At 61.8% G+C, this 57671-nt stretch carries 45 protein-coding genes (2 of these 45 running past the window's edge); 27 read left to right on the top strand and 18 right to left on the bottom strand.

Features of this window, described 5'->3' with window-relative positions; all coding sequences use genetic code 11:
* On the top strand, positions 1-519 hold the final stretch of the coding sequence (locus AAF358_02560) for a DUF3336 domain-containing protein (GenBank protein ID MEM7704402.1). It extends 915 nt beyond the left edge of the window; 519 of the gene's 1434 nt are visible here — the last part of the coding sequence; its start codon lies off the left edge, out of view; its stop codon occupies positions 517-519.
* A 9-nt stretch (positions 520-528) separates the two neighbouring features.
* Here the strand turns inward: AAF358_02560 and AAF358_02565 are convergent, their stop codons facing one another.
* The 5 genes from AAF358_02565 to AAF358_02585 are packed head-to-tail and all read right to left on the bottom strand — an operon-like array spanning position 529 to position 5159.
* Positions 529-1284, bottom strand: a complete 756-nt coding sequence (locus tag AAF358_02565; protein ID MEM7704403.1) for an SDR family NAD(P)-dependent oxidoreductase — start codon at positions 1282-1284, stop codon at positions 529-531.
* Positions 1281-2798 (bottom strand): aldehyde dehydrogenase family protein, encoded by a 1518-nt coding sequence (locus AAF358_02570; protein ID MEM7704404.1) that lies wholly within the window; start codon positions 2796-2798, stop codon positions 1281-1283. The genes AAF358_02565 and AAF358_02570 overlap by 4 nt, the downstream gene beginning before the upstream one ends.
* Positions 2791-3669, bottom strand: a complete 879-nt coding sequence (locus AAF358_02575) for an isocitrate lyase/PEP mutase family protein (GenBank protein ID MEM7704405.1) — start codon at positions 3667-3669, stop codon at positions 2791-2793. Before AAF358_02575 ends, AAF358_02570 begins: the two co-directional genes overlap by 8 nt.
* 2 nt (positions 3670-3671) lie before the next feature.
* Complete coding sequence (locus AAF358_02580; GenBank protein MEM7704406.1) at positions 3672-4655, bottom strand: ornithine cyclodeaminase family protein; 984 nt, start codon at positions 4653-4655, stop codon at positions 3672-3674.
* Complete coding sequence (locus AAF358_02585) at positions 4656-5159, bottom strand: cupin domain-containing protein (GenBank protein ID MEM7704407.1); 504 nt, start codon at positions 5157-5159, stop codon at positions 4656-4658.
* A 151-nt stretch (positions 5160-5310) separates the two neighbouring features.
* Between AAF358_02585 and AAF358_02590 the strand changes: the two genes are divergently transcribed.
* Genes AAF358_02590 through AAF358_02600 form a run of 3 tightly spaced genes read left to right on the top strand, consistent with a single transcriptional unit; the run spans position 5311 to position 9720 of the window.
* Positions 5311-7203 carry a propionyl-CoA synthetase gene (locus AAF358_02590; protein MEM7704408.1) on the top strand — a complete coding sequence of 631 codons (1893 nt, stop codon included), beginning with the start codon at positions 5311-5313 and terminating at the stop codon, positions 7201-7203.
* Entirely contained in the window at positions 7193-8527 is a 1335-nt protein-coding gene (locus AAF358_02595) for an MFS transporter (protein ID MEM7704409.1), read from the top strand. The genes AAF358_02590 and AAF358_02595 overlap by 11 nt, the downstream gene beginning before the upstream one ends.
* Positions 8524-9720 (top strand): serine hydrolase, encoded by a 1197-nt coding sequence (locus tag AAF358_02600; protein ID MEM7704410.1) that lies wholly within the window; start codon positions 8524-8526, stop codon positions 9718-9720. Before AAF358_02595 ends, AAF358_02600 begins: the two co-directional genes overlap by 4 nt.
* A gap of 36 nt (positions 9721-9756) precedes the next feature.
* On the opposite strand, the gene AAF358_02605 is transcribed toward AAF358_02600, so the two are convergent.
* Positions 9757-12210: a TonB-dependent receptor gene (locus AAF358_02605; protein MEM7704411.1), complete on the bottom strand. Its 2454-nt coding sequence runs from the start codon at positions 12208-12210 to the stop codon at positions 9757-9759.
* 275 nt (positions 12211-12485) lie between these two features.
* On the opposite strand from AAF358_02605, the gene AAF358_02610 reads away from it, so the two are divergent.
* From AAF358_02610 to AAF358_02630, 5 genes are read left to right on the top strand one after another with little or no spacing between them, the layout of a single operon-like run.
* Positions 12486-12989 carry a nuclear transport factor 2 family protein gene (locus tag AAF358_02610; protein MEM7704412.1) on the top strand — a complete coding sequence of 168 codons (504 nt, stop codon included), beginning with the start codon at positions 12486-12488 and terminating at the stop codon, positions 12987-12989.
* Positions 12990-13015: 26 nt separating this feature from the next.
* A complete protein-coding gene (locus AAF358_02615; protein ID MEM7704413.1) occupies positions 13016-14383 on the top strand; it encodes an MFS transporter in 1368 nt (455 codons plus the stop codon).
* Entirely contained in the window at positions 14380-15465 is a 1086-nt protein-coding gene (locus tag AAF358_02620) for a class I SAM-dependent methyltransferase (GenBank protein ID MEM7704414.1), read from the top strand. Before AAF358_02615 ends, AAF358_02620 begins: the two co-directional genes overlap by 4 nt.
* Complete coding sequence (locus AAF358_02625; GenBank protein MEM7704415.1) at positions 15462-15788, top strand: hypothetical protein; 327 nt, start codon at positions 15462-15464, stop codon at positions 15786-15788. Before AAF358_02620 ends, AAF358_02625 begins: the two co-directional genes overlap by 4 nt.
* A 3-nt stretch (positions 15789-15791) precedes the next feature.
* Positions 15792-17366 (top strand): FAD-binding oxidoreductase, encoded by a 1575-nt coding sequence (locus tag AAF358_02630; GenBank protein ID MEM7704416.1) that lies wholly within the window; start codon positions 15792-15794, stop codon positions 17364-17366.
* On the opposite strand, the gene AAF358_02635 is transcribed toward AAF358_02630, so the two are convergent.
* Positions 17355-18251, bottom strand: a complete 897-nt coding sequence (locus tag AAF358_02635) for a haloalkane dehalogenase (protein MEM7704417.1) — start codon at positions 18249-18251, stop codon at positions 17355-17357. The genes AAF358_02630 and AAF358_02635 overlap by 12 nt on opposite strands.
* A 144-nt stretch (positions 18252-18395) precedes the next feature.
* On the opposite strand from AAF358_02635, the gene AAF358_02640 reads away from it, so the two are divergent.
* Positions 18396-18983, top strand: a complete 588-nt coding sequence (locus AAF358_02640; GenBank protein MEM7704418.1) for a TetR/AcrR family transcriptional regulator — start codon at positions 18396-18398, stop codon at positions 18981-18983.
* Positions 18984-18987: 4 nt separating this feature from the next.
* Here the strand turns inward: AAF358_02640 and AAF358_02645 are convergent, their stop codons facing one another.
* A complete protein-coding gene (locus AAF358_02645) occupies positions 18988-19797 on the bottom strand; it encodes an alpha/beta fold hydrolase (GenBank protein MEM7704419.1) in 810 nt (269 codons plus the stop codon).
* A 235-nt stretch (positions 19798-20032) separates the two neighbouring features.
* Here AAF358_02645 and AAF358_02650 point away from each other — a divergent pair, with 235 nt between their 5' ends.
* Positions 20033-20974 carry a phytanoyl-CoA dioxygenase family protein gene (locus tag AAF358_02650; protein ID MEM7704420.1) on the top strand — a complete coding sequence of 314 codons (942 nt, stop codon included), beginning with the start codon at positions 20033-20035 and terminating at the stop codon, positions 20972-20974.
* Positions 20971-21300 (top strand): hypothetical protein, encoded by a 330-nt coding sequence (locus tag AAF358_02655; protein MEM7704421.1) that lies wholly within the window; start codon positions 20971-20973, stop codon positions 21298-21300. Before AAF358_02650 ends, AAF358_02655 begins: the two co-directional genes overlap by 4 nt.
* 11 nt (positions 21301-21311) lie before the next feature.
* Here AAF358_02655 and AAF358_02660 read toward each other — a convergent pair whose 3' ends face one another.
* The gene (locus AAF358_02660; GenBank protein MEM7704422.1) at positions 21312-22238 is read right to left on the bottom strand and encodes a LysR family transcriptional regulator; all 927 of its coding nucleotides are present in this window, start codon (positions 22236-22238) and stop codon (positions 21312-21314) included.
* A gap of 151 nt (positions 22239-22389) precedes the next feature.
* Between AAF358_02660 and AAF358_02665 the strand changes: the two genes are divergently transcribed.
* From AAF358_02665 to AAF358_02680, 4 genes are read left to right on the top strand one after another with little or no spacing between them, the layout of a single operon-like run.
* Entirely contained in the window at positions 22390-23454 is a 1065-nt protein-coding gene (locus AAF358_02665; protein MEM7704423.1) for a class I SAM-dependent methyltransferase, read from the top strand.
* Between the two features lie 7 nt (positions 23455-23461).
* Complete coding sequence (locus AAF358_02670) at positions 23462-25051, top strand: FAD-binding oxidoreductase (GenBank protein MEM7704424.1); 1590 nt, start codon at positions 23462-23464, stop codon at positions 25049-25051.
* Positions 25048-26220, top strand: a complete 1173-nt coding sequence (locus AAF358_02675; protein MEM7704425.1) for an FAD-dependent monooxygenase — start codon at positions 25048-25050, stop codon at positions 26218-26220. The genes AAF358_02670 and AAF358_02675 overlap by 4 nt, the downstream gene beginning before the upstream one ends.
* Before the next feature lie 9 nt (positions 26221-26229).
* Positions 26230-27321: an NAD(P)-dependent alcohol dehydrogenase gene (locus tag AAF358_02680; protein ID MEM7704426.1), complete on the top strand. Its 1092-nt coding sequence runs from the start codon at positions 26230-26232 to the stop codon at positions 27319-27321.
* A 119-nt stretch (positions 27322-27440) separates the two neighbouring features.
* Here AAF358_02680 and AAF358_02685 read toward each other — a convergent pair whose 3' ends face one another.
* Positions 27441-28154, bottom strand: a complete 714-nt coding sequence (locus AAF358_02685) for a TetR family transcriptional regulator (protein MEM7704427.1) — start codon at positions 28152-28154, stop codon at positions 27441-27443.
* Between the two features lie 90 nt (positions 28155-28244).
* Here AAF358_02685 and AAF358_02690 point away from each other — a divergent pair, with 90 nt between their 5' ends.
* From AAF358_02690 to AAF358_02700, 3 genes are all read left to right on the top strand, one after another.
* The gene (locus tag AAF358_02690) at positions 28245-28781 is read left to right on the top strand and encodes a hypothetical protein (protein MEM7704428.1); all 537 of its coding nucleotides are present in this window, start codon (positions 28245-28247) and stop codon (positions 28779-28781) included.
* A gap of 19 nt (positions 28782-28800) precedes the next feature.
* Entirely contained in the window at positions 28801-30759 is a 1959-nt protein-coding gene (locus tag AAF358_02695; protein ID MEM7704429.1) for an FAD/NAD(P)-binding protein, read from the top strand.
* Between the two features lie 83 nt (positions 30760-30842).
* Positions 30843-32237 (top strand): FAD-linked oxidase C-terminal domain-containing protein, encoded by a 1395-nt coding sequence (locus tag AAF358_02700; GenBank protein MEM7704430.1) that lies wholly within the window; start codon positions 30843-30845, stop codon positions 32235-32237.
* Between the two features lie 3 nt (positions 32238-32240).
* Here AAF358_02700 and AAF358_02705 read toward each other — a convergent pair whose 3' ends face one another.
* Positions 32241-33551 carry an MFS transporter gene (locus AAF358_02705; GenBank protein ID MEM7704431.1) on the bottom strand — a complete coding sequence of 437 codons (1311 nt, stop codon included), beginning with the start codon at positions 33549-33551 and terminating at the stop codon, positions 32241-32243.
* Positions 33552-33853: 302 nt separating this feature from the next.
* Here AAF358_02705 and AAF358_02710 point away from each other — a divergent pair, with 302 nt between their 5' ends.
* Entirely contained in the window at positions 33854-36265 is a 2412-nt protein-coding gene (locus AAF358_02710) for a TonB-dependent receptor (GenBank protein MEM7704432.1), read from the top strand.
* A gap of 55 nt (positions 36266-36320) precedes the next feature.
* Here the strand turns inward: AAF358_02710 and AAF358_02715 are convergent, their stop codons facing one another.
* From AAF358_02715 to AAF358_02725, 3 genes are read right to left on the bottom strand one after another with little or no spacing between them, the layout of a single operon-like run.
* The gene (locus AAF358_02715) at positions 36321-36917 is read right to left on the bottom strand and encodes a glutathione S-transferase family protein (protein ID MEM7704433.1); all 597 of its coding nucleotides are present in this window, start codon (positions 36915-36917) and stop codon (positions 36321-36323) included.
* Entirely contained in the window at positions 36914-40375 is a 3462-nt protein-coding gene (locus tag AAF358_02720; GenBank protein MEM7704434.1) for an indolepyruvate ferredoxin oxidoreductase family protein, read from the bottom strand. The genes AAF358_02715 and AAF358_02720 overlap by 4 nt, the downstream gene beginning before the upstream one ends.
* Before the next feature lie 42 nt (positions 40376-40417).
* Positions 40418-41611: a thiolase family protein gene (locus AAF358_02725; protein MEM7704435.1), complete on the bottom strand. Its 1194-nt coding sequence runs from the start codon at positions 41609-41611 to the stop codon at positions 40418-40420.
* Between the two features lie 136 nt (positions 41612-41747).
* Between AAF358_02725 and AAF358_02730 the strand changes: the two genes are divergently transcribed.
* Entirely contained in the window at positions 41748-43745 is a 1998-nt protein-coding gene (locus tag AAF358_02730) for an enoyl-CoA hydratase-related protein (GenBank protein MEM7704436.1), read from the top strand.
* Entirely contained in the window at positions 43742-44203 is a 462-nt protein-coding gene (locus AAF358_02735) for a VOC family protein (protein ID MEM7704437.1), read from the top strand. The genes AAF358_02730 and AAF358_02735 overlap by 4 nt, the downstream gene beginning before the upstream one ends.
* 13 nt (positions 44204-44216) lie before the next feature.
* Here the strand turns inward: AAF358_02735 and AAF358_02740 are convergent, their stop codons facing one another.
* Positions 44217-45410, bottom strand: a complete 1194-nt coding sequence (locus AAF358_02740) for a pyridoxal phosphate-dependent aminotransferase (GenBank protein MEM7704438.1) — start codon at positions 45408-45410, stop codon at positions 44217-44219.
* A 44-nt stretch (positions 45411-45454) separates the two neighbouring features.
* Complete coding sequence (locus AAF358_02745; GenBank protein ID MEM7704439.1) at positions 45455-46561, bottom strand: CDGSH iron-sulfur domain-containing protein; 1107 nt, start codon at positions 46559-46561, stop codon at positions 45455-45457.
* Positions 46562-46762: 201 nt separating this feature from the next.
* Between AAF358_02745 and AAF358_02750 the strand changes: the two genes are divergently transcribed.
* From AAF358_02750 to AAF358_02760, 3 genes are all read left to right on the top strand, one after another.
* Positions 46763-48082, top strand: a complete 1320-nt coding sequence (locus AAF358_02750) for a sodium-dependent transporter (GenBank protein MEM7704440.1) — start codon at positions 46763-46765, stop codon at positions 48080-48082.
* Complete coding sequence (locus AAF358_02755; GenBank protein MEM7704441.1) at positions 48063-49247, top strand: aminotransferase class V-fold PLP-dependent enzyme; 1185 nt, start codon at positions 48063-48065, stop codon at positions 49245-49247. Before AAF358_02750 ends, AAF358_02755 begins: the two co-directional genes overlap by 20 nt.
* A gap of 301 nt (positions 49248-49548) precedes the next feature.
* Positions 49549-51471 carry a hypothetical protein gene (locus AAF358_02760; protein ID MEM7704442.1) on the top strand — a complete coding sequence of 641 codons (1923 nt, stop codon included), beginning with the start codon at positions 49549-49551 and terminating at the stop codon, positions 51469-51471.
* 133 nt (positions 51472-51604) lie between these two features.
* Here the strand turns inward: AAF358_02760 and AAF358_02765 are convergent, their stop codons facing one another.
* On the bottom strand, positions 51605-51766 hold the full coding sequence (locus AAF358_02765; GenBank protein ID MEM7704443.1) for a hypothetical protein: 162 nt from the start codon (positions 51764-51766) through the stop codon (positions 51605-51607).
* Here AAF358_02765 and AAF358_02770 point away from each other — a divergent pair.
* A complete protein-coding gene (locus AAF358_02770) occupies positions 51765-54599 on the top strand; it encodes a S8 family serine peptidase (GenBank protein MEM7704444.1) in 2835 nt (944 codons plus the stop codon). The genes AAF358_02765 and AAF358_02770 overlap by 2 nt on opposite strands.
* 168 nt (positions 54600-54767) lie before the next feature.
* Here AAF358_02770 and AAF358_02775 read toward each other — a convergent pair whose 3' ends face one another.
* The gene (locus AAF358_02775; GenBank protein MEM7704445.1) at positions 54768-55589 is read right to left on the bottom strand and encodes an alpha/beta fold hydrolase; all 822 of its coding nucleotides are present in this window, start codon (positions 55587-55589) and stop codon (positions 54768-54770) included.
* 153 nt (positions 55590-55742) lie between these two features.
* On the opposite strand from AAF358_02775, the gene aceE reads away from it, so the two are divergent.
* Positions 55743-57671, top strand: partial view of a pyruvate dehydrogenase (acetyl-transferring), homodimeric type gene (aceE, locus tag AAF358_02780; GenBank protein MEM7704446.1) — the 5' portion only. It continues 768 nt past the right edge of the window; the window shows 1929 of its 2697 coding nt (coding positions 1-1929); it begins with the start codon at positions 55743-55745; its stop codon lies off the right edge, out of view.

The following is a 57671-nucleotide window of genomic DNA, read 5'->3' on the forward strand; positions in this document are numbered from 1 at the left end:
GGTCGAACCGTTCGCTATATGCCCCAAAGCACGTGGATCGATGGTTCGGTGCACAGCGACGTCCCCAAGACCCACATCAACCGAATGCACAACGTGAATCACTACATCGTCAGCCAGGCGAACCCGCACGTGGTGCCTTTTATGGGTGATGAGGACAAAGAGCGGGGAGTGGTTCCTTTCCTGAAGCAGCTCCTGATCTCCGGACCGATCCATCAGATCACCCACATCCTGGAAGCGGCCCAGCAGAATCTTGAGGTGCCGGGGCTACAGTCCCTGATCAACCACGCGCACGCAATCTCCTCACAGACCTACAGCGGGGACGTGACCATTCATCCAAAAGCGCAGTGGCGAGACTACGTGCGGACCTTTTCCAACCCGAACCCTCGCCTGTTTCAGCGGCTGGTGCTGTCTGGACGTCGCGCCGTGTGGCCGGAGATCGAGCGCATCCGAAACACCACGCGCGTCAGCCTCGCCTTCGACCGCTGCCGCAAGAAGCTCGGCAAAGGCATCGACCTCTAAACGCCAGGGTCAGGCCGTGCGGCCGCCGTCGATTGGGAGGGTGACGCCGTTGACGTAGCCTGACGCGTCCGACAGCAGCCAAGTGACCAGTTCAGCAACATGCTGCATGTCGCCGAATTTTCCGATCGGCACGTCCGCCAATAGCTTGTCGAACATTGCCGGCGACTGCTCCCGAAAGACCTCCATCTTCTCAGTCTGGATAATTCCTGGAGCAATCACGTTAACCCGGATATTGTCCGGCCCAAGCTCCAGCGCCGCCGATCGAGAAAGCCCGATCAGCCCCCACTTGGCGGCACTGTAGTCGGCCATGGTGGCAATACCCTGGACACCCGCTGTCGAGCTGTTGTTCACGATCGACCCGCCGCCGCTGGCTCTCATCAGCGGGATGGCCGCACGCAGCAGGTAGAACACGGAGCTCAGGTTCACCGCCAGGGTATTCTCCCAGCGCTCCAACGGCGTTTCGTCGATGGTTGACGCACCCAGCGTGTCGCCGAGGTTGTTGAACAGACCATCGAGGCGGCCGTAGCTTGCCTCAACGTCGGCCAGCAGCTTGACAACGGAGGCCGGATCGACGCCGTCGAAAGGCAGCGCAGTCGCCTGGCCGCCGGCCGCCTGGATCTCTTTTGCTACCGCCTCACAGAGATCCACGCGCCGGGCCGCGCAGATGACGGTGGCACCACAGGCACCGGCGTGGATAGCGGTTCGTCGCCCCATGCCGGTACTGGCGCCGGCGATGAGGCAGACCTTACCGGCCAGATCGGTCATAGAACCGCGCAGACCGTCTTGGTTTCCAGGTAGTTTTCCACGGCCTGCTGACCGCTTTCCCGTCCCCAGCCAGACTGCTTAAGCCCACCGATCGGCAGGGTTGCGTCGTACATGGAGTGGCTGTTGATCCACACCGTGCCGGCCTGCAGATCCTCCGCCATGTGGTGGGCGGTGCTGAGCGATTCAGTCCAGATGCTCGCGGCGAGTCCGTAGTCGGAGTCGTTCGCCAGAGCCAGCACTTCATCCGTTTCGTCAAAAGGCGTCACCACGCAGACCGGGCCAAAGATCTCCTCGCGCACGATCGACATCTCCGGACCGACATTGGCCACGACCGTTGGCTGGACGAAGCTGCCCGGGTCGTCGAGCGCACTACCGCCGGTGACCACCTCAGCCCCATCCTCGCGGCCCTCTTTGATGTAGCCCAGAACGCGGGCCTGCTGTTTTTTGCTGACCAGCGGACCACATTGCGTCGTCTGGTCAAGACCATGTCCCAGCTTCAGCCCGTCAGCGTAGGCGCTCACACCTTCCACCAGCTGATCGTAGATCGATCGATGGGCGTACATGCGCGAGCCGGCCACACAAACCTGCCCGGCATTAAAAAAGATCGAGTTGGCCGCGCCGCCGATCGCCGCTTCCATGTCGGCGTCGCCCATGACAATCACCGGCGATTTGCCGCCCAGCTCGAGGGTGACGCGCTTCAGGTTGTGGCGGGCATATTTCAAAATCTGCTTACCGACCCCGGTGGAACCCGTGAAGGCCACCTTGTCGATGCCGGGATGTTTGGCCAGCGCTTTGCCCGTCTTTTCACCCCGGCCGGTCAGGATGTTGATCACACCCGGCGGGAAGCCCGCCTCGATGGCCAGCTCGCCGAGCCGCAGCGCGGTCAGTGAAGTGTCCTCCGCAGGCTTTAGAATCACCGTACAGCCGGCGGCCAGCGCAGGTGCCAGCTTCATGGCCGCCATAATGATCGGCGAATTCCAGGGCACGATGGCGGCGACTACACCCACCGGCTCCTTCCGGGTATAGGCATGGATACGCTTACCCGGCGGCTGGTACGCAATCGACGTTGGGATCTGCGTTCCCTCAAGCCGATTGCACTGGCCGGCGAAAAAGCGGAACTGCTCCACGGAACCCGGAATCTCGGCCCAGCGGCCAACCCCCAACGGCTTACCCTGATCGAGCGTCTCGAGCTCCGAGAGCTCGTCGATGTTCTCCTCCATCAGGTCGGCCATCCGCCACAGCAGGCGCGAGCGCGCTGAGCCCGTCAGTCCACGCCAGGCGTCGGAGGTAAGCGCTGCCCGGGCCGCGCTGACGGCCTGCTCCACTTCCGCTTTACCCGCTTCGGGGATGTCGCCAAGCACTTCTCCAGTTGCCGGATCGAGCGTGTCGATGCGGTCCAGGTTTGGCGGATCGATCCACTCGTTGTTGATCAGCAGCTGGTGTCGACGCTTGCTGAGAAAAGCTGTGGTACCCGGCTTGAGATCAAAACTGGCTGCAGCCGTCAGGTCATTCATGGGTCAACTCCCATTGTTTTGCACGTTGAAGATGATCGGCAGCGCCGATCACGGTTGAGACGTCGGAGGTCGGCTCGGCGATGGCGGCCTGGACACTGCCCTCGGGGCAACGATCGGCCAGCTCCGCAAGCGACCGGGTGATCGAGCCCACCGCCGCCGCGGTTACCCGTGTCGGCGCGAGAATCAGGCGATAGCCCTCGCCTGCCACCATCGAAACCGACTCGGCGTCGGGTTGTTTCAGGATTGCGGTGTTGAAGACCCTCGGCGTTTCAGCCGGAAGCGCGTCTCTGAGCGCCGCGCGCTCGGCGGCATCCCGCAAGCCCTCGACAAACACCAGGTCGGCGCCCGCCTCGGCATACGCTGCCGCGCGTTCGAAGGCGCTATCCACACCTTCGGTATAGCGGGCATCCGTGCGAGCGCTGATCAGCAGCTCAGAATCGCCGCGGGCGTCCTGCGCAGCGCGCAGCTTGGTCAGCATGTCGGCGAGCGGGATAACCGGCCGCTCCAGCGCACGGTCACTAGGCTTTACGGTCTGCTGGTCTTCCATCTGGACGCAGGCAGCGCCGGCAAGGTTCATGGCTCGCACCGTCTGGTAAACGTTAAAGGCGTTGCCGAAGCCGGTGTCGATGTCCGCGCACACCGGAATGCCGACTCGCTCAACAATTCGGCGCGTCACGTCGGTCAGGAGGGTCGCATCGGTCAGCCCGATGTCGGGCCGCCCCAGGTGAACTTGGGCAACCGCCGAGCCCGACACAAAAATCGCCTCGAAGCCGGCCCGGTCCGCCGCCAGCGCGGCCAGAGTGTCAGCGACACCCGGCGCGATCACCGGCGAGCGCCGGTCGAGAAGGGTTTTTAAGCTGCGAGCGCCCATCGTCAGGTCCAATCCACCACAACACCGAGATCCTGTTCGCTCGCGCGCTGATAAGCCATGTGGGCCGCGGCCAGATCCTGCGCGGATACTCCGAGCGACTTATAGACGGTAATCTGCTCCTGGTCCTGCCGGCCGGCAACGTGACCCGCCAAAATCTGACCGATCTCGCCCGCCACCGCTTCGTCCTCGGTAAGGCCGTCAGCCAGCGCTGCCGCAAGCTCACCCGCCTGATCCCGGGCTGAAGGCCAGTAGTCGATCACAAAGCGGCTCCGCTTGACTACCTCAGCATCAGCCTCCGCAGCCTCGATGATGGCCGCCCCAACCAGATTGACATGCTGACCGGGTGTCAGCTGATCGCCCCCAAGAATCGGCGTTTTGGCTGACGTGGTGGTGCAGACGATGTCAGCGCCATCGAGCGCCTCATCAACGGTGCCAACCGTTGCAACGGAAACGCCGTCCGGGAGCGTAAGGCTTTGTGCGAGGGCGTCAGCATTAGCCATGCTGCGACCCCAGACTCGGACCTCGTCAATGGGGCGAACGGCGCGAATCGCGTGAATATGGTGGAGCGCCTGTAGCCCGGTCCCGAGGATCGCCAGCACGCGGCTATCTTCCCGCGCCAGCGCGCGAGTGGCCAAAGCGCTGGCCGCTGCCGTGCGGATGGCGGTGAGCTCCGAGCCGTCGATCAGCGCCAGCGGGATACCCAGCTCGGCGTCGAACAACATCACCGCGCCGACGTGCGAGCCGTAGAGTGAGTCGGCCTCGCGAGGATACTTGCAGACAATCTTGACGCCGAAGCCTCGAGGGTCATCCAGGTAGCCGGGCATCAACGTGAATTTCCCGCCGCCGGTTTCCGGAATCTGCATATATTGGCGCAGCGGCATGTCGACGCGGCCGGCCGAAACCATCTGCATGGCTGGCGCTAACGCCTCGACACAATCGCTATGGCTCAGGCAGCTCGCGAGCGCCTGACGGTTGATGATGCGCATTTATTTGGCGTCGGGCGGCGGCGGCACAAACCGCAGCATCTCCATGATGTTCTCCACGCCGTCTGGCCTGGGGAACGGATCGGGCATCGGATCACCCGCCTCCCGTGGTTTGCCGATGCCTCGAAACCAGTGCTCGAGACCCGGCGGCATAAACACCCAAAACATTTTCATATCCACATCGCCGGTGTTTTCGATGACGTGGCAGGCGTAGCGACCGAACAGCACCGTCGCGCCCTTCTCGACCGGGTAGTTGTTGCCCTCAATCTCCACGCGCCCGGAGCCTTCATAGATAAACACCAGCTCGTGGTTCACGCGGTGGCCATGTTCACGAACGCGGTGTCCCGGCGGCAGTACCTGGATACCGCTGGTGAACCCGTCGTAGGGCATGGATTCCGGGGTGAGTTTCAGGGTGACGTAGCCGCTGGAAGGCATGGGCTGCCACCAGGATTCGCCCTCTTCCGGGCCGATCACCGCCCACCAGGGCTCATTGGGGTCTTTCGCCATGGCGCGATTCCATAACTGATGGCCGCCCATACTGATCGTTCGCAATGCGGCGAGCTACTCATTTTCGAGAATGGCGCCATACACCAGGCGCATACGCCGGCCCCTGAGTATCATGATACTTTTCTCGCCTGTTCAACGAAGGGTCCAGCCAGTGAGTTACGCAGACGTCCGCCAGCGTTGGCGCCGGGACCCCGAGGCTTTCTGGGCTGAGGCAGCCACCGGCATCGACTGGGTCGAGCCCTGGACGTCGGTGCTTGAACCAAGCCAGGGTGCCGGCCGTTGGTTCCCCGGCGCTCGGCTCAACACCTGCTACAACGCGGTCGACCGTCACGCTGACGGTGGGCGCGGCGACCAGCCGGCGCTGCTGTTTGAATCCACCATGACCGGCCGGCAGGAAACCTACACCTACAGCGAACTGCAGACGGCCGTTGCGCGGCTGGCCGGTGCGATGCAGCGCAGCGGCGTGGTGACCGGCGACCGCGTACTCATCTACATGCCGATGGTGCCGGAAGCCGCGTTTGCCGTTCTGGCCTGCGCTCGCATCGGCGCCGTTCACTCGGTGGTGTTTGGCGGCTTCGCCGCGCGCGAGGTGGCAACCCGTATCGACGACGCGACCCCTAAGCTCATTATCAGCGCCAGCTGCGGCCTGGAGCCTGGCCGAACGGTGTTTTACAAGCCGCTGCTTGATGACGCGATCGACCTCGCAAGGCATACGCCGGAGCGGCACGTGGTGCTGCAGCGTGAGGAGCAGGCCGCCGAGCTGAACCGCGACATTGATCTGGACTGGCATGAGTTCCAGGACGGCGCTGAGCCCGCGGACTGCGTCCCGGTGGCGGCGACCGATCCGCTCTACCTGCTTTACACCTCGGGCACCACCGGCCAACCCAAAGGCATCGTTCGAGACAACGGCGGTCACGCAGTCGCACTGCACTGGTCGATGAAGGCCATCTACGACATCGATGCCGGCGACACCTTCTGGGCGGCGTCCGACATCGGCTGGGTCGTGGGCCACTCGTACATTATCTATGCGCCGCTGCTGCGGGGCGCGACCACCGTGATGTTCGAAGGAAAGCCGGTCGGCACGCCGGATGCCGGCGTGTTCTGGCGGATCATCGAACGCCATCGGGTCAAAGCGCTGTTTACGGCACCCACCGCCATTCGGGCGATCCGCCGCGAGGACCCGGACGGAGAATTCATCAAGGCGAGCGACCTGAGCCACTTCACCGGGCTTTTTGTCGCGGGCGAACGCTGCGATCCCCCGACCCTCAATTGGGCCGGCGAACAGCTTGGCGTGCCGGTCATCGATCACTGGTGGCAAACCGAAACCGGCTGGTCCGTAGCCGGCAACACGCTCGGCGCGGGGCTGGTCGACATCCGTCCCGGCTCAGCCGGCAAGCCGATGCCGGGCTGGGATGTCCAGGTGGTTGACCCCGAGGGGGAGCCCGTGCCCGCCGGCGATACCGGCGCGATTGTGGTCCGCCTGCCGCTGGGTCCTGGCGCGCTGGCCGGCCTGTGGCAGGCTGAAGACCGCTTCCAGGAGGCCTACCTGACAACGTTTCCGGGCTACTACGAAACGGGTGACGCGGGATACCTCGATGAAGAGGGTTATCTCTATGTCATGACACGCACCGACGACATCATCAACGTCGCCGGGCACCGCCTCTCCACGGGAGCCATCGAAGAGGTGATCGCGCTGCATCCGGCGGTCGCCGAGTGCGCGGTCACAGGCATCAAAGACAAGCTCAAAGGTCAGCTTCCGATGGGATTCATCTGCACGCAGGCGGACAGCAGCACCGATCCGCAAACTTTGATCGACGAATGCGTGGCGCTTGTTCGTCAGCATGTGGGTGCCGTTGCCGCCTTTAAACGCGCGGTGGTCGTTAAGCGCCTGCCGAAAACCCGCTCGGGCAAGATTCTCCGCGGCACGCTGGCCAAGATTGCCGACGGTGAGCCTTATAGCGTGCCAGCCACGATCGACGACCCGGAGATTCTGAACGAGATCAGCACGCAGCTGCGTCATCCGGGCAACCCTAGTGTCGGATGAACCGAACTACCCAGCCGAGCGGTTCGGCTGGTATGTAGTCTTTGTGCTCTGCGTCTGCGGCGTGGTCGCCAACATCGATCGGCAGATCATCAATCTGCTGGTGGAGGACATCCGCGCCGATCTGGTGGTCAGCGATACTCAGATCAGCCTCCTGCAGGGTTTTGCCTTTGCGATGTTTTACGCCATCGTGGCGATTCCCCTCGGGCGACTGGCAGACAGCAAGAATCGTCGCAACCTGATTGCCATCGGGATCGTCGCCTGGACGCTGGCCGCGATCGCCTGCGGCCTTGCCGAGACCTACGCCCAGCTGTTTGCCGCCCGCATGGCGGTCGGCATCGGCGAAGCCGTGCTGACCCCGGCGGGCTTTTCGCTCCTGGCGGACATGTTCAAACCGCGCCGCCTGGCCCGACCTTTAAGCGTGTACACCGCGTCGAGCTTTCTGGGTGGCGGCATTGCCCTGATGGTAGGTGGGATCATCATCAGGGCGCTGGACAACCCGGTGGATGACAGCATGCTGGCTTTCCTCGGCGATCGAGAGCCCTGGCAGTCAGCCTTCATCCTGGGTGCTCTCCCCGGTCTGCCGGTGGCGCTCTGGTTTTTTCTGTCGGTGAAGGAGCCGCCGCGGCGCGCAACCGCCAAGGCCCGGACAGACGCGGAGCAATATCGACAGGGATTCAGCCACGCCATCCGCTTTTGCCTGGATAACGGGCGACTGTTTCTAGCGGTGTTTGTGGGTATATCCATGATGGCTGCGGCGCAGTTTGCGCTCGGCGCCTGGGTGCCCGCCTACTTTATCCGCGTGCACGAATGGACGGCTGCCGAGATCGGTGCGGCTCAGGGGCTGCTGTTTATGATCGGCGGCACCGCTGGCGTGGTGGCCGGCGGCTGGGTCACCGATTTTCTCTTTAAGCGCGGCTACCACGACGCCAACCTGCGGACGGCCGCCATCGCCGCCCTCGGCTGTATTCCCTTTGCGCTGGCCGCCATGCTGGTTACCGACGGCACGTTGGCAATCTGGCTCCTGGCACCCGCCATGTTTTTTGGCACCATGCCGTTTGGGCCCGGCCCGGCAACAATCCCCATCATTGCGCCGCCCTACTTCCGGGCGCAGCTTGTGGCGCTTTACCTGCTGGTCGCAAATCTGGTGGGCCAATCTGGCGGCCCCTGGGTAGTCGCGATGCTCACCGACAACCTTTTCAAGAGACCGGACGCCATCAACTACTCGCTGGCGATCACCGTACCGGTGCTTCTGCTCATCGGCGCCGGGCTGGCGACGGTCGGGTGGAAGCCGCTGCGGGAACGGCTGGCCGAAGATCAGCAGTGAGGATTTGGCGACTGACTGAACGTGGCGTCTGGCTCACGCCACTCCTGGCGGCGGCCGCGTTGGCCGTGGCCTGCAGTCCCGTCGAGCGACAGGACGCTGCCCCCAAGACCGAAGAGCAGCTAGACCCTTCCTCGTTTGCCAACGCTCGCTGGGTACAGAAGCCCCTGGGCACGGTATCCGGGGCGCTCCGCGTACTGCCGGACGCCAGCGGTGGGTCAGCGGAAACGCTGTTCGAGGATGCGCTGACCTACGCAAGGGACATGCAAAGCTACGCGCTGCTCATCTGGCATCGCGACTCGCTGCTGCTCGAACACTACTTCCCCGGCTTTGATGCTGAACTTCGCTCCGAGTCGGCCTCCATGCACAAATCGGCGATGGCGTTGGCGCTGGCGGCGGCCATCGACCGAGGCTTAATTGAACATGCCGACGTTCCGGCCACCACCTTTCTGACCGAATGGCGGAACGACCCACGCCAGGCAGTGACCCTTCGACACCTGCTGACCATGAGCAGCGGTCTCGAACCTCTTTCGGTCGAGGGCGGAGCCGAGTCGCCGCGATTCAAGTTTTTTACGGACGGTGAGAGCGCGCGAACTACCGTGCTCAGCCGACCGCTGGCGCGCGAACCCGGCAAACACTTCTCCTACTCAAACGCCGACAGCCAGACACTGGGGCTGATCCTGGAGCGGGCAAGTGGCCTCAAGTACGAGGCGTTCCTGTCGGAATATCTATGGCGCCCCATCGGCGCTGCGGACGCGTTTGTCTGGTACAACGAGGCGGACGGTTTCCCGCGAACCTACACGGCGCTCCTGGCTCGGCCGCGCGATTGGCTACGCCTTGGGCTGCTACTCAAAGATCGGGGCCGGCTGTTTGATGAGCAGCTCATCAGCGAAACCGCCCTTGCTGAGCTGCTAACACCTTCTGCCGCGCAGGATGGATACGGCTGGCAGATCTGGCTCGGCCGCAATCGGATTCCAACGCGCTACTACAACGAAGAACAGCAGGGTCTCAACGTCGCCCAGAGTGAACCGTACCTAAAAGACGACTGGTTTTTTATGGACGGCATTGGCGGACAGCGCGTATACGTGAGCCGCGAAGAGGAGCTGGTGATCGTGCGGGTCGGTGAGATGCGCATGGATTGGGATGACGCCCAGCTGCCAAACCGGGTTGTCCGCGCCCTGGCATCGAGACGATAGCCAGGGCGCGAAACAGGGCGAAGCGTTTGCCTCCGCTTAACGGAACCGATAGGTGGCGGTGATGCCGTAGGTGCGGCGTTCGCCGTAGTAGGCTCCCTGAAGGTTTGAGCCGGCGGCCTGGATGATGGTCAGCGCGTTGGACGCGTACTTCTCATCGGTCAGGTTGCGGGCCCAGAGCGCCACATCGATGTTGCCAAACTCCAGTCCGGTGCGAAGGTTTGCGACCGTTCGGCTCGGGAACTGGGCGGCGTTGATCGTATCGCCGAAGAAAGACGATTGATAGGCGACGTCAGCGCGCACGAAGTAGTCGGCACCCCACGCATCGAGCGATGAACGCCACTGGCCGCCGACGGCAATCTGTGTCGTTGGCGTACGCGGAAGACGGTTGCCGCTCACGTCACCATCAGAGGAGCAGACGATGTCGTCGCAGGGCGGCGCGGTGAAGGGCCCGGCAATCCGAGCAAAAACCGTGTCAGTGGCGTTGTCATATTCCGCCTCGCTGTAGGCAAACGAGGCGTCCAGGCTTAGGTTGTCGTTGACCAGCCAGGAACCCTCCAGCTCCAGACCCCAGATTGACGCGTCACCGAAGTTGAGCGTGATGGCCGTGTTCAAAATGCTGCCGTTGGGGTCTGCCGCCGTCACCTGCATGTCGCTCCAGTCGGTGTAATAGAGCGCCGCGTTCAAGACGGCCGCGCCACCGAGCAGCGTGTTTTTGGCGCCAACTTCAAAGGTGGTATTGAACTCCGAATCGAAGGTGCGCTCGGGCTCCTCAATGGCGCCGGAGTTGAAGCCGCCGGCCTTGGCGCCGCGAGCGATGGTGCCATACAGCAGCGTATCGTCACTCAGGTCGTGCTCGAGCGTGATCCGCGGCGTAATGAAATCATCGTCCCGGGACAGCACCAGCCCGTTGCTAAGGCCCGTGGTGGTGATGTCCTCATTGGTGAACCGCGCCTCAAGCCCAAGGCGGGTTTTGCCGTTGGCAAACGCGTAATTCACCTCACCAAAAACCGAGGCCACCTCGGTCACCGTCTCGTCGTCGCGCACGACGAGGTTGCCAAACGCATCGGGGTTAAAAGGGAACCCGCCGAGGAGAAACCCGGTGGAGTCCCGGGTGATGTTCAGCGGCGAAATGGAGTCGGCCGGCTGGCTCACACTCACAAAAAAGTTGTTGTCCGTCCCGTCGCCGATAAACGCCCCGACCGACCCCGTCCACGGCCCGCCGTTGTCGATATCGAGGCGAAGCTCGTAAGAATCATAGTCCACCTCACCCAGGGGGCTGGCCTGGAAGTTACACAGGCTTACGCCGCCCTGGATGATGAACGGCGACAGGATGGTGCCGCAGTTGACCGGATCGGATTCGGCAGAAACCGCAGACAGCGTGTCGGCGTCGACGTTGCCAAACAGGAAGTTGAACGAGAACGTCTCGTTGATCTGATAGTCGGCCTCGAAGCGAATGATGTCGCCACCGGATTGCCGGCTAAAGCCGCGCGGCTGAACCAGCACCGAGTCGGCGGGCGCCGGCGGCTGACCGCAGAACAGCCGAAACCCTCCGTTCAGAAAGGAGCCGCAGTTGCCCTGACCCAGACCGGTACTGCGCCACTGCGACGCACGCGCCTCTTCTTCGCGATCGAAGCCGTAGTAAGACAGATCCAGCGTCAGGTCTTCGGTGGCGTTGAACAGCACGTTGAGGCTGTAAGTGTCGGTGTCCCACCCCCCAACGTTGCCTTCGGTTCCCGGGCTGATGCCACGATTGGCATCCGGGTGATCATTTCTCCAGCTGCCGTCGAACTCGGTGTGATCGAAGCTCGCGCGAAGATAGAGCTTGTCCTCAATCACCGGAATGGAAATGGCGCCGCCGTAGTCGAAGCGCTCATCGGAACCGCCCGTCAGCGTAAGCTCGCCATCCAGGTCGCCACCGGCTTTCTGCGGGATGTAGTTAATCGCGCCGGCAAAAGCGTTTCGCCCGTAGCGAGCGCTCTGCGGCCCTTTCACAATTTCGATCCGCTGCAGATTGCTCACACCGAGATCAACCAGCCAAGAGCGAGGCAGGTAAATCCCGTCAAGAAAGGTGGCCGTCGTTTGCTCGCGCGACGTGACGTTGATAGTGGGCTGGCTTCGGATCACCGGCCCGCCGTTGCCGCCGTCGAAATCCTCGAACGCGAAGCCGGCAGTGAAGCGGGCCACGTCGTCCAGCTCGGTGATGTTGCGGCGCTTGATGGCGTCGGCGTCAAACGCGGTGATGCCGAGCGGTACGTCCTGGAGACTTTCGGCCCGACGTCGGGCGGTGACCAGGACGGTCTCCAGCGTACCTTCGGTGGCCACCTCCGCGCCTTCCTGAGCCATCGAGATGGTTGGCGTTAATCCACCGCCGAGCAGCGCCGCCCCAACGGCGCTTGCCAGCAGACCGGGCCGGAGAACGGATGAGCGACGGCGGCGATTTACCCTCTGCAGATCCCGGGATGATGATCGGTAAAGGCGTGTGGTTTTCATTATTGCACCTCGTTGGCGACGGACGGCAAAGCGGTGCCGGCCGGCATTTGCGAAGCCGCTATTCAGTCGCAAAGCGACGGCAAATACCAATGCAAAGGGTGGAAGCCAGGATAAGCAGCACGCATGTATATGATCGCTGACAGTCCGGCTTCTGACTGCTTCAGTATGTTGACAGCGGCATTATTCGTGGGGCTCGTTGCGCCATAGCTAAATTGCATGAGGCGCCCCGCGATCGCTGGGGTATGGTGTGGCGCTGCGTTCCTCGGAGTTACCCTATGACCCTCATGACAACAGCTCGCGCCAGACGAGCATTGGCACTCGTTGCCCTGTTGCTGGCGGGTTTCCTGTACGGATGCGCCAGCCAATCTGGCGACGCTGAGGACAGCTATGATCTGGACGCTGCCCGGGAAGAGATCTGGGGCAAAGAGCAGGCGATCTACGCCGCCCGCGGTGATGGTGACCTACAGACCTATATCAACAACACGTCCGAGCACTACATGGGCTGGCCGCCGGGCTGGGATCAACCCAGCGGGCTGGAGAAGCTGCGCGAAGGCGCAAAAGGATTCATCCAATATAAAGAAGAAGAACTCACGATGACCTTCGGGGATATCACCTTCTCCGGTGATACCGCCGTCATCTACTACAGCACCCACCGGACGCGCATGCCGACGGGAGAAGCGGTGGATCAGCGCTTCGAAATCATTCACGTGTGGACTCGGGAAGAAGGGGAATGGCGGCTGGTCGGCGCACTTGGTCGTACTAAACCACCCGAAGCCTAATCGCCTGTCAGCTGAGTTGATCGACCGTGGACACGACCGCTAGCGGAGCCCCCACCGACGCGCGCGCACTCGGGTTCGGGACGCGCCTGTCCTGGGGAATCGGGTCACTCGGCACGATCGGTTACCTCAACACGGTGACCGCGCTGATTCTCGTTTATCTGACCACCATCGTCGGTCTCGATGCCGCCGTAGCCGGAAGCATTGTTGCCGGCGCACGGATCATCGATGCATTCAGCGATCCGCTGATCGGCTGGGTGACAGACCGAACCAAAACCCAGATGGGTCGACGTCGACCCTACCTGTTGCTAGGCGCAATTGTCTGCGGCATTTCGCTGCCGCTGGTGTATTCAACGCATTTGCTGACGGCCAGCCTGCCGCCGGTGGCCGTTGCTACTGGCGTCCTCGTGCTTTATTCGTTGGGCTTTTCCATCTTCAACGTACCTTACCTGGCGATGCCGGTGGAGATGACCAGCGACCGCGCTCGCCGGATTCAGATCATGAGTTTTCGCGTTGTGTTCATGATGCTGGGTGGCCTTCTGGGAAACGCGGGCGCGCCGGCGCTGATTACCTGGCTCGGCGGCGATGCTGACGCTTACCAGCAGCTGGGCTTCATCGCCGGTGCGGTGATCTTCGTCGCCATGATGTGGACCTTTCTGGGAACCCGATCGGCCAACAGCACAGAACATACGCCCACCGAGACACCGTTCCGCGAGGAGGTCCGCTCGCTGCTGAGCAACAAGCCTTTTATGACGCTGGTGGCGGTCAAGGTACTGCAGTTCATTGCGATCGCCGCCTCCGCCAGCACGTTTGCCTTCTTTGTCACGGTGGTGCTCAAGCAGACCTTCAACCTCTTGTCGGTTTTTGGCCTCGTCACAACCGCCTCGATTCTCACGTTTGTCCCGTTCTGGCGCTGGATGAGCGGTCGAATCTCCAAAAAGACCGGTTTCATGATTGGCCTGGTCGGAGACATCTTTGCCACGCTCTTGTGGCTGGTAGCCACGCCGGAGAACGCTTACCCCATTGTCATCGTGCGGGGGATATTGGTCGGCGTATTTTCCTCAGCCATTTTGCTGAACAGTCAGACCATGTGGCTGGATACCATCGACTATGACCGGAAGATCACCGGTCGCAACCGCGAGGGGCTTTACACGTCGGTCTATGTTTTTGTTGAACGTCTTGGCTATTCCGTCGGCCCGCTGGCGCTTGGGTTACTGCTCAGCAACATGGGTTTCGACAAGACGCTGCCGCTCGACCAGCAGCCCGACAGCGCGGCTTTGGCGGTTAGCATCGGAATGATCTGGCTGCCGGCGGCGGTCTACGTACTAGCGTTTTTCTTTCTGAGTCGCTATACCTTGCCCGATAATCCGCCACAGTCCGCGAAGGTAAGTTCATGAACGTTGATCAGCGCGCCAGGGCCGGCCTGCAGTTTCTGGGTTCACTCCAGGTGTTTTCCTCGACCGAATTGCAGCAGCAGGCGGAGACGGATTTTGATGACGCAGTCGAAGCGCCGGTGCTGACGCGCGATTTCCAGCAAGACACCGATCGGAATGGCTGGCTGCAGCGAATCGACCAAGCCCGCGAGGTGGTGGAGCGATCCCCCGCGTTCCGCTTCAATCGGCTTTATCAGCGCTACGTGGCTGAAGAAAACTGGGTGCGGGCGATCACCGGCGTGGAACGCCGGCGAGAGGTCTTCACCAAGGTTGCACCCACGGCGCCGCCCGCGAGCGATCCACGGCTTCATCTGAATCCTGAGCTCGAGATGCCCGATTATTACCAGGGCGTGGAATGGCACCTGCAGCCGGGAGGTCTCGACGGTTACGATCTATCCGCCGCGATGGCGTTCTCCGGTTTTATCCCCTACGTCTTCGCCCGCGGCGGCTTTGCCGCGGTGGCCGTCGGCGACAATTTGCTGCAGCAGCGTCGGGACGTGATCCAGCAATTTCGCAGCGACAACCTAAAGTGCATCTACGACCCTGGCTGCGGCGGGTCGGGCACGCTGGGGCTCTGTCGAGAGCGTTTCCCCGACGCCAAACTGATCGGCGGCGATCTATCAGCACAGGTCCTGATCAACGGGCTAAAATTCAGCGACAAAACCGGCATCCCGGTGGAGCTGTGGCAGGAGGATGCTCGGCAAACATCGCAGGCCGGCGGCAGCGTCGACGGTGTCATCTCTTACGCACTGCATCATGAGCTGCCGCCCGAAGTCAGCGTCGACGTGCTCAAGGAGATGTTTCGCATTCTTGAACCTGGGGGTGAGATGGTCATTTCCGACCCGCCGCCGTTTCGTGCGGTTGGACCCTTTCAGGCGGTCATGCTGGACTGGGAAACGGAAAATCGATCCGAGCCTTATTTCACCGAGGCCGGGATCTTTAACCTGGCGCAAGCCATGTCGGAAATTGGGTTCGTGGACGTTGAGGAGTATCCGCTGCAGGACACCCGCTATCCCTGGGTCACCCGAGGCCGCAAGCCGCGATGAGCGATGACCTGAAGAACGGCACCATGCCGGAGGCCGCAAAGCGGCCCGACAAACCCTACCTGTCGACGCCGGAACTCGACGCGCTTGCCCTCAGCCAAACCGAGCTTCTGTCGGAGCTCTGGATTTTGCGGGACCGGGTCACCGTGCTGGAGTATCTGCTGACGCAGGCCGGTATTCTCAAAGCGGGTGCCATTGATGATTTTGAGCTGCCGGCGGACCTGGCCGAAGACCTGGATCGCGAGCGCGACCAGCTGGTCGCGCGCATCGTCGGCGCCGGCCACCGAAAGAAGCTCGATCTGGACACGCTGAAAAAGCAACCCTGACCTATGGCCGCAACCGCACCCATCACTGGCTTTGACGCATCGGACTTTGCCAACATCGTTGGGGCCGACGGCGTCACGACCGATGCCGGCGAACTCGACTACTTTTCGCAGGACTACTTTCGCAAGGGTGTCGACGCGCTTGCCGTAGTGGCCCCGCGAAATGCAGACGAATTGTCACGCGTGGTGGCAACCGCAACGGGTAGCGGTCTTGCCGTATTTCCTCGCGGCGGCGGCTACTCCTACACCGACGGCTATACGCCCAGCCAAACCGGCATCACATTGGATCTTCGATCCATGAACCGCGTGCTGAAGATCGACGAACAAAAGATGTACGTCACTGTCGAGCCAGGCTGCACCTGGGCTGAGCTCGACAAAGCGCTGGCGCCGCTCAAGTTGCGTACGCCGTTCTGGGGGCCCTTCTCAGGACTCAACGCAACGGTCGGCGGATCAGTTTCCCAGGGAACCTTGAGCTGGGGTTCGGGTAAGTATGGCGTGTCGAGCGAATCGGTCCTGGACCTCGAGGTGGTGCTGGCCGACGGGCAGAGAGTGCGCACCGGCGCATCCGGCCAACCCAACCATCACCCTTTCTTCCGCAACTACGGCCCGGATCTGACGGGGCTATTTTTAAGCGACTGCGGCGCGCTGGGCGTCAAGAGCGCCATTACGCTGCGGCTGATTAGGCGTCCCGAGCGAATGATCGGCCTGTCGTTTGGCTTTACCTCTTTTGACAAGGCGGCGGAGGCAGCCGCTGAGGTGGCGAGGCTCGGCATTGCGGCAGACAACTTCGGCATGCCCGAGTCCAAGGCGATTGCGGCCGCCAGCCAGGTATCGCTTGGGCAGGATCTCAAGACGCTATGGAAAATCGGCCGCACCGGCTCAGGGGTCGTCGACGGGATGTTGCGCATGGCCAAGGTAGCCGCGGCCGGCCGGCGCTTCCTGAAAGACGTCGAGTTCAGCTTTCACTACGTGCTCGAAGGCGCCAACCAGACTCAGCTGAACGGCTACGCCCAGGCAGTGCGCCAGGCGGTAGGCGGCCACGGCGTGGAAATCGCCAACACCGTGCCGATTGCGCTTCGCGCGGATCCATTCCTGAAGTACGACATGCTGTCACCTACGGGCCAGCGACAGCTGCCTCCGAGCACCATCCTGCCGCTCGACGGCGCAATCCCCTTTCATCAGGCGTTTTTTGAGGCCATCGAACCGCTACGGCCAGACATGGAGGCAAGCCATATGACGGTGACCGCGGCGCTGGCCACGGTGGGCACCACCGGCTTCCTCTATGAGCCGGTGATTGCCTGGGATGACGCGGTGGATGAATTCCATCGCCGCCATACGTCCGAGGCGGTACTGGAGGGCGTTGCCGATCGAAAGCCGGACGTCGAAGCGAGGGAGCTAGCCGACGCGATCCGCCAGGTGATGATCGAAAAGGCGTTCGAGCATGGCGGTGTGCACCTGCAGATCGGCCGTGTTTATCCGGTGCTTAGAGACAGGGATCCGGTTGGGCTCGGCTTGCTGCAGGACCTGAAGCGCCGGGTTGATCCGCGAGGCTTGATTAATCCCGGGGCCCTAGGACTCTAGCCCGAACGCCGCCAGTGCCCTCTCAGCAATCGGCTCGCCGTGCTCCTGGACAAAGTGGCCGGCGTCTTCGATTTCCATGGGCGGGGGACATCCGTTAATGACCTGCTGCATGTGTCCCATAACGGCCGGCCCCAACATCTTGTCCTTCATACCTACCGCCATAAACGATTCACCCTGCCATTGAGTCGACCAAAACTCAGCGGCCTTTTTTGACGTCTCGATTCCATAGGCGTCCTGGCCGACTAGCTTAGGAAATTTGTAGACACCTGCTTTGTACGCTCGCGTCGGAAAAGGCGCGGCGTAGGCGGCAGCCTCGAGCTCGTTGATGACCGGTTCGTAACGCCGCATGAATGGGGCCAGATCGATATCTTCATCGGTTGTTATGTCCGCCTTCCACGATTCGAAAGCCGGGTTGGTTGCCGAGTTTGTCATCAGAACCGTGTTCATGATGAGCAACCGTTTGAACCGCTCCGGATTGGTCATGGGGAGCGTTAAGCCCAGCAGGCCGCCCCAGTCCTGACAGACCAGGGTGACATTGGTGAGATTGAGTTGGGCCAGCAGCGCCAAAAGGTAGTCGCGGTGGAATTTGAAGGTATAGGTTTCTTCGTCTGTCGGCTTATCCGATTTGCCGAAACCGATCAGATCGGGCGCGACAACGCGAATCCCGTTTCGGGTAAACACCGGAATCATCTTTCGATAAAGATAGCTCCAGGTCGGCTCTCCATGGAGGCATAGAAAGACCTCCTCAGCATCGGCCGGTCCTTCATCGAGATAGTGGCCTCGCAGCCCCTCAAATCCGGGAAGATCCTCCACGTAATGGGGCTCAAACGGATAGTCGGGTAGGTTCTCGAAGCGAGAATCAGGCGTTCGGATTTTGTTGAGCAAAGGGTTATTCTCAGGCAGTCTAGGTCGTTTGACCTAAAATAATAGGTCAGTTGACCTACTCGGTCAATCACCTGCTATATTGCCGAGCGCAACCATTCCAAGTGCCAACCTTAAGCGAAACCGGATACAACCCCTTACCTCTTCATGTCGAAAGCATCTGACAACCGGACACCCAAGCAGCAAAAGATCCTGGACTGCGCGCTACAGATCATGAAAGAACAGGGAGACGCCGGGCTGACGATGCGCAAGCTCGCCGAATCCTCCGGGATGCGGCTGAGCAATGTGCAGTACTACTTCAAAGCGAAAGACGATGTGCTGACAGCGATGGTTGGGGTGTACTTCAAGCAGTGTGAAAACGAGCTTGCGAAGATCACCGAGGGAGGCTCCGAACTCAACCAACGCGATCGAATCCACCGCTTGCTCACCGAAGTCCTGCACCACGGAACCGAATTGTCGGATATGTGCCGCGTCTTTCGGGAACTATGGGCCATCGCAACACGTAATGAGGCGGTTCGGGTCGAAATGGAGAGGTACTACCAAAACCTCTGTTCGCTGCTAGGGCAAGCGGTGCTGGGCTCCGACGGCTCAAAAGAACGGGAGCAGCGCATCGTCAGCCTCCTGCTGCCGTACATCGAAGGTTATTCAATCACGGCATCGTCGCTGCCGCTGAACGTGGAGAGTGTCACCGACGTCATCACCAGTCTGACGATGGCCCTTACCGACGACACCTGAAAGACTAGCCGCTGATGGCGTCGATTAGATCCGACAGCTCCTGGTTGTAGCGCTCCGTCACCGTCATCGGGCAAAAATGGCCACCTTCGGGCAGCATCACCTGCTTGGCGCCGGGGATGAGCGTGGCCAGCTCGTCCGACATATCCGGTGAGGTCAGGCAGTCGTCCCGCGCCGAAATCACGCCGGTAGGTACCGTGATGTCTTTCAGCCGGTACCGAAGATCGTGGGTCATCACCGCATTCAGTCGGGCGAGCTCAATCTCCAGGCCGGGAAACGTTTCGATTCTCTGCTTCAGGTATTCATCGATGCCCGGATAGGTCGGCGCAATCGACCACGCCGGTGATGCCAGCAGGCTGCCCACCATCATGTACTGGCGCACACCGCAATTGATCAGGATATCCCGGCGGGTGCGAAAGGTGTCGACAAACAGCTGCGTGGGACCCGGCCAGCTGGCGCTCAGCACCAGCGACTTGACCCGATGTGGCTGCATCAGGGCCATGTGTTGACCGATAGCGCCGCCGGTGGAGTGCCCGACAACGTGGGCGGATTCCAGACCCATCGCGTCCATCAGTGCCAGGACATCCTGCGCCATTTCCTGCGAACTGGTGACAACCGGTGCCGGCGAACTGTTGCCGACGCCGCGATGGTCGTGGAGGATCACGCTGAACCGATCTGCAAGCATCGATACCTGCTTGTGCCAGAACGACCCTTTTCCACCCAGGCCGGCGATGAGCAGCAAAGGCTCACCTTCACCATGGGTTTCGGTATAGATCTCGGCCTCCCCCACATCCACCATGTTCGCGCGATCGGTCACCTGTTGTCCTGCTGAGTACCTAAAAGGTGCAGGTTGACTCGGGCCGCGCCGTTGAACCAATCAAAATTACCTGTTTCGCCATACGCTAGGCGCATGGATCAATCGGCGGCAATCATCCATGTTGGCGAGGGAGTTCCATGCACTTAACCTATGGCACAACCCGACATATGAATTGGAGCTTCTTGGCGTCGCTAGCTACATTAGCACCCGGAAAAATTCTGGCTATGGTGAAACGATGAACACCACACCCCAGGCCTGCCGGCCAATCACAGAAGAAGAGATCACTACCTACGAGCGCGACGGTGTCGTTTGCCTGCGCCAGGTGTTTGACAGCACCTGGGTTAACCGCCTGCTGCCGGTCGCTCGACGCATTACGATCGACAAAGAGGACTTCGGCCTGCTGCCCAGCTACCCAGGCCGCTATATGTCGCGCACCGTGCCAGAGTTCCGCGACTTTGTATTTAGCTCGCCGGTCGCCGAGGCTGCGGCCCGCGTCATGCGATCCAGCTACGCGAAATTTTTCTTCGACGAAATCTTCGCCAAAGGACCACGCTCGAACGAGGCCACGATCTGGCATAACGACCGGATGGGCTGGCCCACCAGTGGCGTTATGGTGCCCTCAATCTGGATCCCGCTCACGCCGGTCGCCGAGGAAAACTCGCTGGAGTGCATCTTGGGTACCCAGCATGAGGACGTTCCCTACTGGCTGTTTTCACCCAACGGGCGCCAGATGATCCGGCCGGAAGACCGGCCGCTGCATCCTGACGGCGAAGCGCGACGCGGTGATCCGAACTTCACGTTCAAGCAGTGGGCGATGGAGCCAGGCGATATCCTGATTGTCCATCCGTGGACCCTGCACTACTCCCACGGCAACACCGCCGACGACTGGCGAATCGCCATTTCCGTGCGGGTGTTTGGCGATGACATCCGCTGGAAGCCCCGGCCCGATTGCCTGAGCCTCGCCGGCGTTAGCGTCGACGAGATGATTGTCGGTGAGGTGCCAGCCGGACCCTGCATCCCAACGCTTTGGTCCGAAGACGGGCAGCGAGATGGTGATGCTCACTTCCCGCGAGGCTTTGCGACCAGCTGGTCCAAGACCCGCCGCGACGACGTCAACGAGTTCGAAGAGTTCAAGCGGCTTCAGGCGAAGCACAAAAGCGAGGCGGTGGCAGGGTGACGCCGGAGGACAAAGCCAGCGCGGCAGCCGAACAGGTAGCCGCTATCGGGATGCCGGAGGCCGGACAGGAACCGTCGTTTCTGCCGCATCCACTGATGGACGCCATGATGGAGTCAGTCCTGGCGCTGGGTGGCGAGCTTTGGATTGAGCGCGATCGGCGCCGCACCTTAGAGGCTCTGCTGCAGGAGAAGGGTCTGGTGACGGCCGACGAAATCGAGAGCTACCAGCTCACGCCAGAGCAGCGGGAGAGCCGCGACGAGGCGCTGGCAGAGATGACAAAACGGGTTTTTGAGTCGCTGAAGAAAATCGGCGCGGCTTCAGCCTAGTCGGCCCGCGTTCAGGCTGATTCCGCGGCCTGCACCTCGTCCACTTCCAGCTTGATGGACTGACGAATCTCTTCCGCCAGGGCGTTGGCCACCGGCCGCTGAAAGGCTTCTTTCCGGGTGATCAATCCGGCGCTGCGGATGAGGGGCACCCCGCGCACGTTGAGGCGGGTCACCGTCCCATCTGCCAGCTCCTGGCGCACGAGATGGTCGGGGATCAGCCCGACAAAACCGCCGGACATCACCAGCGATTTGATCAACGTCAGCGAGTTGGCCTGCAGCGCCGGCCGCGGCGCCGCAATCCCTGCGGAAATAAACAGCGAGTCGAGCACCTCCAGCGCATGAGGCTGGTCTACCGACGCCCAGCGGGCGTCCCGTAGCTCCTCCAGCGGTGGATCTTCCTGCGCTGCGAGCGGATGAGTGCTGGCGGCAAAGACGCTGGTGTACACCTGCACCAGCGGCTCAAATTCCATCGAGTCAGGAAGCGCCAGCAGCGGGAAGTTGCTGAACGCCACCTCAATCTGACCCAGATCCAGGGCGTTAATGAGGTCTTCGAAGTATCCCTGCTGAAGATGCACGCGCACCTTGGGATGGCTGCCGCAAAAACGACCGATCATGTCGTCGATAATCCGAGTCGCAAATAGAGCACCAACCCCCAGCGCCACGGACCCGGCAAGTTCACCAACCGGCTGCTGCGCGTCGCGGCGCGCTCGCGCGCACTCGGCGAGAATCGACTTGGCGTGATGGTATAGCCGTTCCCCGGCCGCGGTGGGCGTGGCGCCGCGGGCATGACGCTCGAACAGCTCAACGCCCAGCTGATCTTCGAGGGTTTTCATGCTGCGGGTAAGTGCAGGCTGACTCAGGGGAATCGCTTCAGCCGCCTTTGACAGGTTGCGCTGTTCAAAAACCGCAACAAAGTGTTTTAGCTGGCGAATATCCATCTTGGCCTTACCTCGGTTAGGGCGGTTCAACAGGCCCGCAACGATCGCTCCATCGACGCCGGGTATGGTCTCATACAGCCCATCAATTGGCTGGGTTCTGGCGCTTTTAGTAGTCTGTCGAACGACAAAAAAATTGAGTGGAAAGCCTACCATGGAACGAAATAGCGTGGGTAAAGCACCCCGCCAGCCGCGGCTGGAAGACGACAGCTACGCCGACTACCTGACCCAGGTCCGAAACTTTGCGATCCGCGAGTGGTTTCCGGAGGTTGCCGGACAGCTGGTAGCGGGCGCGGGCGCTGCCGGCCTGCCGGACGCAGGAGCTTCCTGCGACTATTCAGAACTCGCGCCTGTCGTCGACTCGCTGCCTGCGGCAAACAGCTGGAAGCGGGTGATGCGAAGCCAGCAGCGGATGACCTGGGACAAGAGCTTTGAAAGCTACAGCCGCGACCGCCAGCATTGGGTAGACCTGCTCGATCGCGCGGAGCAAAACTTCCCGGGACGCCTGCACCGCGACGAGTCGCTCGTGGTTCCCGACTCCGCCTGCGAAAACATTCATTTGCAGCCCGGTGGCTACTGCCGAGACGAGCTGGCGGGGTTTGTGTTCCACCACGGCACCAACGTCTTTTACCAGGGTGACAACGATCACGACGAGCTGCATGATCTGTACGCCGATATGCTCCGCCAGCCCGCCGACGGCCAGCTGAGTCGTATCGTCGACCTGGGCTGCTCCATCGGGCAGTGCACCACAGCACTCAAGACCCGCCACCCCGATGCGGACATCTGGGGCCTGGATATCGGTTTGCCGCTGCTCCGTTACGCTCACCTGCGGGCCACCGAACTCGGCAGCGACGTACACTTCCAGCACGCGTTGGCTGAGGCGACGCCCTTTGAGGACAGCAGCGTCGACGCCGTCTTTGCCTACATCCTGTTTCACGAGGTCCCGCAGTTCAGTTTTGAGGAAATTGTGGCGGAAGTCCGACGCATCCTGCGCCCGGGCGGCACCTTCACGGTGATCGACGCGCCGAACGGCACGAATTTTCCGGCACCCAATCGTATGTGGCTGGCGTTTGACGCGCAGTACAACTGTGAACCTTATTCGCCGGCGTTTGTGGCCAGCGACTTCAAGGGGCTGCTCGAGTCGCAGCACTTTGAGCAGATCGAGCAGGGGCCAACCCCCACGTTCCTCTCCATGACCACCGCCGTAAAACCGGAGTAACGGCACAGTGAACCAGCCCGTCGATCCGATGGGGTCGGATACCGATCAGCTGCTCAAGGCCTTGGCCTCGTGCATGGAGCGCGGCTCGCTCGATTTGAGCCCCGAGACGCTGGAACTTATGTCCCAGGACGTGTATCGAGCCGGCGCTGAACCGTTGGCGGTTGCCCGACCCCAGACAACGCAGGAGGTGTCTGCGCTGGTCAAGGTCGCCAACGCGCATCAGCTTCCGCTCTACGTCCGCGGCGGCGGCATGTCGTATACCGACGCCTACTACCCGGAAGAAGCTGGCGCCCTCACGCTGGACATGGCGAGCATGGATCAGGTGCGGGAAATCAACGCGCACGACCTGTACGTCACGGTCGAAGCCGGCTGCACCTGGAAGAGCCTGAACGCAGCGCTGGAGCCCCACGGCGTCCGGCCGATTTTCTGGGGCCCGATGTCGGGCAAGCTGTCGACGGTGGGCGGCGCCATGGCCCAGGGTGCCGTGACCTTCGGATCCTCCAGAAACGGCCCTTCCATGGCCGCGGCGCTCGGCATTGAGCTGGTGCTCGGATCCGGCGAGATTCTGCACACCGGCTCAGGCGGCCAGCCGGGCCACAGCGCCTTCTATCGGGAGTACGGTCCGGACCTGACCGGGTTGGTGTGCGGTGACGCTGGCGCGCTGGGTATCAAAACCGCCATCACGATGCGGCTTGAGCCCATTCCCGCCACGGGGCGCGGCCTGTCGTTTTCCTTTACACAATTCAGCGATCTGGTGGAAGCCGTACGGCGAGTCTCCCGCTACAAGCTGGCGACCGAAATCTTCGGCGCCGAAACCGGGCTGGTGAAACGCGTGGCGGGCCCGCCCGATCTGAAGAGCGACCTGGGCCAGCTACTGACGCTTTTCCGCTCTGCGTCTAACCCGATCGCCGGCTTGCGCAAGATTCTGAAGGTCGCGCTAAACGGGCGACGCTTCATGGACCGCTCCCAGTTTCTGGTCAATTTTCTGACCGAGGGAACAGACAGCGCGGAGCTAAAGTGGATGCTAGGAAGAATTCGCCAGGAGATCGGCGACCTTGGCATCGAGGTAGCCGATACCGTGGCGGAATTCACCCGTGCTGAGCCGTTCCCTGATCCGATGCTGCTCGGTCCGGAAAACCGCCGACTGCTCCCGCTGCATGGGGTGGTGCCCTACTCCAGCGCCGACCCTTTGCACAACGATTATCGAGCGTACCTGGACAGCATTCAGGACCGCTGCAGCGAGCACGGGGTAGAGGTGTACATCGTCTACGCCACCACCGGCTCAGCCGGCTTCCTCTACGAGTGTGTGATCTACTGGCCGGACTCCTGGCCGCAGCTGCATCAAAAACATACGGCCGACGAAATCTTATCGTCGGTGGCCGAACCAGAGGACAATCCCGAAGGTCGGGCGCTGGTCGAGGAAATCCGCCAGGAGACCATCGAGATTTTCTATCGGCATGGCGCCATCCACTTCCAGATCGGCCGGGCCTACCCGTTTACGAAAGATCGAAATCCAGCGGCGCTCAAGCTGCTGACCGATCTTCGCGATGGCCTGGACCCGAATCGACTGGTTAACCCGGGAGCACTCGGACTATGAGCGGTACACAGGGGGAAATCGCGATCGTGGGGGGCGGTATCGGCGGGCTCACGCTCGCCCTTGGGCTGGCCCGGGCCGGCGAAAAGCCGGTGGTCTACGAGCAGGCGATTGAGCATAGCGAAGTTGGCGCGGGGATCTCACTGGCGCCCAATGCGGTCAAGGGACTGCGCTTCCTGGGCGTTGAGCCGGCGATCGTTGAGCTCGCCGACGAGCCGATGGAGCAGTACACCCGCCACTACCAGACGGGTCAGCCGCTGGTGACCATCGATCGGCACAACACCGCCAGCCAGTTCGGCGCAAGCTACCTGCAGATGCATCGAGCGGATCTACAGGCCATTTTGCTGGACGCGCTCAAAGCTCATGCACCCGACTGCGTGCGCTTGGGTCACCGGCTAGCCGACATCAGCCAGTCGGGTGATGGCGTCACGCTGTCGTTTGAGGAGCGGGCACCCGTCGACGCAGCGCTGGTGGTTGCCTCCGACGGGCTGCGATCGGTGACTCGCGGCCAGGTGTTCGGCGAGCTCGGGGCCAACTACTCGGGCATCGTGGCTTGGCGTGGCCTGATTCCCACCGAACGGCTCGCCGGCTGTGACCTGCTGCCGGAGTCCAACGTGTTTGTCGGGCCCGATCGGATCTTTGTGCGTTACCCGGTGCGCAAAGGGCAGATCCAGAACTGCGTGGCCTTCACCCGGGAATCGGAGTGGCAGGCGGAAGGCTGGATGGAGAAAGGCGATCTGAGCGAGCTAAGAGCCGCGTTTGCGGATTTTCATCCGGATGTGACGCAGGTGCTGGACTCATTCTTACAAGAAGAGTGTTTCCGCTGGGGTCTGTTCGAACGCCAGCCGCTGCCTCGCTGGGTGGACGGCCGGGTAGCGGTGCTCGGTGACGCCGCCCATCCGATGCTGCCATGGTTTGGCCTGGGTGCAGCCACCGCCATCGAGGATGCGGTGATTCTGGCCCGAGCACTGACCGAGTTTGCTAGCCTCGACGAGGCCCTGCAGCGCTACCAGGCGGCACGCTACGAGCGAGTCACCGAGATCCACCGCGAGTCGCTCGCAGGCGGTGAGCGACTCATGACCGCCCACAAAACGCTTTACAAGAGTGAGCCTGTGGTAACCGAGGACACGCTCGGAATGACGCTTTATGATCCTGGCACCGTTGCGCTGTAGGCCCTCCTGATGCAGATCAAAGCCGCCGTCTTCGAGCAACGAGAGCAGCCGCTGGCGTTTCGGGAGCTGGAATTGGCCGATCCCGGAGCCGGCGAATTGCTCGTCGAAATCCTGGCCTGCGGGATATGCCATACCGATATCGGCATGCAGGCCTTTCACCCTTTACCCTCGGTGTTAGGCCACGAGGGCTGCGGCCGAGTCTTAAGCTGCGGGCCGAATGTGAAAGGCCTCAGCCCCGGAGATCTTGTGGTCCTGACGTTTGGTTCGTGCGGGGACTGCGGCAACTGCGAGCGCGATCTACCGTCGCACTGCCACCACATGATGGACCTGAACTTCAGCGGCAAGAACCCTCAGGGTGAGCTGACGCTCGCCACCACAGAAGGTGATGGCGTACACGGTTCGTTTTTCTGCCAGTCGAGCTTTGCCACCCACGCGCTGGTCACCGAGCGAAATGCGATCCGCATTGACGACCCGGCGGCTCCACCCGATCTGCTGGCGCCGCTGGGCTGCGGGGTACAGACCGGCGCCGGCGCGGTCACCAACACGCTGGACGTTGAACCAGGTTCGAGCTTCGTTTGCTTCGGCAGCGGTGCGGTGGGCCTCAGCGGGATCATGGCGGCCAAGCTGCGCGGCTGCGAAACCATTATTGCGGTCGATATCAATCCCGATCGCCTGACTCTGGCAAAGGAGCTCGGCGCCACCCACTGCCTGGACGGTCGGGACAACCCCACAGAACACATCCTCGAAATCACCCGCGGCGGCGCTGACTACGCGCTCGAAACCGCGGGTACGGTCGATACCTTCCACGCGTCTATCAGCTGCACCCGCATGGGGGGTCATACCGGCATTGTCACCATCCCAAACTGGATGGAGGGTTTTCACTTCAAAGGTGCCGATCTGGCGCTGGGCCGAACCGTGACGGGCGTGTTGGAGGGATCAAGCCGTCCTCAGGAATATATTCCCCAGCTTTACGACTGGTACCGCGACGGCCGGCTGCCGCTCGACAAGCTCGTCACTCGATACCCGTTCGAGGAAATCAACCAGGCACTCAAGGATCTGGAACAGGGCACCTCGGTGAAGCCGGTCCTGCTGATGCAATAAACATGGGGTCAGAGTAAAGGGTCAGAGTAAGCAGCGCTTACTCTGACCCTTTACTCTGACCCCGGGCAATTTTGACCCCGGAGAGCCCTGACCCCGGAGAGCCCGTTAACCATCCAAAGCTAGCTCGGCGCGTTCACCACCGCCAGCGCGTTCGCCAGCAGAAGCTTTTTGAAGTCGGCTAGATACCTTTTGCTGTGCTGGCCGGGAAAGACCACCACCAACGCTCCTTCGATTGCCGCGTTGACGAGCTGAGCGCGCTGCTCAGCTTTGCGGTTGCTGAGCGCCGGATTGACCTCCGCGATCAGCGTGGCGACCTGCTTCCGATAGTACGCATAGATATCGGACAGCGCAGACTCGAGCCCCTCGCTTGCGGCAATCGACCATAGGTGGACGAAAAATGCCCGCCGCTGAGGATCCACCGCGTCATCAAAAAGAAAATCGACGACGGCGGTAAATCGTTCCGTTGGCTCGTCGGGCCAACGATCCCGAAGTTTTTGAAACTCATCGCTGTAGCGGCGGGACGTGTCGGCAAAAATCGCCCCAAGCAGATCGGCACGGGTTGGGAAGTAGTACTGGATCGCGGAGATTCGCAGCTTGGCCCGACTCGCTATCGCGTTCATGGAAAACTGGCTGGCGCCACATTCCATAATGTGGGCAATCGCAGCCTGCAGGATCAGCTGGATCTTCGCCTGCCCCCGTGCGCGTGTGCCCGTGCCGATTCGCTGACCCGAATCTGCATGACCTGCACCTGTTGTTGCTGTCCGTTCGATGATCTTTACCTCCGGCTCTGGACGTCGCTTGCCGCTGACCGCGCTAATTGGTAATGTTACCAAATTGGTTAGGTTACCAACAAACGATTTATCACCGGAGTGTGGTCACAAGGTCGGGCCTTCGCGCCCAACAAACCACGGGAGAGGACCGCCATGTCGGGTCAATTTCTTCGCGCAGGTTCAATCCTGCTGCTCTTAACGTCACTAGCTCTGCTGGTCAGCGCCTGCGGTCAACAGCCAGCCGGGCAAGGCGGTGCACAGGCGGCGCCAGCTTCCATGGATTCCCCGTCCAGCGAGGAGCAGCTGGCTGCATTCAAGGGGGCGATCCGCGAAAAGTACGACATGAAAGAGCAGGCGTTTCGCGACAACACCCCCGAACCGATCCTCACGCGCTTTTACACCGAGTCGGTGATCTCTACCGATCCGGAGGGCAATACCAAAGTTGGGAGGGCGGCGCTGGCGCCGGTCTATGATGAAGTGATTGGGTCGTTGGTCAAAATTGAGTCCTACAACACTTTTGTCAACGGCGACGCCGGCTGGGACTGGGTCAATTTTCACGTCAGTTTCCCGCCGGGCATCGAAGAGGAACCCTTTACCTTTAAGATGCTCTTTCTGTGGGAGCGCATCGACGGTGAATGGTGGTCCCACGGCGAGATGTACGTCATGGGCGAGTTCACTATGAATGGCTGAGCATCGCGAGGAATTCTGAATGAAAAAAGAGACACCGAAATCGAAGCCAGCCATCACGCGCCGCGATTTTGTCGGCGGCACGCTGGTGGGAAGCGGCGCAGCGCTGCTGACCGCAGGCGCGCCGGCGATGATGAAGAAGGCCAGTGCTCAGACGCCGACCGATCCCTTCCCGCAATCGATCCCGATGCCGCTCAACGACCGAGACTCGAGCTGGACCGGTCCGGCGGGTGTCGGCGACTACGCCAAGGCGAATGGCAACACGCATGAGGTCATCAACGCCGCTCACACGTTCCGCAATCGCGACTTCGAGGCCCGGGTGCGGCTGGCCGAAGATACCGGCGAGCACTATGACCTCGCTTGTGTGGGCGCCGGCTTTGCCGGCATCACCGCCGCCTACACCTTTCTGAAGGAAAAGCCCGACGCCAAGGTCTTGGTGCTCGACAATCACGCCATGTTTGGCGGCGAAGCTCGCCAGAATGAGTTTGAGGTGGACGGCTACCGCCTCTGGGGACCACAGGGCTCCACCGGCGCGGTTTGGCCGCTCGAAGGTGCGAAGAAGATCGAGATGTTCTCCCACATGTGGGATGAGCTGGATCTACCCCAGGAGTTCACCTGGCAGGAGCCGGTCAACAGTAGCCTCAAGATCCCCAAAGACACCTACTCCCCCATGCACCTGACCTGGGAGGACACCGATCTAGGCTGGTTCCACGAAGGCCACAAGATGGCTCGGAACCCCTGGTCCAACCGCTTCAAAGACGTTCCGATCGACGACAAGACCAAAAACGATCTGATCTGGATGGAGGTCTACCGGCAGCCGCCGGAACGAGAAGACTGGGCGGAGTGGCTCGACTCGATGACCTACAAACAGTTTCTGAAGCAGGAAATGGGGATCGACAATCCGGCCATCGATGACTATCTGAATCCCTTTGCGGCCGCCATGGGCTGCGGGCTCGGCACGGACGTGATCTCCGCCTACCAGGCGTTCAACTTCATTCAGCCCGGCGTGATGCAGTACGGCAGGCAGTTTGGCATCGGTGACCCCACGGACTACGTCCACCTGGCCAGCTTCCCCGGCGGCAACACGGGCATCCTGCGCCACATCGTGCATCGGCTGATTCCCGGGGTGTTTGGCAAAGCCAGCAAGCTGACGGAAATCCTCGCCAACCCGGTGGACTGGGAACAGATCGACAACCCGGCCAATCATGCCCGAATGCGGCTGAGTTCACTGGTGGTGAATGTTCGCCACGACGGTTCGCCGAAGACGGCTAAGCAGGTCAGCGTGACCTACCTTAACGAGGGCAAAATGTATCGGATCACCGCCGACAAGGTGGTCATGGCGGGCCAGCAGCATATGAACAAGCGGGTGGTGACCGACCTGCCCGAGTCTTACACGCGGGCGATGGATCAATTTATCCATTCGCCGATGATGGTCATCAACGTTGCGCTCAGGAACTGGAAGTTCATGGACAAGCTGGGAGTTGCGTCGGTGCGCTGGTTTGGCTCCGACATGGGCTGGTTCACCACCTTGCGGCGTCAGATGATTCTGGACGGCGAAGAGCCAATGCCGCTCGATCCCGAAAAGCCCACGGTCCTGACCATGTATAACTCGTTCTGTATGCCCGGTATGCCGGCCAAAGAGCAGACCGTCGCTGCGCGCATGCAATTGTTTGCCATGCCGTATGCGCAGATTGAGCAGCAGATCATCGACCAGTTCACCAAGATGTTTGGTCCCGGTGGCTTTGACGCTAAGCGAGACATTGCCGGCATCACGGTCAACCGCCAGGGCCACGCCTACCTGGTGACCACGCCCGGCTTCTTCTTTGGCAAAGACGGCGAGCCCGCCCCCAGCGACGTGATCAGACAGCCGCATGGGCGCATCGCTTTTGCACACGCTGAGCTAAAGGGGTATCAGATGTGGGAAGGAGCGGTCGACGAGGCTGAACGCGCAGTGGGGCAGCTCCTGAAGAGCACATCGTAAAGCACTGAACATCGCAACGGACTGCGCTTGCAATCGACAGGCCCACCTAATAGCGTAACGGTGACTCAATGCGGGCCCCGTCAATGGCAGAAGTTCAGGCGCTCATCGGTGATCTAACGCCGGTTTACGGCGATCGGATCACGACCAATACCACCGTTCGGGAACACCACGGTCAGGACGAAAGCTGGCACACCATGCAGCCTCCGGACGCGGTGTGTTTCCCAACCACCACGGAGGAAGTGGCCGCCGCTGTGAAGGCCTGCGCTGAACGTAAGGTTCCTATTATCCCCTTCGGCACCGGCACGAACGTCGAGGGGCAGGTGGTCGCCGTGCAGGGCGGGCTGTGTATCGACCTTTCGCGAATGCAGAAAATTGTTCGGGTTTCGGCGGAAGACATGGACTGCACGGTTGAGGCAGGTGTCACCCGCAGCCAGCTGAACAGCTTTCTGCGCGACACGGGGCTGCAGTTTCCCATCGACCCAGGCGCTGACGCTTCAATCGGCGGCATGGCTGCAACGCGGGCCTCCGGAACCAACGCGGTTCGCTACGGCACCATGCGGGACAACGTATTGTCACTTCGGGTGGTCCTGCCGTCGGGGGAGATCATCGAAACCGGCGGCCGTGCCCGGAAGTCTTCCGCCGGCTACGACCTGACCCACCTGCTGGTGGGTTCGGAGGGAACGCTGGGTATCATCACAGAGGTCACCCTGAAGCTGCATCCAAGGCTTGAGGCAGTTTCCGCCGCCAGAGTTCAGTTTGCATCGGTTGAGGCGGCGGCCAATGCGGTTATCGAAACTCTTCAGTGCGCCATCCCGGTAGCGCGTATCGAGCTGCTCGATGCGGCGCAGGTCGCGGCAATCAACGCCTATTCCAAAACGTCGTTCGCGGAGTCGCCGACCTTATTTGTCGAGTTTCACGGCACGCAAGCCGGCGTTGCTGAGCAGGCGCAGACTTTTGGTGAAATCTGCGAGGACCACCAGTGTGCAGCTTTTGATTGGACGGTGGACGCCGATGAGCGTCGAGAAATGTGGAAGGCCCGCCACGACGCTGCCTATGCCGCCAGCGCGATCCGGCCCGGCTGCAGCGCGGTGGCAACCGACGTCTGCGTGCCAATCTCGCGCCTTGCCGAGTGCATCGGCGAAACCCGCGCTGACGCGGACAAGCACTGCGATTTTCCCACCATGCTGGCAGGGCACGTCGGCGACGGCAACTTCCACTTTGTCTACGTTATCGACCCAGACAATCCTGCGGAGGTCCAAACCATGCACGACTGCCACGAGAGGCTGATCGAGCGGGTCCTGGCCATGGGCGGCACCTGCACCGGTGAGCACGGTGTGGGTCTGGGCAAACAGAAATACCTGCTGTCCGAATTCGGCGCGGCCACGCTGCGGGCCATGCAGGCCGTCAAGGCCGCGCTCGACCCCGATCTGATTATGAACCCGGGTAAGAAGCTGCCGGACCCGGCGAGCTATCACTAAGCCTTAGCCGGCTGCCTGTTCAGGGGACGCCTCTGCTTCGAACTGCTGATGGTAGCGATCGTAGCGCCCCATCGTGACAAACATCAGCGCCACCACAATCATCACGCCAACCAGCCCGTAGAGCGCTTCGTCGTAGGTGCCTAAGACCTCCTGCGCCCGCGACAGCAGGAACGGACCACCAGCCGTGCCGATCAAAAACCCGACAAAAATACTGCCGTAGATCGCGCCAAACGCGCGCAAGCCGAAATAGCGGCTGACCATAAACCCGATGAGCTCGATCTCGGCACCGAGGCCGGTGCCAAGCAGGGCTGCAGCCGGATAAAGCGCAAATCCGGTTCCCCCGGTGGCGAGCAGCCAGAAGCCCACCGCGCTGCCGAGGAACACCACCAGCGCAACAATCGGCGCGAACACCCGATCGAGCGTCCAGCCGATGATCAGCCGGGAGCCGGCCATCGACAGACCCAGAGCCGTTGCAACCTTGGCCGCATCCACGCTGCTCATGCCGCGATCGCCGAGCAGCAGCGCCAGCTGATTGGTAATGCCCCACAGCGCAAATGATGCAAGCAAAATCCCGATCGCCAGCACCCAGAATACACGGGTACGCAGCGCCAGCGTCAGCGTCAGACCGGACAGCCCCTGCGTTTGATCGGGGCCACCCTCACTGGCGGCTTCATCGCCGTCGGGCCGCAAGCCCAGATCGCGCGGGTGATCCTGTGCGAACAGCACAATAATCGGCACGGTGATAAACGCGATGTAGATGCCGTACCAGACAAAGCCACCCTTCCAGCCGTAGTCGTTGATTACCTCAGCAGTGATACGGGGCAAAATAGCGAGACCCAGTCCCGTGGCAGAGGCGACGATGCCAATCATCAGCCCCCGTTTCCGATCAAACCAGGCCGCGGCGAGACGGATAAACGACATCGTGTTGTTGGCGACGCCAAGCACCGCCGCCAATATAAAGCCCACCCACAGGTGCCAAACTTCAGTCACAAAGAGCGGCATGGTCGCCAGCGTGATCGCCATCAGCAGCAGCGACAGCGCTGTCGGCCAGCGCACGCCGAAACGATCGACGATTGCGCCGAAACCCGGCTGAGCCAGCGCGGTAAAGAAGGTCAAAAAAGAAATCGAGAGCGTGAGGTCCGAACGCGCCCAGTCGGTCGTCCGCTGGATATCCTGAACGACGAAGGCGAAGCTCGAGTAGATGAGCGGACCGACGTTACCAAACATCCCCATAAAACCGGCCACGACCACCGGCAGTCCGAAGATGGGTTTCCGATACCAACCGTCGGGAACAAAACGCACGTTACGCGCCATGTAAAGATCACTCCAGCTTAAGAAACGCCAAGACATGACGCGCTGGCACCACCGGTGCCCGGACCAAAACTGAGGAGGTAGAAATCACCGCAACAGGCCGAACTTACTGGCCAGATTTCCCTCGATCAGCATGGCTGAAATGTATGCGCAGCGTCTATTAGACACGCGCGATATTTTAAGACTAAGATAATTCTGCGGGTTGCACAATCAACCGAAAAACGCAATTGAATAGGGGGCTCTCTGTGTCATTCTCACCCGCCAATCCCGGCGCTGAGATCCTTCCGTAAACCGAGGAGAGCACGATGAATCGACCGCCGTTTTTCCAGTCACGCAAGAACCGGCTCGCGCTCGCAATTTGCGCCGGGCTGGCGTCCGTCATGACCCTGCCGGCGCTCGCTCAGGTCGGTGAGGACGACAGTTCTGAAGATATCGAAGAAATCCTGATTATCGGCAAGCGCGCCACCCGGGTCGATCCCCAGAGTTACGGTGGCGGCCTGGACCTGGTTACCGGCGAGACGATCGCGGAACAGAACATCATCGATTTTGAGGAGCTGATCACTCAGCTACCCTCGGTCAACCTGCAAAGCTTCGGGCCCGGCGACAGCAGCTACATCATCCGCGGCATCTTTTCCGGCGCTGAGGAGTCGACGGTCGGCGTTTACTTTGACGAATCGCCAATCAGCGGGCGATTCCAGCAAAACGGCGGCGGCCGCCAGGCTGGCTTTGTGCTCACCGACCTCCAGACCGTCGAGGTCTACAAAGGCCCGCAGGGCACGCTCTTCGGCGCGAACTCGCTGTCGGGCACCGTGCGCTTCGTCACCAATAAGCCCAAACTCGATGTGGTTGAAGGCAGCGTCAATGCCGCCATGACCACCATGAAAGAGTCCGACGATCTCGGCTTCCGTATGGACGGCATGTTCAACCTGCCGCTGATCGAGGACAAGCTCGGTCTGCGGGCGGTCGTCTGGGGCCAGGAAGCGCAGGGCTTTCTCGACCAGCCCGTGCTGGGCCTGACGGACGTCAACGACAGCTCCATCAAAGGCGGCCGCCTGCACCTTCTGGCAGAACCGACCGATCGCCTGTCGATCCTGGCCACGATCAACTACCAGGAGCGAGAGATGGGCAACAACAGTCGGCAGACGCCTTCCGGTCGCTTTGGGCCGTCGCAGCCTCAGACCGACACCCCCGGGCAGTTTGCCACTTATCAATTCATCGGCTCTGATATTCTCGGCGGACCGGTTGCCGGCGACGACTGGATCAGCACCGAGGCGGTCCGCACGCCGCTGGACGAAGAGTTTACGCTGGCCTCAATAACCGCCAACTACGAGCTGGACTCCGGCATCATCACCGCCGCGTTTTCGCGCTTCGAACGAGACTTTGAGTACATCTATGACTCGACACCCACCAATACCAGCCCCGGGCTATCGGGGTTCTTTCTCGGCGCGCTGGGATATTCAATACCGCCCACCAGCGTGGTAAACCAGCCGCAGCAGCGCGACATCGATTCGGGTGAGCTTCGCTTTGCGTCGACCCTCGACGGGCCGTTCAACTTTCTTGTTGGTGGCTTCATCGCCAATGAGGACAGCCGGTTCGATCTGAACGTGATCAACACAAACGCGTCGGGCTTTGCCGTGGAAGAGTTTGTGCCGGCAGCACCCACGCCGGTCACCGGCGCAGGTGCGCCCGGCTCCACCAACAGCGTCTTCGGTCGGTTTCTGGTCAACGAACGCGATCGCTGGGCCGTCTTCGGTGAGGTCTATTACCAGATCAATGAAAAAACCGAGCTGACCGTCGGCGCCCGGTATTTCGACTTTGACGTGACCGATACCCAGAACAACACCGGACCGGACTTCCTGAGCGGCGGTCCAAACAGCCTGTTCCAGAACGAAGAAAGTGAGGTCACCTATCGCTTCAACCTCACCTATCAGCCCACCGAAGACCTGACCACGTATGCGGAAATTGCCTCCGGCTTCCGGCCCGGGGCTACCAACATCTCGGCCGGTGTGGCGGCGATCGGCGGCGGGACCGTCCCCGGGTTCTTCGAGTCCGACACCCTGTGGAACTACGAGGTCGGCGGCAAATACAACAGCCCCGACGGCCGCTGGTCCGGGAGCGCGGCTTTCTTCTACATGGACTGGGACGACGTGCAGATCGTGCAGGGCAACAACTTCACCTACACCACCAATGGTCCCGCGGCCGACGTGCTCGGACTCGAGGTCAGCGGCACCTATCGGACAGAGGGGCCCTTCGAGTTTGGCGCCGCCTTCACCTATCTCGATACCGGCTTCGCCGAGGACCAGACCATCGTCCCAGGTGTTACCGACCGGTTCTTAGTCTTCGAGGACGACGAGCTCGCCAAGACCCCCTCGTTTTCGGCCAACCTCAACGCCACATCGCGCTTCCAGCTCGACGTAGCCGGCGGGCTGGACGGATTTGCGCGCCTGGACTACACCTATCGAGGGAGCTCAGACACGGTTTCGCAGAACCGGGACGTCGACAACATCCTGAACCCGTTCTTCGAAGATATCCCGTCGTTCAACATCCTAAACCTCAACGTGTCTGTTGGCAGGGATAACTGGTCGGCAGGCATATTCGTCAAGAACATCACCAACGAAACCGCGGTGGTTGACGCGCTTGCCTCAGAGCAGGACCCGTACTTCTTCGTGACGCTGGCGCCGCGAACGGTTGGGGTAACGTTTTCAAGCAGATTCTAAGCGGCAAAACTGAGAGTGATGGCCGGCGACGCTGTGCGCCGGCCATCCCATACGCCTAACGCGCCGCAGCGAGCTGCGACGTTACCCGAGAGGCCAGCGCACGGGTCTCAGCGCATTTCGGCCCCTGAACCAGGTCAGCAGCAACCGCCGTCATCGTGTTCAGCAGCGATGTCGTCGTGATATCCGCCAAGGTCAATTCATTACCGCACAGGTAAGCGCCCGGCAAACAGCTTGCACCAAGCCAATGGAGAGCATCGCGCATTTGTGTCTCGTAGCCACCAATGGTTATCGGGCACCGTAGCGCCGGATCACGCCGATGTTTTTCGTAAAACCAAAGGACCAGCTTCTCCATCCCCGCTATGGCAACGGAGTCGGCAAAGAGCATTTTCATCCTGCGCTCTTGTTCCTGCGGAAACAGCGGTGTCGCGGGGCCGCTCCTTTCCAGGTAATCCAAGATGGCGTGAGAGTCGATAATCACCCGCTCGTCGTCGAGCACTAAGACTGGTACCCGACCAACGGGGTTATAGCGGCGAATCAGCTCACCGTCCTGGTCGGTACGGACCACCTCCTGGTCATAGCCGAGGCCAAGCGCCTCGAGAACCATCGCGATACGCCGCACAAAAGGCGACTGACTACCGCCGATGAGTTTCATGCGGTCCGAGTCTCAGCCGTGGCGGAAAGCACCTGTTTCACACACTGCGTAAGCTGCGGCTCGATGCGGTCACCGTTGGCCTTTTTGACGTGCCCAAACCCCTTGATATCCAGAGCCAGCTCGGCATAGCAAACCGCCACTCCGTAGCTTGCGTCACTCAGCGCTGGCAGCATGGAGCGAAAATCGTCGATGACCCGAGCCCTGAGCGCCCGCTCCCAGCGACGCTCGGCCGTGCGTCCAAAAATATCCAGTGGTGTTTCTCGAAGAGAACGAAACCTCGCCAGCATTCGAAACGCCAACAGCACCCAGCTGCCGAAGCGTCGCTTCAGCAACTCTCCGGTGACGGGATCTTTTTTTGAGAACAGCGGCGGGGCAAGGTGGAAAACCGGTCGGGTCCTGCCACGGAAGTTTGCCTTGGCCCGGTTCAAAAAGTCTGTTTCGGCGTAAAGCCTTGCTACCTCGTACTCGTCTTTGATCGCCATGTGTTTAAACACCGCTTCTGCGGCAGACCGGGTCAAGGCCTGCTGGCGTTCAGGAAACTGACGATCCGCCTCAGCAATTTCCGCTAGCAGGCTTCGATAAGTCTCGGCGTACGCAGCGTTCTGGTACTGCTCCAAAAATCTGGCCCGATGATCGATCTGGGCCTGCGTATTGTCTCGTGCGCCAGCCGATTCGGGCTTAGCCGTCTCGGACTTATGGTCATCGCCGCCAAGCTCGCCCAGGCGGGCCGGATCGGCAACCGCGAGGCGGCCCAGATCAAAGGCCAGCAGTGACTTCTCCACAGCGGCGCCATTCAATGTGATGGCCGTACGCAGCGCGTCATCACTCAGCGGTACAACCGCGCTTTGCCAGGCAGCACCCAGCAGGATCAGGTTCGAAAAAATCTGGTCCCCCAGGAGCCGCTCAGCCCGCATTCCCGCATCGATGATTTCCAGCATCCGCGACCGGTCGCGCAGCCGCTGCTGCAGGCGCGCCTCCCCAAACGCCTGGTCTCCGTCGTCGATAAAGTCGGCTGACGGGGTAAACACGCTGTTCAGAAACGTGCGGGTGCGGTCTTCGAACATCGCTTTTGCGGCGCCGTCGCCGGCGGCGGCGATCAGATCAAAGCCGAGCACCACGTCAGCCGTGGCTTCCGGAATGCGGCCGGCGGCGAGTCGTTCGGCGCTGCGGCTGAGCCGGATATGGCTGTAAACGGCGCCATTTTTCTGGGCGAGGCCCGTGACGTCGAGCACGCTGGCCTGGAGCCCTTCGATATGGGCCGCCATCCCCATGATCGCGGCGACGCTCACCACCCCGCCGCCGCCGATGCCGGCCAGCGCAATGTTGAACACTTCCTCCAGCTCGCAGGAGTCCGGCGCAGGAAGACCCGCTCGCCAGCTCTCGTCGAGCACGTCAGCCTGCTGCGGAACGTATTCACCGCCCTCAAAACTTACAAAGCTCGGACAGAAGCCCCGAACGCAGGAGATATCTTTATTACAGGCGGACTGGTTGATGCGGCGTTTGCGACCCAGGGGCGTTTCCAGCGGCTGGATCGCCACGCAGTTGGATTTGCGACCGCAGTCGCCGCAGCCCTCGCAGACCAGGTCATTGATCATGACCCGGACCGCCGGATCGTCCAGCTGCTTGCGCTTGCGCTTGCGACGTTTTTCGGCGGCGCAGCCCTGAGCGTAGATCAGCACCGTGACTCCCGGCGTGTCCTTGAGCTGCTCCTGCACCCGATCGAGCTCCTCGCGAGGCAGCAGTGTGACCGACCCTGGCAACGGCTCCGAGTCGAAGCGACTGACGTCGTCGGTCACAACCGCCACCTCGGCGACGCGTTCTGCCAGCACCAGCTCACAGATTTGACCTACCGACAGGCCGCCCTCCACCGGCTGCCCGCCGGTCATCGCCACCGCCTCGTTATAGAGGATTTTAAACGTCATGGTGGCCTTGGCAGCAACCGCGGCCCGGATGTTCAGCGAGGCGGAATGGGCGTAGGTGCCGTCGCCCACGTTTTGAAAGATGTGCGGCTCGCTGGTAAACGGGGCCCGGCCAAGCCAGTGCATGCCCTCACCACCCATGTGGGTCATCGATACAATCGACCGGCTGGGAATCCACGAGGCCATGCCGTGACAGCCGATGCCCGCCATCGCCTGGGAGCCCTCGGGGACGCGGGTCGAAGTGTTGTGCGGGCACCCGGAGCAGTAAAACGGCTTCCGTGGCGCGGGCGCGGGAATCTCCTGGTCGCGCGGCTGAAGGCGCGACCGGAGCTCAGCCAGGCAGGCCCTGCTCCGCTCGCTGAGCGCGTCCTTTTCCGCGAGCCAGTCGCCGAGTGTGATCGCCAGCTCACCCGCCTGGAGGTCACCCGCTTCCGGGATCATAGCCTGGTCCTCGGCGTCCCGCTTGCCCGCAATGGCTGGTGCGCCCGCCCTGCCATAGAGCAGCCGCGTCGCCTGATCCTCGATCACCGGACGCTTCTCCTCGACGATCAGCAGCTCTTGGAGCCCCAGCGCAAACGCCCGCAGCCGCGCCGCATCCAGCGGCCAGATCAGGCCGGGTTTGAAGAGCGCGAGCCCCACCTTTACGGCTTCCGCCTCTCCGATGCCGAGCAGAGCCAGCGCCTCGCGGACGTCCAGCCAGGTTTTTCCAGGCGCCACGATTCCCAGGCGGCTGTCGCCGTTGCGCCACAGCTCGCGGTCGAAGCTATTGAGCGCGCTGAATTGCTGCACGGCCGGGTGCCGAATTTCCAGCAGACGCCGCTCCATCTGCAGCGGCGGGTCGGGCCAGCGCACCTCTCCGTCGGGTTCGAAAGGCGGCGGCCTGAACGTATGGCGCTCGAGACCAACAGGGGTTACACGCGAGGTCTCGGCAACTTCAGAAACCAGCTTGATTCCAACCCAACATCCGGTAAACCGCGACAAGGCCCAGCCCCGGATACCGAAGTCGATCAACTCTTCTAGCGTTGCCGGATACAGCGTCGGTATGCCGGCGCCGATAAACATGTGGTCCGACTGGTGAGCCAGGGAGGAAGAAAACGCACCGTGATCATCTCCCGCTATGGCCAGCACCCCGCCGAAGCGACTGGTGCCCGCCATGCTGGCGTGCTTGAGGGCATCCATCGAGCGATCGACGCCCGGCCCTTTGCCGTACCAGAGGCCAAATACCCCGTCGACGGTGCGCTTCGGGTCGATGCCCGCCAGCTGTGAACCCCAAACGGCGGTGGCGGCAAGATCTTCGTTGAGCCCAGACATGAAGGTGATGTGCGCTTCCTCGAGCAGCTGTGACTCGGACCACAGCGCTTTGTCGAGCCCGCCGAGCGGCGAGCCGCGATAGCCCGAGATGAAGCCCGCGGTGTTTCTACCCGCCGCAGCGTCGAGCTGGGCCTGCGTCAGCGCAAGGCGTACAAGCGCCTGCATGGGATTGAGAAACACCATCCCTTCCTGCTGCTCGTAGCGGTCCCTTAGGGAAACGGCCTGCATTTAACTCCTCGCATTGTGCCGAACGATGGCGCGGCCGGCGGTTTAGCCTACCTTGATCACAACCGCCATCGCCGTATCACCGGCTGCGCAGCCCTGGAACAGGCCGTAGCCGCCGCCGAGAATCACCAGCTCCTCGATCAGCTCGATGATAGCGCGAAGACCGGTTGGACCCTGGGGATGTCCCCAGATCAGGGAGCAGCCGTAGTTGTTGAGCTTTTCGACGCTGAGATCAAAGGCCCGCGCGAAGGCGATGTCGTTGACCGCAAACGGATTATGCGACTTGATCGCCGTGACCTGCTCAATGCCGATCCCAGCCGCCGCCAGCGCCTTTTGGCTCGCACCGATCGGAGCGGCGGGCATATAGGCCTTTCGCTCCCGGTGCTGCCCGAAGCTGATAAGTCGAATCGTCACCGCCGGATCCTGGGAGAAGTCCGCAGCCACCTGCTCGTTGGTCACGACCATACCGGCGGCACCGTCCGCGGGATGCGTCTGGGTGGCAAAGGTGACCGTACCGTCGGGCAGCGCGGGCTTGAGCTTCTCAATAGCGGCCCGCTCCACCGGACGAATGCCTTCATCGCCGCTGCAGCTTGCTCTGACCCGACCGCGGCGGTCAACGAGCTCGATGGGCTCGACCATATATCGACGCTGAAAGGCCCTATCGTCGGCAAGCGCCTGCTGATACTGCTCAGAACGCAGCACCAGCACGTCGTTCTGTTCCCCGGTGGTGATCTTGAACTCTGAAGCTACATTTTCGGCAGTTTCCACCATGGCGCAGTCAGCCCAGGGATCTTTCTTGAAGTTGTCGAGCACCCACACTTCCTGTTTCCCGGCGCCGCCCATGCCGCTGGGGTCCGGGTAGTAGATGTGCGGGCCGTTGGATACGCGGTCGGTGGCGATGGCGAGCGACGCGGTGGCCTCCTTGGAACGCACCGCACTGGCCGCTTCGGCCAGGATTCGGGCGCTGGTGGCGCAGGCCTGACTGATGGTCGGCCCCGCCAGCTGCGGTGCACCGATTTCCGCCGCCAGCCACGGCAGGCCGTAGAACGCACCCTGCTGCGGCACCGTCATACCGAGCACGCCAAAGTCGAGCTGATCGAGCGGCAAGCTTCGGCTTTCGGCAGCCTTCCGGGCCGCCTGCGCAGCCAACTTAAACGAGTGAAGCCCCGACAAACTCATCTGCCAGCGGCTAAAGGGCGTGGACCAGTAAGCCCCGTAGGGCACATAGATCTGGGACATATTTTAAGACTAAAATATTCGCGGTGAGCAAACAATGAAACGTGCTCGCGGAAAGCCCTTGGCCGCTGCTCGGTAACGTCCTTAACGCTTCGTTGTTTTTGGTGGCCACCCCAACCACGAGAGAGTCCCGCACGCCATGTCCGTTAGTTACACATTCAACCCGGCCCTGTCCCCGGCTCCGGAAAAGATGCCCCGGCGTGTCGGGATTATCGGCTGCGGCACGATCGGTCCGGATATCGGCTACTACCTCAAGAGCGCCATTCCCGGGCTCGAGCTCGTCATGGTCGACGTGGTCGAGGACGCCCTAGGCCGGGCGATCGAACGCATCGAGGCCTACGCTCAAAAGGGCCTGGACCGGCGCAAGCTTAGCCCCGCGCAGGCCGAGGACGTCGTCAAACACCTGACCGCCAGCACCGACTACGGCAAGCTGGCCGGCTGCGACTGGGTGATCGAAGCCGCCACGGAAAACCTGGAGCTGAAGCGCCGGATCTTTTCTGACATCGAGGCGGTGGTTGAGCCTGACGCTATGATCACTTCGAATACCAGCTCACTGCCGGCCGAACGGATGTTCTCCCGCCTCGACCATCCCGAGCGGGCCACGGTGACTCACTTTTTTGCCCCGGCCTTCAAGAACCCCGCGGTCGAAGTGATCGACTGGCACGGGGCTGATCCAGAAGTGATCACCGCGCTGCGCTGGATTTTCTATGCCACCAGCAAGACGCCGATGATGACCTCCGACGACGTCTGCTTCATGCTCGACCGGATTTTCGACAACTGGTGCAACGAGGCGGCTCTGCTGCTGGACGAGGCAACACCCTCACAGATTGACAGCGTGGCGATGGCGTACGTTCACGCCGGTCCGTTTCACGTGCTGAACCTCGCCAACGGCAACCCGATCATTATCGAGACAAACCGGCTGCAGCAGGAAGAGGAAGGCGACCACTACGCGCCCGCTGCGGTGTTCGAGTCGGATCCGCGGTGGGAGACGGTGCCGCCGGCGGGGCCCATCGAGGTGGACCCGGTGCTGGCCCGCCGGATTAGCGATCGCCTGCTCGGCATTCTGTTTTCCCAGAGCGCCGACATACTGAGCCGCAACATCGGCGCGCCCGAAGATCTCGACCTTGGGTGCCGCCTGGCCTTTGGCTTCCGCGATGGCCCCCTCGCGATGATGCAGCAGCTCGGCGGAGACGAAGTCACGCGCATCGCCGACGAGTTTGCGCAATGGAAGCCCGCGATGCCGCGCGGTGACTCAGCGCTTGAGACGGCCATGAAGGCGCGCCGCTTTATTGGCGTGGATCACTTTCGCGATGCGGCGCTGATCACGCTGCGCCGGCCCGACGCGCTCAACGCGCTGCACGACGAGATGACCGACGAAATCCTGGTGGAGCTGGAGCGCGCGGAGGCCGACCCGGAGATCAACGCCATCATTATCACCGGCTACGGGACCCAGGCCTTCTGTTCCGGCGCGGATATCGGGCGCTTTCCACAGCTCTTAGGCGACCACGACGCGTGCGTGGAATACGCCCGGGCCTGCTCGCGCCTACTGCTACGCATGGACACCTGCAGCAAGCCGATCATTGCCGCGCTCAACGGGTTCGCTCTCGGCGGCGGACTGGAGCTTGCGCTGCGGTGCGACGCAATGGTCATGATGGACAGCGCGTACCTGCAGTTTCCCGAGATCTCGCTCGGTATTGCCCCGGGCATCGGCGCCCTGGCCGTGCCCTATCGGCGCCACCCGAGCGCTGCCACCACGTTCCACGACATGATCATGAGGGCCGAGCGGCTGTCGGCCGAGAAAGCCGAGAGCCTGGGCGTCGTGCAATCGCTGGCCGGCACGCCGAGCGAGCTTTTTGACCAGGCGCTGGCTGCAGCAACTATCATCAACGAGCAGGGCAAGCCCTCGCTGGATGCGCCGGTCTCGGTGGAAACCGTCAGCGCGGAGACTCGCTTCAGCGCCGAGGTGGCCCAGATCATGGCCAGGGCCATCACCGATGCTGCGGGAGCCAGCAGCCTCAACGACGCGCTTGAAATCGGCTATCACGCTTTCGGGGACACCGGCATGACCGCCGCCGCGCGCGAAGGTATTGATGCCTTCCTGGAACGGCGCAAGCCCGACTTCGCCAAGACCGGATGAGCAGCGGGCCGCAGATCCTCAAACCTCTGGAGCTGGGCATCATCGTCAGCAATCTCGAGACATCGAAGACCTTCTACGGCGACTATCTGGGCCTTGAGCCTCAGCGGGAAATCTCGATCAGCGCCGACGTCGGCGCACGAACCGGCGTAGCGAGAGAGGGCTTCACTATCTACCGCTTCATCGCCCCTTGCGGAACGGTGATTAAGCTTTTGAAACGATCCGGCCCTCAGTCGGACCGGGCTGCCGTCAGATCAGAGCAATGTTCACGGCTGGCTGATACGTTTCTGACATTGGTGGTTGACGATCTGGAGGCGCTAACCGAACGGCTAACCAGCGAGGGCGTCGCTGGGCCGGAGGGCGAAGCTCAGATCAAGATCGTTCGCCCGGGCATGCGGCTCGCTTTTGTCCACGACCCCGACGGTTATCCCATCGAGCTGGTGGAGTACAGCGACGCCTGACGGCCCGGCGGCACTAGCCTCCCGCCCTGACCTGGGCGAAACCGCTGTTTAGATATTTCGCCATTCGGTCGAGCGCTTCTTCGATACGCTCATGGGGCTCAGACCCGAAGCACAGGCGCACGTGGCCTTCCCCCATGGGTCCATAGAAGGTGCCGGACTCAACCACCACGTGGGCATGATCGAGCATCTCGTCGGCAAAATCCTGCGAGGACAGGCCCGTGCCTCGAATGTCGGGGAAGGCATAGACCGATCCTTCGGGCGCGCGGCACTCGACGCCGGTCAACGCGTTCAGTCCAGCAACCGTCAGATCTCGGCGCCGCGTGTCCTCGGCATGGATCGCGGCGCGCGGTGCCGGGTCGCCGGTCAGCGCCGCCAGCGCGCCGTACTGGGAAAACACGTTTACATGGGTCACGTCGGCGATGGTGATCTGCAGCAGCGCCGGAATGAAGCTCGGGTTGGCAGCGATATAGCCGAGGCGCCAGCCGTCCATCGCGTGGGACTTCGTGAAGGCAAACAGGCTAAACGTCCGCTCAGCCATGCCGGGCAGCGAGGCGATGCTGACGTGCTCAACGTCGTCGAAGACAATTTCCTCGTAGACCTCGTCGCTCAGCACAAGCAGGTCGTGCTTGATGGCCAGATCAGCAACCGACTGCAGCTCCTCGCGGGTGTAGACCCGGCCGGTCGGATTCGACGGGTTCACCAGCAGGATCATGCGCGTGCGCGGTGTGATTCTGGCTTCGATGGCCGCGGCGTCGATGGTATACCCGTTTTCCCGGTCCAGCGGCGCAAACACCGGCACGCCGCCGGCAAGCTCGATCTTGCTAATGTGCTGCGGATAATAGGGTTCCAGGATAATGGCTTCGTCACCGGGATCAATCGCCGCGAAAAACACCGCGAACGACGCGTGGGTGAGGCCATTGGTGACGATGATCTGACCCGGGTCGACATCAAGCTTTTTCTCATTTCGCAGGCGATCGGCAATCGCCTCGCGCAGCACCGTCTCGCCGGGAAACTCCCCATAGTGGACCACGCCGTCGTCCAGGGCCTTCTTGGTAGCCTCCTTAATGTGGGTTGGCGTATCGAAATTCGGCTTGCCGACCTCGAGATGAATCAGATCGACGCCGGCGTATTTTGGCTGACGAGCTTTTTGATACATGCCGAAACTGGACGGCGTGCTCTCGGCAATACGGTTGGCTGGCCACTTCATAGCGAGTTTCCCTGGACGGTGCCCCCGGCGTTCCCGGCCGACGGTCAGTAGTTAATCGAAGGATTGTCACCGGGATAGATGACCCCGACAACGTCCATCCCGGCTTCGTTCGTTGCCTGCAGCGAGTGCTCGCACTTGGCCGGTAGAAAAATGACGTCGCCGGCCTCCACCGGTGCCCGCCCGGTTTCGGTCCACATCATTCCTTCTCCGCGCAAAATGATCAGCGCCTCCTCATAGAGATGCCGGTGCGGTGCAGCCTTGGACTCGGGGATGTGGCCGATGAACTGCGTGGCCACGTCTGAGCCAATCGTTTTGTCGACCAGCATCTGGAAATAGCGCGGCCCCATCTCATCGCGTTTCCCGGCGTCGACCGACACACGACGCTGGGGGTGATCAGCGTCAAAAACCGACGCCTGTGTCGGTGAAAACTGCGGCTCATCGGCAGCCGAGCAGGCGGAGATGTAAACCTCCAGCTGGATCTCAGGGTGCAGCTGAAAATCTTCTCCGGGGCGGATATAGACGCCGCTGTCGGCCTCGATGTCCATCAGTTTCCCGCCGATGTTGATCGTGCCGCGACCCGCCGAGATGAACAGCACGACATGCCGATCCCCGAAGCTGATGAAGTCGGTTCGCTGGTCGGCCAGCGCGTGAAACTGGGACTGATAAACGGCGCCCTGGGCCGGTGAGATCACCCGGCAGTAGCTTAAGCCCGTCTCCTTGAACCGACCCGCGCGGGAGGTGGAAAAAACGTAGCAGTTGTCGTCGAGCGCTGAGGCCGACGTTGCGGCATCGAAGCGCCGCAGCGGGATCGCTCGATTTTCAGGGCTGCCCGGATCATCGAGCAGGTAAGCACCGGGAATGGCGTTGTGGCTGCCGTCGCAGTGGGGGCCATCTTGGGTCTTTTTGCAGTTGCAGAACAGCACCTCTTCACCATCATGCTGCCCCTCGTACATCACCGGTTCAATGCCCGTGCCCTTGTGGGAACCGTCACAGAACGGCTGCCGCTTCGACAGACCGCACGCGCACCAGAAATACTTCCGCCCTTGGCGAAGCTCCTGATAGCTTGGCTTGACGTCGGCGATCGCCGGCAGTTCAGCGGTAGACAGGTTTTCCTCGACGGGTTTTTCTGGTGCTTCCGACGTCTGTCCCACGACGAGTCCCTCGGGTGTTGCAGCATCCCAGAATACGCGGATTAGCCGGCCCGGAAAACCCTTGTAAAGCAACGCCGCGCCAACCCATCACCATCCGCGGCCTGCTACCATGCGCGCTCTGCGCCGCGGTCACCGCAGGGGTTCTTAATCACCCCTACGCGCCCGCCGCATCGCTTTAGGCCCAGACCACACATAAAAGGCATGCAGGAAAAATCGGAAAAAGCCCGCTTCTCTTCTTTTCTCACGACCGTCATGACGCTGCTCGGCGTCGCGCTGGGTCTGGGCAACGTTTGGCGCTTTCCTTACATGATGGGCACCAACGGGGGCAGCGCGTTTCTGCTCGTGTTTATCGTGCTGATGGTGGTGATTGCCGTCCCGGCCATGATGTGTGAACTGGCGCTGGCTCGCAGCAAGCGGGGCGCAACAATCACGGTGCTCACGGAGAGCTTTGGCCCGTTTGGCCGGTTCCTCGGCTACGTGCTGGTGGCCTCGGTTTTTGTCGCCGGCTCTTATTACACGCTTGTGGTGGCCAACGTCTTTTACAGCGCCTGGTTTTCGATGATCTACGGCTTTAGCGACGGCAACCTGGGTGAATTCGCCGCGAGCCTGGCGAGCGAGGGACAGCAATATCTCGTGGCAGTGGCCGTCCTCTGGGCCGCACTGTTCGTAATCTGGCGCGGCCTGAAGGGCGGCATCGAGCGGGTCAGTGACACGTTTGTGCCCTTTTTTTTCCTGGTCGCAGTGTATCTCGGCTACGTGGCGCTGACGTTGCCGGGCGCCAGGGAAGCCGTAGCCGAGTTCATGCGACCCGACTTCTCCCAGATCGGCATCCGGGAACTGTCGGCGGCGCTGGGCCAGTGCTTCTTCTCGCTCGGGCTTGGCGCCACCTTCGCCATGGTCTATGGGAAATTCATCAGCGAGAACCAGAAGGTCGGGTCGCTGGCGCTGATCGCCGCCGCCGGCGACACCTCAGCCTCCGTGCTGGCCGCGGTGTTCATCGTGCCGACCATCATGGTGTTCGGCCTGCCGCTCGATTCAGGCCCGACTCTGCTTTTTGACACGGTACCGACCCTGCTGGCGCAGATGGACAACGGCCGCTGGGTGGGGTCGCTGCTGCTGCTCGCGCTGTCGCTCGTGGCTTTCCTGTCGGTTGTCGCGGTATTTCAGGTCGTCACCGTATCGTTGGGCGAGCAGCGCATTGGCGCGCGGCTGGGCCGGGCGCGACTGCTGATCCTGATCGGACTGGCTGAGACGGCGCTCATCGCCTGGCCGGCCTGGCGTCCCGAAATTATCGGCCCGCTCGATCTGATTATCGGCTCGTGGTTCATGGTGACCGGCGGGATGCTGGCGGTCATCGCGATCACCTGGTCGTACACGCGCTCTGACGCGCTGGCGGAGATCTTCAGCGGCGGTCAGGCAGGACGGCGTCATCACATGCTTTTTCTCTGGATGCGCTACCTTATTCCGATCGCCCTGTTTTCGATTGTTGCGGGTTCTATCTATGACACCATCACCAGCTAGCTCTCTGGCCGCTGCACCGGCCGACGCCGTGGAAGTGCTGCGCGCCCATTTCCCGATCCTCGCCAGCAAAACATACTTCAACGCGTGCTCCTACGGGCCGCTGTCCGTCGAGGTTGAAGCGGCGCTTCAGGAATACATGAACATCCGCCACGCGCAGGGTGCGCGCTGGGATATTTACGTCGACAAAGCTGAGAACACCCGTCAGATGCTGGGTGAGCTGCTCGGCTGTGACCCTAACGACGTGTCGATCTCAACGTCGGTCAGTCAGTCGCTCAATACGCTGCTGTCGGCGTTTGATTTTGACGGCCCCCGCCGGAATATTGTTACGACCGACTTCGATTTCCCGACCACCGCCCAGATCCTGCTGGCGCAGGAAGGGCGCGGCGCGAAGGTGAAGCGGGTGAAGGCTGACGATTCCGGCACAGCGCTGAACATGGCGCGGTTCGATGAACTGATCGACAAGCAGACGCTCCTGGTCCAGGTCCCGCTGGTCTGCTACCGCAACGGCGTCTGGACCGATATCGATCCGATCATCGAACTGGCGCATGCCCGGGGCGCCCTCGTGTTGGTCGATGCCTACCAGGCGATCGGGACACGCGCCTATGACGTCAGCGCGTCCGGCGCAGATTTTCTGGTCGGCGGCTGTACCAAGTATCTGCTGGCCGGCGCGGGCACTGGCTTCATGTACGTCCGGGACGCCCGAGGAAACGGGCTGCAGCCAATCGCCACCGGCTGGTTCGCGCAGTCCAATCCCTACGCCATGGACATTTATCATCACGAGCCGCACGATACGGCGCGCCGCTTCGAGGCGGGCACGCCAAACGCCGTTGGCCTATTTGCGGCGGAGGCTGGACTCAAGCTGCTGCTGGATGTCGGCATGGAGACGGTGGAGGCCAACATCGCGGCCGTAACCGATCTGCTCAAAGAAATGGTGGCTCGCAACGGCTGGCACCTTGTGACTCCGGATCATCACCATGGCGCCATGCTTGCCATCCGCTCTACGGATGCCCCGGCCCTGGTCGAGCGTCTCGAAGCGCGCGGCGTGATTCTCACCGAGCGCGATAACAATATCCGAGTCGCACCACACTTTTACAACAACGCCGCGGACGTCGAGCAGCTGGAACTGGCGCTGCAGGCCGAAGCATCGCTGCTGGCGAAAGGCTGACTAAGTAGATCGGGCACCAGCAGAACCAATTTGTGGCTGGCGGCTGGCAACGTGACCAGCGTTATGACGAGCAGCAGGAACCGACGACACGTCACCCTAATTCTGCCAAAACGGCAGTTTGAAAGTGTCGACCGGCAGCGGTGAAGTTTGAGCGCCTGAGAGCGAGGGGTCGTTGGCTCTTGCCATGCGGCCTTTGCGAAATTGAGGCCCCAAGTCGCTTGATCCGGCAACCGACCCCCCTCAGCTTTGCCTCAGCCCCAATACGCGTTAGCTTGGGCAGCAGGTTTAGGGGAGTGGTCGTTTGACGAAGCGTTTTTTCGGGCTGGTTTGCACCCTGCTGTTCCTGACGGAACCGGCAGCCAGCTATCAAATTGGCACGATTCAGGAAAACGGATCGGCCCAGTTTCGGGGTCAGGTGTTTGTGCCGTCCAGCCCCGGCGTAACGCCGGACGACCGCATCCTCCCGTCCGAGCAGTTCCCGCCGCTAGGGCTTAACGGGCAGGCCTATCTGAGCGGCATTGCGCTAAGGATTGCGACGGACGCCCAGGCGCCGGCGATGATTCATTTCTTCGCCCAGCTGCCGAGCGCGTCCCAGGCCACGTCTGGCGAGGGAGCGCTTGCCAGCGCAACGCTCAGGATTTGTCGCGGCGACGGTGGGCCGGGCCAGGCGTGCGACTATGGCATCGATCCGCTTGAGCTGCCGTTCGATCAACCGGTGTTTGCCGTGTTCAGCGAATGCGCCACCGCGGTGGTCAGTGCCGCGTCGGGCGACGATGATTATCCGGCCGGCCAACCGATCCTGGACAGCAACTGCGCAGCGCCAGAGTCGGGTTCGCTGTCATTGGCGTCCGGTCCTGGCGACGTTGCTTTTGTCGCCAGTTTTCTGAATCCAACGCCAAACCGGATCGCCGACTATCAGGCTGGCAACGGCGGCCAGGGCAACGGCGACAACGTGCCTCCGCTGTCGGGCCCCAGCCTCGGCAGTACCAGCAATGAGCTGATCGACGGCAGATTGGTACCCACCCACGATATGGCAGGCGGGGTTGCCTTGCCGACCTCTGTACTCATCCCCGCCGGCAATTTTGTGCTTTCCGCCCTGCTGCGGCTGGACGACACTCAGGGGTTCCGCAAGCTACTCGACTTCAAGAACCTGAAATCGGACAACGGCATCTATGCCAACAACGGGGAGCTCAGCTTCTTCCCGTTCACCAGCAGCGGTCAATCAGATCTGGCCGAGGGCGCATGGCAGTCGCTGGTCGTGGAGCGGATCGACAACCTCGTTAGGATCCGGCTGGACGCCGAGTTCAAACTTTTTGTGATCGATAATGCGCAAGACGCGCTGCCCGATGCCGATCAGCTGTTGAACTTTTTTGTCGATGACCAAACCACAGGCGGCGTTGAAGACCCACTGGGTCGTTGGGCGCGCATCCAGCTTTTCCAGAACATCAGCGGCCTGCAGGGACCGCCACCCAGACTGAGCGCTGACGGGGCTGACCCATTCGAAAACGACAATTTGCCCAGCCGGGCCGACCTTGGTCAAAACGGGCCGGCCGGGAGCTTTCGCACCTTTCACGTGCCGGATGACGAAGACTGGCTCTACGGCGGCGTCCCCTGCGATATCCCCAACTACTGGGGCGAAACCGGCAACGCTGCGCTGGTCGTTTCCTCCGATGATCCGCGTTTTGCGCCCATTGTCGAATACTACCCGCAGGCCGCGCTGGCTGATCCCATGGCGCAGCCCACCGAGACATTCGGCTCCTGCGCGACACGCGAGCGACTGGTGATTCCGCCGATCATCGACAGCTTTGTCCGTCTGCGAAACTGCGAGAACCCGACCGTTTCGCCGGCAGCCCCCATTCGCTACGAGATTAACTCGCTGCAGCCGGACGCGGTGGTCTGCTCGCCGGCGTTGCTGATCCGGGGAACGGTGACCGAAGCGGGTAGCGGGAACCCGGTCGGCGGTGTTTTTATCCTTGGCGAGGACAACTCGGCGGGTTTCTCCTCACCCACAGATGGCGCATATCGGATACTCGTCACAGACTTTGATCAGATGACGCTCAACGTGATCTCGACGGCCTGGACGGCGCCCACAACAGTGGTCGAATCCATCGATCTGCTGAACGGCGCCGAGGTCAACTTCGAGGTGTCTCGGCGAAGCGTTCTCTTCGGTGACGGATTTGAGGACCGAGAAAACCCGTTTGCTGGTGCCGGCGCCTCCCCCTGAGCTGCGCCAAGCGGCGCGGGCCACGCGGCCACACTCACATCGGCAACCCACCAAAAGGATTTCCTTAAACCAGCGCTTGCTGAGACACCACATTTTTGGGCAGACGCCGCTTTTTGCGTGCAAACCGCCGAAATTAACCCTCCACCACTTTTTCTCCTCGTTGCTCAATCGATTCTCGAACGCTCGAAAGCCGTTGTTTTTGATTGATTTTTTTCGTTTCTGCCCAGTAGATGGATTGTTGGCACAGGCCTTGCGACATGTCGGACAGCATCGACACCGACAGGAAGTCAGTCATGAATTGTTATCTGGTCACCGCCACCGCAGCCGTCGCGCTCTCGGTCGCCTACCAGGCGCTAAAGCCGCAGTCCGAAGGAGCCGCTGACCCGCGGACCACCATCGCCGCCGCCAAGCAGCTACAGACACCAGGTCCGGTGGCTTCCCGGCAAACGGCCCTTAGCGCTGCCGTTGAGGCTTCGACCAAGGCGGCGACCGAGCGGCCGGCATCGTCTTTAGTCGTGAGCCCGGTTGAGTTCACGGCGCCGGCGATTGCGGCACCTGAGCGGCCCAGCGTCCCGGCTATTCCAGCGCCGCCGGCCGGCCAGTTTCATGCCGTTTCGCAGCCGGAGCAGGCGGAACTGGTGGTTTCCTACAAGGCAGAATCTTTCGATGCCATCGCTTGTCAGGTCAACGATCTCGGCGGTGAGGTCATCCGCCAGTTCGGCACGCTGAACATGGTTGAGGTCAGGCTGCCGGCACAAACCGAAGAGCTGCTGCTGGCCAGCAATGACGTGGTCGGCTTTAGCGCCAACGATTCGGTGGCAGCCATGTCGCGCAGCGCTCGCGCTGCCGTTAACCTGCCCTCAGCGTCCAGTCCCAATGCGTTTCCGGCCAGCAATGTCGGGGTAGCGGTCTTGGATTCTGGCGTTGCGCAGCACAGCGATCTCGACGTGGAGGATCCGGTCGAGATTATTCCGGCCACCAACGCCCTGCAGCGCTTCGATAGCTTCGCCAGCAATGGCTACGAAGCCAACGAAGGGGACGCACTGTTCAATTGGCGGTGGCATGAGGATCATGACGACAACAGTCCGCACAGCGGCGACGTACGCCTGGTCTACGATCCGGATCACGACTACGTCGCGCGGCTAAAAGTCGACGATGGCTATACCACCCTGAGCCGGCTGGTAAACCTGGACGGCGCGCGCACCGCGTATCTCAGCTTTGACTGGCGCGCTCATCATCCCGAAGGTGCCCGAGACGGCATGCTCGACGTCTGGCAGTGGTCGGCGAACGCCGGCTGGTCGGTGATCTACCAGTTCCCGATCGATAAGAGCACCGACTTCACCAACGCGGAAATCGACCTGACACCCTACATTGCCGAAGAAACCAACATCGGTTTCGGTTTTAACGGCTTTGACGACCAGTACGTCGAGATCGACAACGTGGCCGTGGTGTCCACTCAGCTGAGCGGTGGCTTTTCCGATCGCTTCGACAACCGCTCCTACAGCAACCAGGACGGCGTCATGAACTGGTCATATTCCTGGGAGGAAGACCAGGACGACAACCATCACAATCGTGGCGACATCCGTCTGGTCAGTGACGGCAACGGCGGGTTTTTTGCACGCCTGGGCCATTCACCCGACTGGAATGCGATTAAGCGCGCGGTCAACCTGAGTGGCGTGCAGTCGGTGACCCTGCGCTTCGACTGGCGCGGCACTGCACCGAGCGGCAGCAACAATCAGGCTGGCGTCGACATCTGGGGCTGGTCCAACCAGCACGGCTGGACGCCGCTGGACCGCGTCTATCCCCAGGGCAACAGCGACTGGACGACTCACGTGGTCGACGCTTCGCAGTTCGCCGGCGAGCACTACGTCCAGTTCGGCTTCAGCGCCTGGAACATGGTGCCTGGTCAAAGCTTCGATCTGGACAACGTCTCGGTTGACGTAGACGTCGCCAGCAGCTCGCAGCACGATGGTTTTGGACACGGCACCCACGTCGCCGGCGTGATCAGCGGCAAGGGTGACTACGCGCCCAGCCAGGACTTCAAGGGTGTTGCGCCCGGCGCCAAGATCCATCCGGTGCGCGTGCTGGACAGCACGGGCCGAGGAACCGTTGCTGAGGTGATCTCGGGGCTGGAATGGGTGCTCGAAAACGCTGACGACCGCAACATTCGTGTCGTCAATCTGTCGCTCGGCAAGCCGGTCAACGAATCGGCGGAAACCGATCCGCTGGTTCAAGCCGTGGAGCGCGTCTGGGACGCCGGCATCACCGTGGTGGTCTCCGCGGGCAACTTCGGCCGGGAGGGTCACTTCACGATTACCAGCCCGGGTAACTCCCCGAAGGTGATCACCGTGGGATCCATTACGGATAACGGTACCACCAGCTTCGGTGACGACTACACCTCAACCTATTCGTCGCGAGGCCCGACGGCCATCGACCACTTTCTCAAGCCCGATCTGGTGGCTCCCGGGAACAAGTGGGTGGCCTCGGTCAGCCTCGGGGACAAGCTGACGTCCGACCTGTCGGAGCGCCTCGAGGGATGCTCGGACTGCGACGACAACTACATGGAGCTCTCCGGCACCAGCATGGCGGCCGCAGCCGTCTCCGGCGCCGCTGCCCTGATGCTATCGAAGGACCCGAGCCTGGAGCCTGCGACCGTCAAAGCTCGCCTGATGCGCTCTGCCCGCAAGGTGAATGAGGACCCGACTTACGCCGGCGCCGGGGTGCTGGACGTGCAGGCAGCCCTGAACGAAGGCGGGTTTGTCTTCAGTGACGCACTGTCACCCAAGATGGGCCGCTCTGACGAGGGTGAGGTGATCACCATTCAGGACACCGCCCTGCTGTGGGGTGACGAGGTCTGGGGCAACGGCTACCTGTGGGCCAACGGTTACCTCTGGGCCAACGGCTACTCAGCCTCTGACGGCTACGTCTGGTCCGACGGTTATCTCTGGGCCAACGGCTATCTGTGGGCTAACGGCTATCTCTGGGCCAATGGCTATCTCTGGGCCAACGGCTACCTTTGGGCCAACGGTTACCTCTGGGCCAATGGCTACCTTTGGGCCAACAACGTGGTCAACGCCAACGCGCTGTATCAGCACCGCGGCAACGGCCTGGAGCTCAACGACGATTGATCAACTTTGGGTGCATTCATGCACCTCACCAGGCGCAGCGGAGCATCACCCCGCACCGCTGCGCCGCCTTTCTGAGAGGAGGCGCTGGCGAGCGCATATGAACTAGGAGGAGGCACTGGCAAGTGCCGCAGCAACAGCGCCGCGAGCTTTAACGCTCGCGGCGTTTTTTTATGCCAGCCAGCGCACCAGCGTCTTCGCCTCGGTGCCCGGCGTTGGGTCCGACAGGTCCAGCACCTCAACCTGCGACACCCGCGCGGAGACCGTCTCGGTTGCATCCCGCAGCGGATCGTCAGCGTGGGTCAGCAGGCAGGCGGGTACTCCCAGCAGCGCCAGCCGCTCGATGATGGGGTGGCGGAACACGGCGTGATAGGTTTTGTGGTAGTGGGTCAGGTTTTTCAGCAGCCCAACCACCAGCGTGTGCAGAAACTCAGGCTCGAGGTGACCACCGAATCGGATATGGGCGGGCGTCTTGCGGAAGTGAGGATAGAAGATCATCTGGTCCCGAACGTAGTGAAACGCCCAATTGAACTGTCCCCCGATGTCGTCGGGCGCCTGCGGCGGCGCGTAGTGTGTTAAGAATTCTTCGCGCTCCTCGTCCGAGAGAACCGCAATTCCGTGCATCGCCAGGTGAGCCACACGCTCGGGCTGCGCCAGGGCTAGCTCGACGCCGATGTGAGAACCCGTATGCGTTCCGTAGACGTCACAGCGTTCAATATGGAGGGCAGCTAGGAATCGCGCCATGCTGTCGGCGTAGTCCGGGAGCGCGGGTGAGTCCTGCAGGGGCGGGGCCGAGTCGCCGTTGCCCAGGGTGTCGGGCGCAATCACGCGACGGGTCTGGCCCAGCTCCATCATCAGCGGCTCGAGAAACACCGAGCTGGCGGGTGAAGCGTGCATCATCAGGATCGGCAGGCCTGGCTGATCTGCGCCAGCCTCGCGGTAGTGCACCAAGCCCTCTGCGAGCCGGACAAAGTGACGATCGATGGTGGTCATGAGGATGTCTCCTTAAGCGCGGCGTCAGTTTAGGGGCAATCGCAGCAGCTCGGCATGATTTTGCTGCATGGAATCATCCGTAGAATTCGTTTGTCAGAGGACCTGGGGAGAGTTACAACACCCTGGGGCTCTGCGCCCGAGCAAGGTTATGTTGTGAAACAATTCGATCCGCTGTTTGAAAATACTGACGATACCGATCCAGAAGAGACGCAGGACTGGCTGGACTCATTGGCGTCGGTCATCCGCCACGCCGGACCTGAGCGTGCCCGCTTTCTCATGGGCACGCTGGACGCCTACGCCCGCGAGCAGGGTGTGGACGGGCCGCCCGCCCGCTTTTCCGCTTACCTGAACTCTATCGACCTGCACGACCAGCCGCCCTACCCGGGCGACCTCGCGATCGAGCAACGGCTCACCGCCATGATGCGGTGGAACGCGCTGTGTATGGTCAGTCGGGCCAACAAGGCCCACGCCGAGCTCGGCGGGCATATCGCCACCTATGCGTCGGCAGCGGAAATCTTCGAGACCGGTTTCCATCATTTTTTCCGCGGCCCGGAAGCCGCCGGCGGCGGCGACCTGGTGTTCTACCAGCCGCATTCCTCGCCCGGCATTTATGCACGCTCTTTTGTCGAGCGACGTTTCGATGAGGACAAGCTGCTCAAGTTTCGCCGGGAAGCCGCCGGCCAGGGCCTGAGCGCGTATCCCCATCCGTGGCTGATGCCGGACTACTGGCAGTTCCCCACCGGCTCCATGGGCATCGGCCCGCTGGCAGCGATTTACCAGGCGCGCTTCATGCGCTACCTGCACGCGCGCGGCCTGGCCGACACCACTGGACGGCACGTGTGGGGTGTCTTCGGTGACGGCGAAATGGACGAACCGGAGTCGCTTGCGGGGCTCTCCATAGCCGCCCGCGAGCGGCTGGACAACGTGACCTTCATCGTCAACTGCAACCTGCAGCGGCTGGACGGACCGGTGCGCGGCAACGGTCAGATCATTCAGGAGCTGGAGGCAACGTTTACCGGCGCCGGCTGGCGGGTGATCAAGGTTCTGTGGGGCTCAGACTGGGATACCTTGTTTGCCGCCGACACCGATCACGTGCTGGCCAAACATTTTGCCAACACGGTCGACGGTCAGTACCAGACGCTGGGCGCCAACGACGGCCAGTACAACGTCGAGCACTTTTTCTCCCTCGATCCAGCGCTTCGCGAGCTGGTCGCCCACCTGTCCCCGGACGAGATCAACCAGCTCCACCGCGGCGGTCACGACCCGAAGAAGCTTTTTGCCGCCATGGCGCAGGCGCGCTTGCCTTCGGATCAGCCGACGGTGATCCTGGCCAAGACCAAGAAAGGTTTTGGTATGGGCACGGTCGGCGAATCGAGGATGACCAGCCACCAGCAGAAGAAACTGGGCTCGGAAGACCTCCTGGCCTATCGGGATCGCTTCGATCTGCCCCTGACCGACGATCAGGCGGCCAGCATGACCTTTTACCGCCCCGAAGCGGGTACCGCCGAGTACGAATACCTGATGGAGCGACGCCGCAGCCTCGGCGGGTTCCTGCCGCAGCGCCGCCGCCGCTCGGTGCCGCTGCCGGTACCGGAGCTCAAGGCCACCGCCGACTTTGCGCTGGCCGGCAGTAAACGTCCGGTATCGACCACGAGCGTCCTGGTGCGGCACCTTTCCAAGCTGTTAAAAGACCCAGAGCTCGGCCCGAAGATCGTCCCGATTGTGGCCGACGAGGCGCGCACCTTCGGCATGGCCGGTTTGTTCAGGCAAATCGGCATCTACTCACCGGACGGCCAGCAGTATCAGCCGGAAGATCAGCAGTCGCTGATGGTGTATCGCGAGTCGCGCGACGGCCAGCTGCTCGAGGAGGGCATCACCGAGGCTGGCGCGCTGTCATCCTGGAGCGCCGCGGCCACCGCTTACAGCACCCACGACCTGGCGCTCCTGCCGATCTACATCTTTTACAGCGTGTTCGGCTTCCAGCGGGTGGGGGACCTCATCTGGGCCGCCGCCGACCAGCGGGCCCGCGGTTTTCTGATCGGTGCCACGGCGGGTCGCACCACCCTGTCGGGCGAGGGGCTG

The sequence above is a fragment of the Pseudomonadota bacterium genome (assembly GCA_039033415.1).
Classification (GTDB): Bacteria; Pseudomonadota; Gammaproteobacteria; order Xanthomonadales; family SZUA-38; genus JANQOZ01.

Coding starts and splice junctions, on each gene's coding strand:
- AAF358_02565 (MEM7704403.1), bottom strand. CDS start 1,284: ATGACCGATCTGGCCGGTAAGGTCTGCCTCATCGCCGGCGCCAGTACC.
- AAF358_02570 (MEM7704404.1), bottom strand. CDS start 2,798: ATGAATGACCTGACGGCTGCAGCCAGTTTTGATCTCAAGCCGGGTACC.
- AAF358_02575 (MEM7704405.1), bottom strand. CDS start 3,669: ATGGGCGCTCGCAGCTTAAAAACCCTTCTCGACCGGCGCTCGCCGGTG.
- AAF358_02580 (MEM7704406.1), bottom strand. CDS start 4,655: ATGCGCATCATCAACCGTCAGGCGCTCGCGAGCTGCCTGAGCCATAGC.
- AAF358_02585 (MEM7704407.1), bottom strand. CDS start 5,159: ATGGCGAAAGACCCCAATGAGCCCTGGTGGGCGGTGATCGGCCCGGAA.
- AAF358_02605 (MEM7704411.1), bottom strand. CDS start 12,210: ATGAAAACCACACGCCTTTACCGATCATCATCCCGGGATCTGCAGAGG.
- AAF358_02610 (MEM7704412.1), top strand. CDS start 12,486: ATGACCCTCATGACAACAGCTCGCGCCAGACGAGCATTGGCACTCGTT.
- AAF358_02620 (MEM7704414.1), top strand. CDS start 14,380: ATGAACGTTGATCAGCGCGCCAGGGCCGGCCTGCAGTTTCTGGGTTCA.
- AAF358_02625 (MEM7704415.1), top strand. CDS start 15,462: ATGAGCGATGACCTGAAGAACGGCACCATGCCGGAGGCCGCAAAGCGG.
- AAF358_02630 (MEM7704416.1), top strand. CDS start 15,792: ATGGCCGCAACCGCACCCATCACTGGCTTTGACGCATCGGACTTTGCC.
- AAF358_02640 (MEM7704418.1), top strand. CDS start 18,396: ATGTCGAAAGCATCTGACAACCGGACACCCAAGCAGCAAAAGATCCTG.
- AAF358_02650 (MEM7704420.1), top strand. CDS start 20,033: ATGAACACCACACCCCAGGCCTGCCGGCCAATCACAGAAGAAGAGATC.
- AAF358_02660 (MEM7704422.1), bottom strand. CDS start 22,238: ATGGATATTCGCCAGCTAAAACACTTTGTTGCGGTTTTTGAACAGCGC.
- AAF358_02665 (MEM7704423.1), top strand. CDS start 22,390: ATGGAACGAAATAGCGTGGGTAAAGCACCCCGCCAGCCGCGGCTGGAA.
- AAF358_02675 (MEM7704425.1), top strand. CDS start 25,048: ATGAGCGGTACACAGGGGGAAATCGCGATCGTGGGGGGCGGTATCGGC.
- AAF358_02680 (MEM7704426.1), top strand. CDS start 26,230: ATGCAGATCAAAGCCGCCGTCTTCGAGCAACGAGAGCAGCCGCTGGCG.
- AAF358_02690 (MEM7704428.1), top strand. CDS start 28,245: ATGTCGGGTCAATTTCTTCGCGCAGGTTCAATCCTGCTGCTCTTAACG.
- AAF358_02695 (MEM7704429.1), top strand. CDS start 28,801: ATGAAAAAAGAGACACCGAAATCGAAGCCAGCCATCACGCGCCGCGAT.
- AAF358_02700 (MEM7704430.1), top strand. CDS start 30,843: ATGGCAGAAGTTCAGGCGCTCATCGGTGATCTAACGCCGGTTTACGGC.
- AAF358_02705 (MEM7704431.1), bottom strand. CDS start 33,551: ATGGCGCGTAACGTGCGTTTTGTTCCCGACGGTTGGTATCGGAAACCC.
- AAF358_02710 (MEM7704432.1), top strand. CDS start 33,854: ATGAATCGACCGCCGTTTTTCCAGTCACGCAAGAACCGGCTCGCGCTC.
- AAF358_02715 (MEM7704433.1), bottom strand. CDS start 36,917: ATGAAACTCATCGGCGGTAGTCAGTCGCCTTTTGTGCGGCGTATCGCG.
- AAF358_02720 (MEM7704434.1), bottom strand. CDS start 40,375: ATGCAGGCCGTTTCCCTAAGGGACCGCTACGAGCAGCAGGAAGGGATG.
- AAF358_02725 (MEM7704435.1), bottom strand. CDS start 41,611: ATGTCCCAGATCTATGTGCCCTACGGGGCTTACTGGTCCACGCCCTTT.
- AAF358_02730 (MEM7704436.1), top strand. CDS start 41,748: ATGTCCGTTAGTTACACATTCAACCCGGCCCTGTCCCCGGCTCCGGAA.
- AAF358_02735 (MEM7704437.1), top strand. CDS start 43,742: ATGAGCAGCGGGCCGCAGATCCTCAAACCTCTGGAGCTGGGCATCATC.
- AAF358_02740 (MEM7704438.1), bottom strand. CDS start 45,410: ATGAAGTGGCCAGCCAACCGTATTGCCGAGAGCACGCCGTCCAGTTTC.
- AAF358_02750 (MEM7704440.1), top strand. CDS start 46,763: ATGCAGGAAAAATCGGAAAAAGCCCGCTTCTCTTCTTTTCTCACGACC.
- AAF358_02755 (MEM7704441.1), top strand. CDS start 48,063: ATGACACCATCACCAGCTAGCTCTCTGGCCGCTGCACCGGCCGACGCC.
- AAF358_02770 (MEM7704444.1), top strand. CDS start 51,765: ATGAATTGTTATCTGGTCACCGCCACCGCAGCCGTCGCGCTCTCGGTC.
- AAF358_02765 (MEM7704443.1), bottom strand. CDS start 51,766: ATGACTGACTTCCTGTCGGTGTCGATGCTGTCCGACATGTCGCAAGGC.
- AAF358_02775 (MEM7704445.1), bottom strand. CDS start 55,589: ATGACCACCATCGATCGTCACTTTGTCCGGCTCGCAGAGGGCTTGGTG.